We start from the raw sequence: 51,947 nt of genomic DNA on the forward strand, positions 1-51,947 counted from the left end.
CTCCTTATTTTTTTACCTTACCATTCTCTCAAACCTTTGTCCTGTTTAGACTAGAGGTGCCTTGTCACCCGCTAAGGCGTGAACTAGAATTAGCTGAGGGACACAAACATTAGGAACTGAATTTGCAGGAATTGCACCACCACCACCATCTGGTTTGCCTTCAGTGCCACAAAACCTTTGAATTTAGCGATGAATCGATTTTAAAACTTGGCAAAAAGCAAGTTGAAAAAGCTGGTGTAGAGCTGCTTGACTGTCAGTTAACTGTGCGTGCTGTTTGTTTGGAAGCGTTGCGGGAGGGATGGCCTTCTTTGCTGCCGAGCAATTGGTCGTGTCCGAGATCTCATTCGGAAATTGAGGAGGAAATTAGTTGAGTTGGATGAAACTCATATCTTCCACCATTCTTGCTTAAAAAGCCCGACGACCTGTTGCACAAAGAGTGATTTTTATGGTGGGCTGTGGCTCTTCTAGCGCGCCCTAAAAAATATATTGAAAATGATTCAATATCTCAGATAAAATACACTTCCGTAAGGGGGAATTGGTAACTCTTTAACTCAGGTACGACAATAGCGTTGCTAGGAATGTTAGGGAAGTGATTCTTAAGAAAGCAATCTCACGCCTTCAAAACTTGCCGTCTTTCCCTGCCGCTTAATAGCGTAGCAAGCAAGGTTAGCGTAGCAATTCTTAGGAAAGCAATCTCACGCCTTCAAAACTTGTCGCCTTCCCCTTCTATTCCCCTTCCGTCAAGCAACCTCAGAATCGCAACGTTGGTGTTCCATCCGAAATATGTTAGCGTACAAACTAGCAACAATCTGTTTGCCTTCCTGCGTTAACTGCAAGTAACCGAGAGATTCACTGATGTGCGGATAAATGCCCCTCCAGTAAAACTTAGAGTAGCTTTGCAGCAAGTCGCCCGGATGTCGGTATCCCAAAAGTTTAGTAGCACCGCTTTCTTCCAACTCGTAAAATAGCGCGCCTATTTTCTGCAAATATTGCGGATTGCTGAGCTGACCTATCAAGTCAGCACCGCGAACTAAACTAGAGTAATTAACTGCATCCTCGTCAGTGTTGCCATCAAGCACTGAGAAACGAGTTTGTTCTATGTTTTGCTTAATGATCTCAGAATTAATTAGCTTGTGGTTGCCGAAGCGCTCGTCAATGAACAATTTAGCTCGGTCAACTCGGTAAGGAGCTAAGCTAGCGGCTGTTGCGCCGGGAGCAAGTGCAATTCTCATGCCATCTTTTCCCGTAGCATACAATCCTTCGGATTCTTTGTCTTGTCGGCAAACTCCTTTGACATATCCGATATCTTGGCATAGCAAAGAAATGATGAAATGCAGCCAATCTTCGCAGGAAACTCCCCCCTTGCGAATGTGTTTTCCCCGCAAGATTTCTTGACCAACTAAGGTAATGCAAATGGCGTGTTCTACATTGTGATAAAGAGCGTCGCTGTTGGCGATGTTTTCTAACGCCATTGCCCCCACCCAGGCAATAATATCAGCATAGTCTGATTTGTAGCCTCCGTAAGTGCGGCTGTACCCCTCCTGAAGTTGTTCGATAAAAGCCTCGATCAGCAGCTCTGTATAATTAAACATACCCTGTCCTTTTACGTTAATATTGCCTTTCAAGAGCAGTGAATCTATTTGAGAACCCTCTAGCTTTATGGATGAGATTTTAACTCACCACTCATGTATCCCGTGTGCGTTGTTAGCGGCTCGCCTGGCAATCCCAAAACTCATTGACGCCGCTACGCCCGGCGAGTCCTGAACCAATCTCGCGGCCGCATTCAAAATTCCCAAGCAAGTGAGTCCATCACTGATACGCATCCCCGCCGTAGTGCCTAGAGTAGCCTGCTGATAATTTTTCACTCCTCTGAACTTCTTAAACTGTGAGAATTAATTGCGTATTGAATTTGCTGGAACTGAGTCCGATCGATCTTACCGGATTTCCAAATGTTCAAGTAAAGTTCGGAAATTTTATATTGAGGAATATAAGCTTTGGTTCTCATCTGCTGTCAACTCAGTGTATATTTCTTATTGTCCGGCAATTTTAGATAACTTTATGTGATGTCGATCGACCCCTGACTGTGATGCTGAGACTGTGATGCGATCGCAGGCTAGAGTAGATGGGCGTTTCCGACAAAGCGTGATTCGATCAAAATAATATCGATCGTCATAAATTTTGCTGACGGCTGTAATTAGCCTGACGGTTGCGTTTAGAGCATAGTATCTCACATATTATTCCCCCGTTGAGACCGCAAGTCCAAACTGGCAGCAAGAAAAGAAGTTCAACAGCCTTGCCAAATTCCTTGCCAAAGAAAGTCGAGTCGTGTACTATATAGAGTCTGGTATCCTCACTTACCCATAATTATTTTCATTCATCCCGTCCCCCTAGAGGGGAAGGGACTTTCAGTGCGGATGCCGCTAAATCACTATACTCAGCAAAAAGCTAGAAATGCCGTAACTCATGCCCACTATTCAGCAACTCATCCGTTCAGCACGGGAACAAACGCAGAAAAAAACCAAATCGCCAGCTCTCAAGAGTTGCCCCCAGCGCCGCGGAGTTTGCACCAGAGTGTACACGACCACCCCGAAAAAACCCAACTCGGCGCTGCGGAAGGTGGCTCGGGTACGGCTGACCTCTGGTTTTGAAGTGACAGCCTACATCCCAGGGATCGGTCACAACTTGCAAGAACACTCGGTAGTAATGATCCGGGGCGGTCGGGTAAAAGATTTGCCCGGAGTTAGATACCACATCATTCGCGGTACATTAGACACCGCTGGGGTGAAAGACCGCAAGCAGGCTCGTTCCAAATACGGGGCTAAGCGTCCTAAAGAGAAAAAATAACAAGGATCTCGCCCGATCGGGGGTTGGGAAGCAACAAGAAATCCGATCGCGCCGATCAATCGCACGCTCGATCATCATAGATCGAGATATGAGTCCAAAACCCCAAACTCAATCATTCAAAATCAAAAATCCCCAATAGAACTATGTCTCGCCGCACAGTTATTCAAAAACGTCCTGTTCCGCCAGATCCAACTTACAACAGCCGGTTGGTAAGCATGATGGTGAGACGGATCATGCAGCACGGCAAAAAATCCGTTGCCTCCAGCATCGTCTACGACGCCCTCAAAACAATTCAAGAACGCACAGGGGCAGAACCGTTAGACTTGTTTGAAAAAGCAGTCAAAAACGCTACACCCCTGGTTGAAGTCAAAGCCCGCCGGGTAGGTGGCGCCACCTACCAAGTGCCGATGGAAGTGCGTTCCGATCGCGGTACCACCCTCGCCCTCCGCTGGCTGATCAGATTTGCCCGCGCCCGCACCGGCCGCTCGATGGCAGCCAAGCTAGCCAACGAACTGATGGATGCAGCTAACGAAACCGGCAGTGCTATTCGCAAGCGCGAAGAAACACACCGCATGGCAGAAGCTAACAAAGCTTTTGCTCACTACCGCTACTAACTGCAACATCGGGCATGGAGAAGAGCGCGATCGTGCGGTATAAAAGCATCGGGCGAGAAATTGAAAAGTGTAAGTTTTGAGCGTTGAGATTGCTTCTCTTGGCGCAGTTGCGATCGCGCAAGCAAACTCAAAACTCCCAAAATCAAAATTCATGCACTCTCTGAATCCTCCATGTCGCATCCTTAATATTTTTGTAAACAAATTTTGCAAAAAATATTAAAATGTAACAATAAGCTCCAGAGACTTTTGTAAGTCGCTGGGGAGTGCAAAATAGGGTTACTGTGTAGTATAATAGTATTATAACAGCAACACAAGATTAAGGAGGTAGCTGTGGCACGTACCGTCCCGCTAGAAAAAACTCGCAACATCGGCATCGCAGCCCACATCGACGCGGGCAAAACAACAACAACTGAAAGAATTCTGTTCTATTCAGGCATGGTTCACAAAATGGGTGAAGTGCACGAGGGAACAGCAATCATGGACTGGATGGAGCAAGAGCGGGAACGGGGAATCACGATTACTGCCGCTGCTATCACCACCAGTTGGAAAGATTACACAATCAACATCATCGACACTCCCGGACACGTAGACTTCACGATCGAAGTCGAACGCTCGATGCGAGTGCTCGACGGAGTGATCGCAGTGTTCTGCTCGGTAGGGGGAGTGCAGCCGCAATCCGAAACAGTTTGGCGCCAAGCCGATCGGTACCACGTACCCCGGATTGTGTTCGTCAACAAAATGGATCGGATGGGCGCAAACTTCTACAAAGTCTACGGCCAAATTCGCGATCGCATGAGAGCAAACGCCGTACCCATCCAAATCCCGATCGGCAGCGAAGAAAACTTCCGGGGAATTGTAGATTTAGTGCAAATGAAAGCCTACATCTACAACAACAACACCGGCACCGATATCGAGGAAGTAGAAATCCCCGATGAAGTAAAGGATCTAGCCGTAGAATACCGCACCAAGCTGATCGAGTCCGTAGCAGAAACCAACGACGCCCTCACCGAGAAATACCTCGAAGGCGAAGAGTTAACAGAAGCGGAAATTCGTGCAGCTTTGCGCCAAGGCGCAATCCAAGGGACGATCGTCCCCATGCTCTGCGGTTCGGCGTTCAAAAACAAAGGCGTTCAGCTTTTGTTGGATGCAGTGATCGACTACCTGCCCTCGCCCTTGGAAGTTCCCCCAATTCAAGGACTCCTGCCCAACGGCGACACAGCAGAACGATTTGCTGACGACAACGCGCCCCTGTCAGCCCTGGCATTCAAAATCATGGCTGACCCCTACGGCAGGCTGACATTTGTTCGCGTTTACTCAGGTATCCTCAAAAAAGGCACCTACGTCCTCAACTCCACCAAAGACAAAAAAGAGCGGGTTTCTCGCTTAATTGTCCTTAAAGCGGACGATCGGATAGAAGTTGAGGAACTGCGGGCCGGAGACTTGGGAGCAGCCTTGGGTTTGAAAGACACCTTCACCGGCGACACCCTCTGCGAAGAAGGAGCGCCAGTGATTCTGGAATCTCTGTTTATTCCAGAGCCAGTCATCTCGGTGGCTGTCGAACCCAAAACCAAACAAGACATGGAGAAGCTCTCCAAAGCCCTCCAGTCACTCTCGGAAGAAGACCCCACCTTCCGAGTCAACGTTGACCCAGAAACCAACCAGACAGTCATCGCCGGCATGGGCGAACTGCACCTGGAAATCCTGGTAGACAGGATGCTGCGGGAATTCAAAGTAGAAGCCAACGTGGGTCAGCCACAAGTAGCCTACCGTGAAACCATTCGCAAATCCGTCCGTGCCGAAGGTAAATTTATCCGCCAAAGTGGCGGTAAAGGTCAGTACGGTCACGTTGTGATCGAATTAGAACCCACCGAAGTCGGAACCGGCTTTGAATTTGTCTCGAAAATTGTTGGTGGCACTGTACCCAAAGAGTACATCGGCCCGGCAGAACAAGGGATGAAAGAAGCCTGCGAATCAGGTATTGTAGCAGGATATCCCGTGATTGACCTCAAAGCTACTATGGTAGACGGGTCTTTCCACGACGTAGACTCCTCAGAAATGGCATTTAAGATCGCCGGTTCAATGGCGATCAAAGAAGCCGTGATGAAGGCGTCGCCAGTGCTGCTAGAGCCTATGATGAAAGTAGAGGTTGAAGTTCCCGAAGATTACATCGGGAACGTCATCGGAGACCTCAACTCGCGTCGGGGTCAGATCGAAGGTCAAGAGACAGATCAGGGGATTGCCAAAGTTTCTGTAAAAGTTCCACTAGCAGAAATGTTTGGTTACGCCACCGACATCCGCTCGAAAACCCAAGGTCGAGGCATCTTCACAATGGAATTCAGCCATTACGAAGAAGTGCCGCGAAATGTGGCTGAAGCCATTATCGCTAAGAACAAAGGGAACTAATGATTTTGGATTTTAGATTTTGGATTTTGGATTGAATCCAAAATCTAGAATCTAAAATCTCAAGTCTAAAATCGCTAAAAAAAACAAGGAACAGATCAAGAATGGCACGCGCAAAATTTGAACGGAATAAACCCCACGTAAACATCGGTACGATCGGTCACGTTGACCACGGCAAAACAACTTTGACCGCCGCAATTACGATGACTCTCTCTGCACTAGGTCAAGCAAAGGCTAAGAACTACGCCGACATCGACGCTGCGCCAGAAGAAAAAGCACGGGGTATTACGATTAATACTGCTCACGTCGAATACGAAACCACAGGTCGGCACTATGCTCACGTAGATTGCCCCGGACACGCTGACTATGTGAAAAACATGATCACCGGTGCTGCTCAAATGGACGGCGGCATCCTAGTAGTGTCAGCGGCAGACGGCCCCATGCCTCAAACTCGCGAACACATCCTGCTAGCTAAGCAAGTTGGCGTTCCCAGCCTGGTTGTCTTCTTGAACAAAGAAGACATGGTGGATGATGCTGAACTGTTGGAATTGGTAGAACTGGAAGTTCGCGAACTTTTGAGCTCTTACGATTTTCCTGGCGATGACATCCCCATAGTCACAGGTTCGGGATTGAAAGCTCTCGAAGCGATGCTTGCTAATCCTAAAACCAAGGAGGGCGAGAATGAGTGGGTAGACAAGATTTACAAGCTGATGGAATCCGTAGATTCTTACATCCCTACTCCAGAACGCGAAATTGACAAGCCTTTCTTGATGGCAGTTGAAGACGTATTCTCGATTACGGGTCGGGGTACTGTCGCCACAGGCCGGATTGAGCGGGGCACAATCAAAGTGGGCGAAACAGTTGAAGTGGTTGGTATTAAAGACACTCGCAGCACTACCGTGACTGGTGTGGAAATGTTCACCAAGTCCTTGGATGAAGGGTTGGCCGGCGACAACGTGGGTCTACTTCTCCGGGGGATTTTAAAGGCGGATATTGAAAGAGGCATGGTAATTGCCAAGCCAAAATCTATCAGTCCTCACACTCAGTTTGAATCTGAAGTGTACATCCTGAAAAAAGAAGAAGGCGGCCGTCACACGCCCTTTTTCTCGGGCTACCGCCCTCAATTCTACGTCCGCACGACGGATGTAACTGGTACGATCAAACAGTTCACTGCTGACGACGGCACGGAAGCTGAAATGGTGATGCCCGGTGACCGCATCAAAATGACTGTTGAACTGATCCACCCGATCGCGATCGAACAAGGAATGCGCTTCGCTATCCGCGAAGGCGGCCGCACCGTCGGCGCCGGCGTTGTTTCCAAAATCCTTAAGTAGGACTCCGATCACAGCTTAAATAGCAGGAAAGCCACCAAATTTAATCAGGCTTTTCTGCTATTTAGTGAGTAGTGAGTAGTTATAGGTTAGTGGCCAGTTGTTAGTAGTTATGGGTTAAATGTTCAATAACAAATGACTGATGACTAATGACTAATGACTGATGACTAATGACTAAAAATAAACTGAACCTAGAAAATTCAAGAAACAAAAATGGCAACAATTCAACAGCAAAAAATTCGCATTCGCCTCAAAGCTTTCGATCGCCGGATTCTCGACGCATCCTGCGAAAAGATTGTAGATACAGCAAATCGGACAGCAGCCACAGCGATCGGCCCGATTCCCCTACCGACAAAACGGCGGATTTACTGCTTGCTGCGATCGCCCCACGTAGACAAAGATTCTCGCGAACACTTTGAAACCCGCACGCACCGCCGGATTATCGACATTCACCAGCCATCGGCCAAAACAATTGACGCTTTGATGAAACTGGATTTGCCAGCCGGCGTAGATATCGAAGTCAAGCTGTAGATTAACTTATCGGAAACTAGGAAAGAAGGAACAAATATTAAATAAATTGTTCCTTCTTTTTGTGGAAATTTCCCTTTTCATTAGTTATTAGGTATTAGTTATTAGTTAATAATCGGCAAGAATTTCTGCTCCGGCACGAACTTAAATAATTATTCTTGATTAAGGCGCGATCACTACAAAAACGCTCCTTTAGCAGTCGCTATCATCGCCTTCGGACTCACTTAGTTTAGCAAAAAGGTATATTTAACATTTTGACGAAATAACGCCTTTGTCAAGCTGCCAGCACCGGATATAGCTCGCCGTCGCTTCCGCTGCCACCGAAAAAGCCCGATCGCTCCTGCCCCGGAATTGCCTTTAATCAGTTAAAGTAAGAAAAATAAGCGCAAGTACCGTCACTTTTGAGCGACAATGGCATCCTCTTCCTCTGTAGCAGTTCGCGAACTCCCCTTATTTCCGTTGCCGGAAGTGGTTCTATTTCCAGGTAGGCCACTGCCGCTGCAAATCTTCGAGTTTCGCTATCGAATCATGATGAATACGATTCTGGAGGGCGATCGCCGTTTCGGTGTACTCATGTGGGACCCCAACCAAAACAAAGTCTCTGCCGTTGGCTGTTGCGCCGAAGTGATTCACTGCCAACGCCTGCCCGACGATCGCATGAAAATCATGACTCTCGGACAGCAGCGGTTCCGAGTCCTCGACGCCGTTCGGGAAAAACCGTATTTAGTCGGTCTAGTAGAATGGATGGAAGACGAACCGCCGCAACAAGACCTCAGACCTTTGGGAAAAGATGTCGAACAACTGCTGAGAGATGTAGTTCGCCTCTCCAGCAAATTGATGGATCAGCCGATCGACCTGCCGGAAGACATTCCCAGTTTGCCTACAGAATTGTCCTATTGGGTAGCCAGCTACCTTTACGGTGCAGCGACAGAACAGCAAACTCTTTTAGAATTGCAAGATACTGCTGCTAGGCTCGAACGCGAAACAGAAATTTTGACTTCTACTCGCAATCACTTGGCAGCGAGGACTGTACTTAAAGATACGCTTCAGTAGACAATGGGCGCGGGAAAAAGTACGATCGGTTTGACCTGCATAGAAGAAAGAATTATACATAAATCATACCCTTTTCGATTTTCAATTTTCGATGGGAATGACTGATGAACTAAGGATTTGGAGCTTGCCTAAAGTTCCATTATTTTTGGGAACTGGTATCTGTTTAATCCTTAATTTCAAACAGGTTCGGATAGGTTCTTTATAGCAGTAAATGCTTGTGTTTGAAAATCACGACCAACCGAAACCATACGATGCAGTTAGAGGCGGTCAACTGCCGCCTCCTGTGGGCGGTGTCGTGCTCGGTGGACTAGCAGGAGTTAAACACCGGCTGTCTAGTTCTGTCAGCGAACATCGAATCGCCGCCCTGAGAGAGACATTGAATTACGGCGATGCTGGCTTAAAAATAGTCATCAAGATTTGTCAAAGCGAAACAGGGCCAGTGCAGCGGGCAGCCTGCGATTTGCTAATACAAAAGTTAAGTGCGATCGCCCGCGAAAAATTACAAGCCTTTGTACCAGCAAGTTTAGATTCAGAAACAGGGGCAGACAGAACTCAAAAAATATTAGAGAACTCATCCGGTGCCGTCTCAGAAAAAAATTACGATCGGCAAATGTCCGAAGCACAGTTAATATTTGAGACAATTACGCAGCAAATGCAACCAAATTTGTTGCTATTAGAAGCACTGCTAGCCTCTGTAGAACGCGAAGAATTTACCAGCGAACTGATGAATCTTTGGGAACTATTAATCTTAGAAATTCAGGAACCTCTCAAAGAACTGCGTCAGGCTGTTGGCAGTGCAATTTCCGCCCAACTCCGCACTCAGTGGCAGTACAATCAAGCTGAATCTCAAGCCCATCAGTGGCAGCAGCGAGCTTTGCTACCTCTTCAGAAAGAGGATGAAAATTCAGTCCGCCTCGCCTTGGTTCGCAAGCAGATTCAATTCGATAAAGCGGCAGAACTAAAAATTGACTTAGACGACCAAACGGTGCGAGTAGAAACTCTCAACCGCAACTTGCTGGCTTTGGAAAGTAAGATTACGGAAGCTAATTCTAAGAAAGAAATCCTCAAGATGCAGGTTCATTTTGCTAAGGTACAGGAGCAAATTGATTTCACTTTCAGCCAAATCAATACTATATTTTTTAGTCCTTAGTTGTCGGATTCTCCGCCTAGCTATATTGCCTCCGATCAGACTTGTCTGAAGCAAAAATGAATCGCCCCGCTTAAAATAGCCCCCTCTTGCTTAGCTCCTTCGAGATTAGCACCGCACAAAAATGACCCGCTTAAATTAGCACCGCGCAAGTCAGCACCGCGCAAGTCAGCGTACTCAAGATTACTTTCACACAAAAATGCGCCTCTCAAGCTCGCTCCCCGCAAACTCGCCCCCCGCAGTCTAGCATTGCTTAAATTAGCTTCGTTGAGGTTTGTATTGTCCAAGCAAGCATCTATGAGGTTGGCTTCCATAAGGTTTGCCCTATACAAGTTTGCACCGCTCAAATCAACACCAATCATTTTCGTATCGCTCAAGTTGGCGTTTGCCAGGTTGGCCTCACTCATGTCAGCTCCTGTTAATCTCGCGAATCTTAGATCGGCTCTGCCACTCAAATCAATGCCCTCGAGTTTAGCCATCACTAGGCAAGCATTCTTGAGGTTGGCATCTATTAAGTTAGCCCAACTTAGGTCTGCTAAAGCTAAATTGACCTCCTTTAAATTGGCGCAGGCTAGATTAATGTGAATTAGAAAAGCTTTTGACAGGAAAGCGCCTATCAAATTGGCTTCGTGAAAATTTCTTTCTCCGGCTGCGTATCGCTTGAGAAGTTCATCAGCTTTCATCTCGCCAGCCTCCTAAAAAGTTATACTTAAAAAAATTATACTACTGACAGTACAATGTTCGCCCGATTCCTAACTTTTACTTAAAAAAAATTATAAAACTGACAGTACACTGTAGCAACCAAAGATTTTTAAAGTTTCTGTGTGATTTTTTAACTCTTCGAGTGCCGATCGCACAAATGCTTGGCAGGCGTTAGCCTCAACGTCGATAAAGAAAATATATTCTCCGAGCGATCGTTTAGTTGGTCTAGATTCAATCCGACTTAAATTAATACCGCGACTGGCAAATACTTGCAAAGGTTTTACCAGTGATCCCGGCATATTGGCAGGTACGCTAAAAGCTAGTGACGTATGGGTGCAATTAGACAGTGAAGCATCGGGGATCAACTTAGCAGATTTTGTAATGGATTTAATGGATGTGCGATCCGCTGCTTCTAGGTTTGCGATTTCTCCAACACTCGTGCTGAGTACCCAAAATCGAGTGTAATTATCGGGATAATCATTAATGGGGTGAGCTAAAACTGGCAAATTGTAAAGTTTAGCCGCTCTTGGGGAAGAAATCGCCGCTACATTTCTATCTTCCAGATATTGCAATGCTTCCGTGGTGGAATTGGCCGGAATCAATTGAGCTGAGGGAATAAACTTCCCCAACCATAACTGACACTGAGCTAGCGCTTGCGGATGAGAGTAAACTTTTTGAATCTCGTTAATTTTTGTAGCATTAGACACCAGCGCGTGGGAAATTGGCAAAACTAAGGCGTGTTGAATGCGGAGTTGATCGAGTCGCCACAGTGTATCTAAGGTGACAGTCACGCTGCCTTCGATCGAATTTTCGACTGGCACAACTGAATAGTCAACCTGCCCTACGGCCGATGCCTCTAACGCCTGCGAAATGGTGGAATAAGGACACAGGGTGCATTCAAAGTTAGTTTCTTGGCTCAACCAATTGACATAAGCTAGAGCCGCTGTTTCTGCATTTGTACCAACAGGGCCGAGATGTGCGATCCTCTTCGAGGGCTTCGCTAACGAAATTTTCATTTAGAGGCAATTTTAGGTTACAAATGTTTGCTTTACTCTCATCAGCTAGCAAGTATGATGAAAAATTAGCGATGTCCCGACAGCTTTTATCAGTGATTTCTCGGTTGACATAGCTGGGTGCGCGACTTATGTCACCTTAAAAAAGGTGATCCTTTATTAAGATATGCTTAGGAATCCTATATTTTGATATCTTCTCATGTATATCCGCTTTAATTCTTCCCAATCCGTTGAGATCGCCGTACCAGACGAACGGGTTCCCATTCAACATTATCTGCGCCAGCCGAGGCGACTGGTGAACGCCCTCGTTGATCAAAGTCGCACAGAGCAGCTAAGCGATGACTGTTTCCGTCTGAAAATGCGGCCGTTACAATTTATGATGCTGAGCATTCAACCCACCGTAGACATGAGAGTGTGGGCTGAGTCAGACGGCACAATCAATTTGGAGTCCGTCGCCTGCGAAATTCGTGGCGTGGGTTATATAAACGATCGCTTTGCTCTCAATCTCAAAGGACAGCTTTTTGTACACCAAAGCAGCGGGGTAGCATACTTGAAGGGAAAAGCGGATTTGGAAGTGCAAGTAGAGTTACCGCCGGCGTTTTGGCTGACGCCCAAACCAATTTTAGAAGCAACGGGCAATGCTTTGCTCAAGAGTGTACTGCTGAGCGTCAAACAGCGGTTGATGTACCAGTTGCTCTTAGATTACCGCAGATGGGCAAGCAGCGAAACTGAGGTAATATCGAGCGATATCCCCCAAATCTTATCTTTAGAGGGGTGAGATCCTACTAGAGAAGCTGTTAATTAATTTATAGGCATATTTAGGCAAAAATCAGGGCAGTTGCCGCAAAATTAGTTAGATCAGAGAAGGGCGTACCTTAAGCTTTGTTTGAGTTCGCCCGCAGGGATAGATAGCTGCCTGTCAGTCAAGATCGATTTGAGTCAGCCCTCCCTGTTCATCGTCTTCGATGATTCCCACACCCCGACGCCCTGCAGTTGACTTGTCTTTTGAAACTTCGTCCTTTTGGCGGAGTTCGCGGTGCGGTGGCTTGGTTATTTTGCCCGGTAGATTCATTGCGCCCACCCGAATCCTGATTTTGGGCCCGGAATTGCCCAAGCGAATAGTCATCCCGTCCACAACTGACACCTGAGCGATCGGTCTATCATCTACATAAGTGCCGTTAGCACCAAAATTAATAATTTCCCAGCCATTGGCGTGATTCCACAGCTCTACGTGGTGGCGGGAAACTACAGCGCTGTAAATAATTACATCATTGTCGTTTGATCGACCGATCCGAACTACGGGTTCGGATTCAAAACACCAACTTTGAACCGGGACAGACTGGATAGGATGTAACAGAGTTAAGGTAATCACTGAGGTTTTGACACTCCGCCGCCAGACAGAAACGGGGATGCTTCCAGATAGATTTTTGGGGTTTTCTCGCCAAAAAATTGGATTTTTAAAGGGGTGGTGAGTGCGTCACTCTTCCTTAGTTCTGCCGTAAAAGTTGAACTTTTGGCTGCTTGAAGCATTTGGACAAACTGTTGATGGTTAGCTTTTGGCGAAGGCGCGACTTTTTTCCGCGGCTCAACCAGAGAATTCAACTCAGATAAGCGCTTGTTGCACCACTGATTCCAGTTGTCTATCGGACGACACTCAACGATCGCCGAATCGCTGTTTGTGGAGACAGAAGTTAACCTATTATTAATCGTGGGGTCTCTAGATAAAATACTTGTTGGTTGTATCTGAGATGTTGCACCATTCTGAATAAGCCTTTTATGAACAGGCAAGATGCCTGTTCCACAATAAAAATCACTCTTTGTGGAACAGGCATCTTGCCTGTTCTTGAGAATGGTGCAAGATGTGAGTTGTATCAAACAGCATAGGTCTTTTGGAGTTGCGAGCATTTTCCTTAATTGATGCGATACCTTTAAAATACAATGCTTTGAGCAGCACTGGAATTTTGAGCGACAACGCCTCAATCTCCTACCCCGAAAGTACAGATCGACCTTCCTCGCGCGCGCCACCCCCAAAAAGCTATCGGCAATCAGTCGCAGGGCGATCGGGAAGGTCAAACTTCAACTCAAATCAGACTCTGGCGGCTCCGGGTCCGGCTCTGGCGGGGCAGATTCGTGCCTTTGCCGCTTCAACTCTGCAACTTTTTCTTGAGCTACATCCCTGACTTCTAGAGCTTTATCTTGGAATTTTTCCGCCAGACTTTGAGCGCCCCGCTTCACACCTGCCACATTTTTGAGAGTTCTGTCGAAATCTTCGTGTAAAAACTCTGCTACCAGACCGACTTTTTTGTGCAGTCCCTCTGCGTACTGCACTGGCTCCGATACCGCAACTTCAGACACGATCGCCCGCTTGCTGCCGATCGTCGAAATAGCGGCCACAGGTAACAAGTAAATGTCGTCTAAAACACCGCGCCAGCCGCTCGATTTAAATAGGTAGTGGGTGACTGAACCCGTGCGGACATCAAATAGGTAGTCAACCACCGTACCTGCCTTATTCCCAGCGTCCGTGAGCACCTCAAGCCCGATCGGACACACAGCTTGTTCTGGCTGATGCAATTCCGGCAGTTCCGGGTTAATGGTGACAAAAACATTTTCCCCCACCGTATCAACTTGCGCCCAAGCAAACCAAGTTTTTTTGCTGCCCAAAAGTCCCGACTTGCAAGTAAAGCCGATCGCCCGCTGGGAGTGAGCATCGAGCCAAACCCGATCTACCCTGCCGACCTCTTCCGCCGTTCTGCGGTCGATCGTGCGGCGGCCCTGCAGTTCGCTGCGCCTAACAATCTGTGGTGATGTACTCATAAATAAACTCCTGAGTGCCGGCTTTGAAAAATGTCGATCGTCCAAAGAAGCCGATTTAATATTCTTCTTCCGAATAATGGCGATTATTATCTGCCTGGGTTAACTCCTCCTCTTCCCTGGAAGTGCCAACTTCTTTTTGGTCGGGAACAGGAATCGTGCTAATGTGCACGCCGGCCGATGGAGCGTGAATTTCCTTAGCCTCCCTTGGCTGGCCGCTAATTTGTCCTAACTGGACTGAGGACTGATTCGGGCCTACGTTAATTTGAATTTTGGGACCTGAGCGAGCCAAGTGAACGATCAGACCGTCCACAATGGGAACCTTAGCGATCGGCTTACCATCGAGATAAGTGCCGTTGGTACCTAAATTGATCAGTTCCCAAGTTATGCCGCTGCGCCGCAATTCGATGTGGCGACGAGAAACGACAGCGCTAAAAAGAACGACCTGGTTTTCGGTCGATCGTCCGATCCTGACGACCTGCTCGTCTTCAAAGATCCAACTGCGGACGGGTATAGACTGGAGTGGATGTAGCAAGGTCAGCTTAATCACATTGGCAGCATTGAGTTTTGGTAGAGCGCCTCAAGATGCGATTTTAGATTTTAGACTTTCGATCGCCCAATCCAAACTCGATCTAAGAGATCTGAAATAAAAACGTAACCAGGTCTCCTTTGCCCAGAGATATGCGGTCTCCCGGCCGCAACCGGTGTCGATTTCCCTTGGGCAGCGGATTATTGTTGACGTAAGTGCCATTGGAACTGCCTACATCTTCTAGGTAGCAAGCATCTCCCTCCACCCGGAGATTTGCGTGTACCCGAGACACTATCTCAGAATTAGCAAATCCGGAAACATCAATATCCGGGGGCACTAAGTCATTTGGCTTGCCTATGTGAACCACAGACAGACTGTGAGGCAATTCCATCGGCGTATTTGTCTGAACGTGTAGCAGGCGCGCCGACTGCTGTTGCAGTTGAGTTTTCGCTACACCTGCTGGCTGTGGACCCGGAACCGGGGGAGAGGTATTGACTGGTGTTGCCACCGATTCAGTTGTAACAGGAACCGAGGGCGAAGGCGGGGGATCTGGAATCGTAGGAATGCTGGCAGGAATTTTTTCCAAGTTGGGCCCCTTATTTAGGGTAACTAGAGGTTCCATTGCCATCACGGGTTCGGGTAACGGTAAATCCGGCGCCGGTGACGATACCACTGTGGGGGCTACAGGCGAGGGGGACGGTACTGTCCCCTCAACTTCTGGAACTATGGAACCCGGACGCAAGTTAAAGCCACACTGACCGCAAAATGCTGCATCTGTCTGAACTGCTGCACCGCAGTTCGAGCAACTTGCGGTAACAGGTAAAGGCGTGTAGCAAGCCTCACACTGGCTGGCCCCGTCGGGGTTCTGGTGATTGCAATTGGGACAGACAATCATCGATTTCTCCTTGCTATCGGCCAGATTTTCAAATCAGCCTCATAAAAATACTCGTGTATATGGTCAAATTTTAACTTTAACCGCCACAATTCTTATATTGCTTTGCTAATACTAGCAACTGAGCTGACGCCGTGACGTTAGCTGTGATGGGCAAGATTGAGTTAGTGATAATGCTGACTGTGTTGGCACGCTTGCGGCTCTGTTGGCTATTTTACTGCTTCACCAGCCGCCGCATCGAGCAGCCACCAAAGCTCGCCTTCTGGTTGAATGAGTCTGGCTGGATAAGTCATTTCGTCGGCTGCGGGGGCAAAAATTTGAGCCAGGGCGGGTTGTTTGCTGGCTCCTGCGACAATGAAGATGACGCACCGGGCGCGGTTGATTAAGGGGACTGTAAAGGTGATGCGGGGTTGACCATCTTTGTTGCCGACCGTTACTAGGGCGTCGCGGACTTCCAAGGCTGCTGTGCCGGGAAATAGAGAGGCTGTGTGGGCGTCATCTCCTATGCCCAATAAAATGATGTCGAAGGCAGGAAACTCGCCGTCGGATACTTTGAAGAACTGCTGCAATTCGATTTGGTGCGCCGAGGCGTCGGCTGCGGGGTCGCCGGCGCCTGTGGGCATGGGGTGGATGTTGCTGGCGGGGATATTTACTCGATCGAGCCACGCGAGGCGCGCCATTTTTTGATTGCTGTCTGGGTGTTCTGCGGGAACGTAGCGTTCGTCGCCCCAGAAAACGTGAATTTTGTCCCACGGCAGGTCTTGGGCTGCCATCGCTCTGTAAAGCGGTTCCGGTGTGCTTCCGCCCGCTGCGGCTATCGTACAAAGTCCGCGTTCTGCTATGGCTTCTGAGATTTTCGACAGCACAATTTCCAGCGATCGATCTATTAGTTGTTCCCGATTTGCTAATACTTCAACTACTTTTTTCATTAATTTCCTCTCAACTTTCCTTGGGTGTTGTTCTCAGCAATTGCCAATTTTGCCTTGACATTTTGCTTTGAGGTCGATCGGCTGACAGACTCGGCAGGCACGACACCGCATACCCTAACATTTTATCATCTTATGCCCCTTGATTTAAGGAAAGCAAGACATATTTCTACAACTGCTTTATCGATTTTTACCTGTGGCATTGCTCTTTCGCAACTTTCAATCAAAAGTCCGATCGCACATTCACAGTAAAAGCAAAACAGAGATGTTCCCGATCGCACTTACCCCGGGATAGCAAAAATAATCAAGATTGATGTGGTAGACTAGGAAAAATAGTTTTAAATCCGCACGCTCGGATGGAAGCAAAACTATGTCAAGTTTTAAGCGATTTCCTACATCTGTCCGCTATCTGATAGCGCGGTTGCGGCACTGGGCGCAACCTGCGGTTTGGGCTCCGCTAGCCGTGCTGTGTGCGGGGGGGTTATTTATCTGGGAGGTTTCTGTAAATCCAGAAAGGTTGAGCATAGATGGCGAAGAAGAAGGAGCCTCAAACAATCCACCTTCGCTCTCGGGGCTGTCTGCTGAAGATACCGCCATTGCGGCTGAAATCGACAGCTCACCAGTGCTAGTCAATCAGTTCAATGGCTCTACTTCTTCTGAACTGAACTTGTTAAATTCATCAGTAGTAAAAAGCAAAGGTTTATTCGAGGAACTTCGAGCTCGGGACTTAGAAACTCCTCAGCCATCTTCTCCCGCCAAGCGGGTGGGAAGCAGCGGATTTTTGCCTGTGCCAAATTTAGCAAATCCTGCTGTCGATGATGCCGGAAACAATAACCCGCAAAATTCTAGCTTGGCAAGTTCAAACGCCACATCAGCTTTGAGTTTATCTGCCAGTGGGAGACTGATTTCCGGGATAAGAACGATCGAGCCTGAGTCTGGGGGTACAGCGACAACAACTTTATCGCAGGCGTCGAGTGATGCTAATTCAGGCAAACAAAGCCAAAATTCTCTGCCTTTGAGTCCGCTGCAAGCAGCTATGAAAAAATACGTCGTTGCTACCGCTTCGGCAACGGCGGCTGCGGCTCAGAAAACTGCAGACTCGGCTACATTGCTCGATCGACCGGCTTCCGATCCGGCTGCAGGAAATGCGAGAAATTTGCTCCCAACGACCGCTACAGCTCTAAGTGGAGCAAATCCTGTGAATGTTCCCACAGCACTTCCCCCACTTGTGGCTCCGACAAATACTGTGAGCAAGGAATCTCAAGAATTATTAAACCCGACAGCTAAAGTCGCTGAATCATTTGCTGGGTTAAATTCCAGAGTACCGAACCTCCCCGAAATTAATGCAGGGGCTGCAACGGTGGCTTTGCCGAAAAATCCCTACCAAACTAATTTATCTGGTTCCGGCTTCGCACCAGAAGTTCAACCTGCTGCACTTCCAGTCGCCACACCAACGCCCTTACCTCTACTTCCCAATGTCGGACAATCCCCTTTTCCGAGTGTGATTGGGGGAAGCAAGATAATTAGCCCTCAATTCTCTCCTAATTCAGTGAATTCTGAATTTCAACCATCTCAACCGAGTCAGCTTAACTTGCCAGACCCGCCTAACTTTGGAGTTGTTCCCCAAAACACAAATCAGGGCGGACAGCCCATTCAACCCCAACCTTTTGCTACACCCCGCTCCCTGACTCCGGGACGCTACATTGGCGGCGGCGAAATCAATACTTTTGGTAATCCTTAAATGAAGGAAGTTCGGCAACGAAAACGATTAGCCTAGGCGCATCTAAATTTTACAGTCAAGTTTGAGGGAATTCTTGTGGGGTTCCCGCCCCCAAAAAATACAACGCAAGATGCCCGACAGCTTATTACCAATTCCCAATACTTAGGCTGGTTCCTGAGCGAAGTCGAAGGGCAGTACAAGTTCCCAATTACCCATTACTAATGTTATTGGTAAAACTTACCTTGAGGCGGCCCGCACCAACAACAATCCCCCAATTCCCAAGCCAAACATTATCGGCAGCCAAGCCGACAGAATCGGAGTCAAAACAGCTTTCACGCCCATAGAACTGGTGATGAAAGAAAATACGTAGTAAGTAAAAATCACAACTACGCTAATACCAAAACTCGTTCCTCGACCGGAGCGACGCGGTTGAGTTCCCAAAGCGGCTCCCACTAAACCAAATACCATGCACACAAAAGGAAAAGCATATTTTTCTTGAATCCGCACCTTTAATTTGCGAATTTGCGGTTCGTCGCCGCTGTTTTTAAGGATATCCAAACGCTCTAAAGCTTGGGCAATGTTCATTTCCTTGAAATCCCGCGCTCTAGCCGCTAAATCTAAGGGCGTGCGGGGGAGTTGCAATTGCTGGTGTTGAAACCTAACTATATTGCGGTAAGAGCCATCAGGAGCTACTATATAAGCGGTTCCGTTGAAAAAATCCCAGGTATTTTCTGAGGGATTCCAAGTAGCTGATTCTGAAGAAACGATTTGATTGAGGCCTGGGGTGGAGCGATCGATAATTGTTAAACCTTTCATTTGCTTGCCGTCAAACTGTTCTGCATAAAAAAAGCGGGACAGGGTTTCTTCACCGCCTTTTTCTGGTTTGCGAAATTCTGTGTAGATAATATTTCGATCTTGAAATGTTGGTTTTTCTCGCTTCAAGGCTCTGTCTAAAGTTAAAGTAGCTCTGTAGCTGGCGGCTGGTACGACTAATTCTTGCAAAGCAAAGGTGAAGCCGGCAACAATTAAACTCATAATGACTGCGGGCATTACCAGTCGGTAAACGCTAACTCCGCAACTGCGGAGGGCGATGAGTTCGCTGTCGCTGGAGAGTCGGCTGTAGGCCATTAAGGTTGCTAGCAGCATTGACATTGGGAAAGCTAATACTACGAAGTAGGGAATTTGCAACAGAAAAATTTCTAGAGCGGCGCTGTAGGGGAGGCCGGATTCTGTTACTCTGCGGACTAATTCAAATAAAGCTCCAACTGTGACGGCGACGGATGTAAAGAGTCCGACTCCAAATAGAAACGGGCCAATTAATTCTTTGGTAATGTACCAGTCCATTACTGAGATTCTCGGCAGCCAGTTGAGGGGATTGAAAGATTTGGATATTGCTATTTTCATAGTTTGGGCTTTTTGCAGTTTGCTCCTCAATCTAACATCTCAAATCTAAAATTATGGCCAGGGGGAATGCCTTCAAAAGACTATCGTACGAAGTTGTCACCTAAGTAATACTGTCGCACTAAAGGGTTGCTGTAGAGTTCTTCTTCAGCCCCGGAGGCTAAAATTTGGCCGTCTCGCATGATGTAGGCTCGATCGGTAATTTCGAGGGTTTCTCGGACATTGTGATCGGTGATGAGGATGCCGATTTTGCGATCGCGCAGTTTAGCAATAATGGTTTGAATTTCGTCTACGGCGATCGGATCGACGCCTGCAAACGGTTCGTCTAAAAATAGGAACATCGGCCCGTCTCGCCCTGCAGCTAAGGCTCTGGCCAGTTCAGTCCGCCGCCTTTCTCCCCCTGAGATTTGAATTCCCAAACTCGATGCTATTTTTTCTAAGCGAAATTCTTGCAACAGGAAATCGACTCGATCGCGCCATTCCCAGCGCGGCACTTGAGTTTGTTCTAGGACTAACAAAATGTTGTCACGCACGCTCATGTTCCGGAAAATGCTTGCTTCTTGAGCCAGATAGCCAATTCCCAAATGTGCTCGCTGGTGCATCGCCAATTTCGTGATGTCTAAATCGTTGAGCCAAACGGTGCCTTGATTTGGTTTTTCTAATCCGGTTGCTATGTAAAATGTTGTGGTTTTGCCGGCACCGTTGGGGCCGAGCAGTCCTACGATTTCTCCTTGGGCTACCGAAAGGTTGACGCGACTGACTACATTGCGTTTTCCGTAGGATTTGTGAATATTTTCGAGTACAATTTTCATTTTCGCTGAGGCAACCTCTACAAGCTAAATTTCAGACTGCGGGTTTGTGCGATCGAGTCTCAAGTTGATATTTTACAATCTCCAGTTTTTTAATTTATAAAATAGGAAATTTCGCATCTATCCCAAGTAGTATGTTTTTACCGATGCGAAATTTCGCTGCCACCAGCTATTTTTACCTGGGAGCTGTTCGGGGGCTTGCGGGCGGTTTAACAGCGGGCTGAGGATTTACTGGGGGACGTTCGGAGCCAACTGCATTTTGGGCTGCTGCATCTTGCTCTGGGGCAACGAGATAGACCGATTCTACCTGTCCTGGGTTGTCCGGCAGGGCAATAAACCGCCCTTCGTCAATGAGATATGTTATGGTTTCGCCGCGCAGGCTGTTGCCCTGCTGCAAGACGTAAACATCTCCGCTGAGAATGATCCGGCGCTCGCGGCTGAAGTATTGAGCCTGAGCGGCGGTTGCTTGTATTTGGCGGGCTGGATAGTTGATTTGGACGTTGCCGCGGGCTGTCACGATGCCGGTTTTGGAGTCGGCTTCTTGAATGTCCGATCGCACACTGAGAGTGCGGGGCGGCCCGGCTTGCGGGTAGGTGGGAGAGGCGATCGCGCCTGCCAGAGTGAGGGGCAACAGCAGCGATAATCCTTTAAATATGCGGGAATTGAGTAGTTTAGCGGAGGGCATCATAAGCTTGGAGCCTCAATATTTGTGAAATTACTGAAGGGCATTATCTCCAGTTAGGTATTTTATCTTAACGGCCAGAAAGATTCCCGTGAGGTCGATCGATTGACCCGAGAGTCTCAACCAATTATCCTAGCAAGACAACAGCGAATTTTATTGGCTGTTTTGCTCAGTGGCTGGAACTGTCTTCACCGGGAACGGGCAAGATGCTCGTTCTACAGCAAACCAATCTGCTTGTGCAGCGGGCAAGAAAGCCAGCCATCCTCTGTGTAGAGGCAAATTAGATGCACACCCTACCTAAGCTGCTGTGCATCTAATTTGACAGTCAATTTTTGTACAATTCTTGTGGAACGGGCAGGATGCCCGTCTCTTTATTCAATTTAGATGCGTAGCAGCTTAATACAAACATTTATTTAACCTTTATTTAACTCTTTGGTACTTTGATAATTCGCGGCAATTGCAAGCCTGCAACTTCTGTACCTGCGAGCAACGGCACAAATTCTGCTACTTCTTCCGGGCCCGCTTGTTGCAAAGCGATCAAAAGTTTAGCACTTTGTCCGAGCAAGTCTTCAACGGCAATTCCGGCATAACTCGGCTGATAATAACTGAGCCGATTTATTCCTTCTCCCAGCAAGATTACTGCACCGCGCCAGTTTTGATTTCCTAAGTGATAAAGCGCGACCGCAATTTGCAATATTCCCTGATAAAACCTTTTTTCCGGCTCGCCGGCTTCCATCCACAAAGCCTCTAAAGTATCGTGACAAGCGTAAAATTCTTGGCTGTTAAACTGTTCGATACCTTGCCAAAAGTCGAGCGGAATTTCCTCTGTCATTTGATTGGAGATTGGGGATTTTCGATGGCGGATGTGTGTTTGAGTAGGCGGCGATCGATTTTTGGTAAATAGCTAAGTCTTAAAAATAGGAAAAATAACGACCTGTTTTAAAAACTACTGCCATTTCACGACCGCCTACTTAACCAATTACATAGTGTCTCTGACAGCTTGAATCTGATCCATTCCTATTTCCTGATTAGTTCCAGCGAAATCGTTATCTGGGGTCAGAAATAACATACAGTGGCACTCTTTTCGCTCGCGCATGGGAATGCAGGGACAGTTCCAGTAGGCGGCTTTTACTTCGGCTTCTTTATCTTCGTAATGGCGACAAGGGCATAAGGGAGCACCTAGTTCATCCTTGTGTTTTGCTAGTCCTTCTATCACGACAGCAGTGACGGAAGGCTCGGAACAAAAGTATGTTCCCGTTCGCTTGGCATAGGTTTCGGAGAAATTCTTCATCGCCTCCAAAGTTTTTTCGTTGGAAAGTTTAGATTTTTCTGTTGTGTTCATAGTTTAGGATCGGAGTTGAGGATGCTACGAGCTTTTAACAATTGTAGCGCAGAATGTGATTTTAAACACTTGTATATTTCTGTTTACTTACAAGGAGGAAAACCTTGACAAAGATTGAGTTTTAGGTTGTTGGTTTTTTACTGGTTTTTGTTTATCCCCGAGGGCGCGGGAAACTGGTGGCAGACCCGGTTTTTGAAGCAGCCAAAAGATTTGGGCGATTGAGGGACCTAAACAATCATCCCCCAAAGGGGATAAAAATCGGATAAGATAGCACGGCGCTCTTTCTGTGACGGCTATAGGCACGGCATCTGATGGCAACTTCCCCGAACCGCACCCACAGCAAAAAATCTCCTCCTTCTGGGCTGATTGGGCCGGCTGACACCGAGTTAGTCGGATTAGTGTTTGAATTGACTCCCCGCTCTGCTAGCTATCTGTACGCGCAGTATGCTATAGGTTTGCACGCTTGGTTTTTAGGTCAAGTACAGCAAACTGACCCGGATTTATCGCAACTTTTGCACGATGAACAGTCAGAAAAAGCCTTTACTATTTCGGGATTGGAAGGTGATTTGCTCCCCGGCGGCAAAGAATTTCAGCTTTTGGGCGATCGAATTTATCGCTGGTACGTAACAGGACTTTCAAAGCCAGTAGTGCAGTGGCTGAGTCAGTGGCTGCAAAATTTGCCCGAAGAGATAGATTTGCGAAATGCTCCGCTGCTAATTCGCTCTTGGGATATTGCTTTTGCTCCCACAACTTACCAGCAATTATTAACAGCAGAACCCCCATTTTCGCCCACCATCAAACTTAGTTTTGTGACTCCTACAAGCTTTCGTAGCAAAGGTCATCACTTCCCTTTGCCAGTTCCCGAAAATGTTTTTCACAGCTATTTGCGCCGCTGGAATAACTTTTCTGGGGTAAATTTTGACCAAGCAGAATTTTTGAATTGGAGTGAGGAAAATGTAATTATTAGCCGCCATAAATTGGAGTCGCAAAAGGTGGCGGCGGGCAAAAAAGGCATGGTAACGGGATTCACTGGGGCTGTGGAATTTGGGCTAGGGCGATCGGCTCACAATCGTCCTGATTTTGTACAATTATTTTATGCTTTAGGGCGGTTAGCACCTTACTGCGGCACTGGGCACAAAACAACTTTTGGATTGGGACAAACGCGAGCACAATGGTTGACAGAAGCGCTACCTGAAGTGTCGAGACAAAGCGTATTGGCGGCGCGAATAGATGAATTGACACAGAAGTTTATGGCGCACAGAAAGCGTACAGGCGGAAGTCGCGCTGCTGAGATTGCTGAAACTTGGGCGACGATTTTGGCGCGCCGGGAATTGGGGGAATCTTTGTTTGATATTTCTGGTGATTTGGAAATGCCTTATGAAACTGTGAAAACTTACGTGAAGTTGGCAAGAAGGGCTTTGAAAGTGGAGGATTAGCGCGAATTTGTTGACTGTTGACTGTTGACTGTTGACTGTTGACTGTTGAATGATGAGTGATGACTGTTGACTGTTGAATGATGAGTGATGACTGTTGACTGTTGAATGATGAGTGATGACTACTGACTCATGACTGCTGACTAATGATTTTTAGTGAATAGATATATGTCGTCTCGCTGATATTTGAGTTGAAATTGAGGGGTGTTTTTTAGTTGAGTAACTAAGTTATTAACAAATTCTCGATCGCTCATCCAGCCAGGATATCTGAGGTTCAACAATACATAATCAAATTCTGCGAGATTTGCAGGCGGCGTGTTAGCCTGAGTTAATTTTACTACAGGGCGGTGCGCTAAGTGCGGAGCAATCTGAGCAGTTGTTAAAACACTGCCTTTGGTTTCAACAAGAGAGATTGCTTCTCTGGTAGCGGGCAAAGTGTCGCTCCCATTTAAATAAATAGTCCAAAAATAGCCGTATTTCGCTAAAGCTAAGAAAGCAATCAACGACCAAATTACAATGACTCTAGGCAATGGATAATTAGGAATTGGCAATCTCTCAAATATTATCTTTCCCTTTTTCTGATTGCTAGCTGCTAAACTGGAAATTACCGCCACCAATAAAAATGGCAATATCGGCACAGAATATTGATGAATTAAATCCCGCTGAGCGGGGATATCCGAAAGAATATTCATCGCCAACATCGGTACAGCACTAATTAAAGATGACAGATGACGCGGGGACAGCCACCAAATTACAGGTAATAGCAATAACCCTAAATATTCAAAAGTATCTAAAGAAAACAAACGCCCTAAAACTAAATTGGGTTTCACTATTAAATTAATAGCAATTTCAAAAACTGAGTGGCCCAAATATTGATATCGCCCGATTCCCGCGTGTTCTCTTCCCTGATTAAAATACGGTATAACTGCCTGAGTAGCTACCAGGAACCAACCTGCGCCTAGAAATAGAGCTATGAGCCCACAATTGCGTTTTTTGTCAAAACACAACAGCCACAAACCCATCGCAGGCACAGTTAAAGATAGCACGGCTTTGCAGCTCAAAACTAATACAATAGCAGCACAAAACCACAAGGCTTTATTCAGCCTAGCGGCTAAGATTGCTGCTAGCAGTGCTGGTAAAGCAATGACTTCTGGATGGAAGTCGAAGAGATTGACATTAAATACTGCGGGATAAAGCAGATATACGGCTGAAATTGCAGTTGCTTTTCGTTCGTTTAATCCCGCTTGACGTGCCAAACTCCAACTCGGCCAAGCGCCTAAAGCTAGGGAAACAGCTTGCACTAATAAAAGCCAGTGAACATCTGGATATATTTTGTAAAGTAAAGCTAGTGGATAGAAAATAAAAGCTGCGTGATCCCCCCAAATATTTATTGCCATTAATGAGGAAAATGGCGTTTGATTTTGGGAGATTAAATAAATTGCTTGGTCAAAAATTGCTAAGTCGAATGCAGTTGACTGAAACAAAGCGTGCCGCGCGCTGCTGGCGGCAAATAAGACTATCGCTGTCACGACAATCATTAAAAATACTGGATGAGATTTTAGGGATTTTAAAGTTAGCATTTTATTGGTTTAATCAGCCCTTCGTTTAAATAGCAGGACTTCGTTTTTTTGATAAGTTAATTGAAAATCGGAAGAAGTTTTAAGTTTATTTGCTAAAGTAGCACCAAGTTTTTCAGTATCAGGCCAGGGATGGCGCAGGTTTAATAATATGTATTGAAATTCTGCTAAATTTGTTTGGGGCGAAATTTGTGACAGCAATTTTACTATTGGGCGGTGGGCAAAGTGAGGGGCCAGTCTATTATCTGTTAAAATACTGCTTTGCGGTTGAACTTGTGCGACTGCTTCGCGTGTAGCTTGCCAGGTATCTAGTCTATTTAGGTACAGATAAAAATCTTTATATTCGCCAACACAGAGGAAAATTAGTAATGACCAAATTATCATGATTCTCGGCAATTGAATTCCCTGCCAAAGTTGAGAAATTTGGAAGTTTTTAAATTGTGGAAGATTGCTCCATGTTAAAAAATGTTGCTTATTTACTTTATCCTCTTCCTTGTTGCCTTTTATTTCTTCCCTGTTCCTTGTTTCTTCTTTCGCGATAACTGCTAAAAATAAGAATGGAATTACAGGTACTGAATACTGATAGGCTAAGCTGCGTTGAAAGGACAAGTCAGAGAGGATATTGATCAGCAGGGTAGGGAGGGCTGGAATTAGCGCTGTTAAATATTTGAGGCGTAGTTTTCCCGAGAATGGCAATAGCAGCCAAATTACAGGTAAGGTGAGGAGAAATAAATATTTGAATGTATCGAAGGAAAGGATTTTTCCTAATACTAACTGTGGTTTTAATATGAGATTGATGATGATTTCTAGTACGGATTTGCCTAAATAGCTGTAGCGCCCGACTCCAGCGACTTCGCTGCCGCTAAAGAAGGGGATTATTTTCTGGGAAGCAATCAAAAACCAAGCTGCACCTAGCAAAAGTGCGATCGCCCCGTACCGTTGCTTTTTTTCGCAAAAAAACAGCCAGAAACCCATAGCAACAACGGTTAGGGACAAAACCGCCTTACAACTCAAAATTAACAGAATAGCGGTACAAAACCACACAATTTTATTTAAACGCGCCGCCAAAATTGCGGCTAAAAGTGCGGGTAAAGCGATTACTTCCGGGTGAAAATCAAATAAATTGATGTTAAATACCACCGGATAGAGCAAATAAATCAATGCGATCGCACGGGATTGTTCTTGATTCAGACCTGCCAAACGCGCTAAACTCCAGGTAGGCCAAGCCCCCAGGGATAAAGCAACTGCTTGTACCAACAGCAGCCAATGCACATCCGGGTAAATTTTGTACAGCCAAGCTAGCGGATAATAAATTACCGCTGCGTGATCGCCCAAAATATGAATCCCCATTAAAGAAGAAAAAGGCCTTTGGTTTTGGCTGATTAAGTAAATTGCTTGGTCAAAAATTCCCAAATCGAAAGCAGTTGATTGGAATAAAGCGTGCCGTAAACTGCTACACAAAAAGAAAATTGCCGCAGCAGTAGCGATCGCCCAAACCAAACTCGACGTTAGCTGTGATCGACCTTCCTCTATATTTTCCGAGTTCGAGACACCGATGTCCTCACGGTCATCAGCAAAATTTTCCCTATTCTGCATGAAATCTGGCACTAGGTGGTCACTCAAAATATGATTCCATCGAATGTGCTTTCCACGCAATAGTTAAGCACTAATTTTTATCCCCGCAATCGTAATATTAGAATAATCCATAAAACATTAAAAAATTGTGAAAGCAATAACTCTTCTCGGTTCCACAGGCTCCATCGGCACTCAAACTCTGGATATTGTAGCTCAATACCCCGATCAATTTCGGATTGTCGGGTTAACTGCCGGACGAAATGTAACGTTGCTGGCCCAGCAAATTCGCCAGTTTCGACCGGAAATTGTCGCAATTTGCGACGAAGATCAATTACAGGAATTGAAGGAGGCGATCGCAGATATCGACCCTCAACCTATTTTACTTGCTGGCGAGTCAGGCGTTGTCGAAGTTGCCCAATACGGCGACTCTCAAGCCGTCGTCACCGGCATAGTTGGCTGTGCCGGTTTGCTGCCAACAATTGCGGCTATCAAAGCAGGCAAAGATATCGCCTTAGCCAATAAAGAAACATTAATCGCAGGGGGCCCCGTTGTCAACCCCTTAATCGAAAAATACGGCGTTAAAATATTGCCTGCTGACTCAGAACATTCAGCAATTTTTCAGTGCCTCCAAGGTGTTATGGTTGGCGGGTTGCGGCGAATTATTCTCACGGCTTCGGGGGGTTCTTTTCGAGATTTGCCGATCGACAAATTAGCAGGAGTAACAGTAGCCGATGCTTTGAAACATCCGAATTGGTCGATGGGGCAGAAAATCACGATCGATTCTGCTACTTTGATGAATAAAGGATTAGAAGTAATCGAGGCCCATTACCTGTTCGGGATGGATTATGACGACATTGATATTGTCATCCATCCCCAGAGCATAATTCACTCGTTAATTGAGCTGCAAGATACGTCTGTTTTGGCGCAATTGGGATGGCCGGATATGCGCTTGCCGCTGCTTTATGCTTTGTCTTGGCCCGAGCGAATTCATACAGATTGGGAACGGCTGGATTTGGTAAAAGCTGGGGATTTAACTTTCCGAGAACCCGACCACGAAAAGTATCCTTGTATGCAGTTGGCTTATGCGGCTGGACGTGCGGGCGGTTCGATGCCGGCGGTGCTGAATGCGGCAAACGAACAGGCAGTAGCGCTATTTTTGCAGGAGAAGATTCAGTTTTTGGATATTCCAAAGTTGATTGAGAAGGCGTGCGACAAACATCAAACCGATAACTGTGAAAGTCCTGGTTTAGATGATATTTTAGCCGCGGATAGGTGGGCGCGGCAGGAAGTTTTGGCAGATAGTATGGAATTGGGCGATCGTATTCTTTCGGTTCGCTAATTGTATCAGCAGACTTGCACTTACTCACAATTCCGGCGGGGAATTAATTCCCCGTCTCATAGCTAAAGTCGGTTGAAACTGAGATAGTGCAACATTCTCAATAAGCTTTTTATGAACAGGCAAGATGCCTGTTCCACAAGAAAATTCACTCTTTGTGGAACAGGTATCTTGCCTGTTGCTGAAAATGGTGCAAGATCAGAGTTGAAACCGACTGCCGAACCTTGATAAATATCCAGTCCTCTTTCAGAGGACTTTAGCTATGAGACAGGGGTTTCAACCCCTGGCGGACTATGCCAAAAAGTGCAAAATATCGGCAAAACCCTATAAAAAATTGACCTGATTTTAGTCTTTTATTGACTAACTCCCAACTTTCGCTGCCAAATCAGCCGCACTCATCTTTTCGTACATTTCAAAAGGTTGGTGAATCCAAGGATTGTCAGCCAAATAATCTACATAATAATCCGGCTTCGCAACAGAACAAGCCTTGTACCAGAGTACAGCAGTCCGAATTTCCTGAATATCCTCGCCGTAGCGACTCTTCAGCCAAGCGATACTTTGATCTAAACTAATTCCCGAATCCACCAAATCGTCAATCAGGAGAATGTGGCTGCCCAAATTATCGCCCACCATTGTCAAATCGCGGGCAAACTCGATCGCACCCCGAACTTTTCCCTCGGCCCCACTGTATGACGAGGCAGCTAAAATCGCCAGAGGTTTGTCGAAAATCCGCGACAGAGTATCTCCAACCCGCAGCCCTCCCCTCGCCAGACAGACAATTCGATCGAATTTCCACTGAGATTCCTCAATTTTTACAGCCAAATCCTCAATTTTCCCATGGTATTCAGACCAAGAAACGTAAAGGTCGCTCATGCCTAATATTATTGAAATATCAAAGGTATTATTAAATATTTTGGGAGAAATGACATGGATGCAGATGAACTTCTCAGACGGTATGCAGCCGGAGAACGGGTTTTTCACAAAGTAGACCTGGCCGGGGTCAATATGTCAAGGACCAACTTGCGCGATATTGACCTGAGTCACGCTAATTTAAAAGGTGCTAATTCGATCGGTCTCACCCTCTACAGAGCCAATCTGTATCAAGCAGATATCAGCCAAGCCAACCTCTCCCAAGCCAACCTCATGTCCGCTAATTTTGGCGAATGCGAGGCCGTGGGAGCGAACTTGAGCGGAGCCATCTTGCGGAGTGTCGTCTTCAGCGGGGCCGATTTAACGGGGGCGAGTCTCAGGGGTGCAGACATGAGAGATGCAAACCTTCAGGGGGCAATTTTGATTCAAGTTTATGCAGTTAACGCTAACTTGCAAGGTGCAAACTTGACAGAAGTAAAGCTTTGCGAAATCAACCTCAGTAAAGCAAATTTAACCGATGCAAACTTAACACAAGCTGACCTCAGCCGTGCTAACCTAACTCAAGCAAATCTGAGTTGGGCAAATTTAACGGAAGCAAATCTGGAAAAAGCTGATTTGAAGGGAGCCGATTTGAGCGGAGCTAACTTGAGCTGTGCAAATCTCCATCAAGCAGATTTGAGTGGAGTTTCCCTTAAGGGAGCAAATCTCCGGGGAGCAAACTTACATCAAGCTTGTTTGCGCGGGACAAATTTGGATGAAGCGAATCTGAGAGAGGCCATGATGCCTGACGGCACAATCTCTGACTAAATAAGCTGAGAAAATAGAAGTTAAAACCGCAGGGTGCTTGTGGCGCACCCTACATTTAGGCTAATGCCTGATTTTTTTAAGGGGATTTAATTCTGGGTTAATCTGATGCGCCCAAAAATCGAGAGAAGCCCCGGACTCCTGTTGTGGAGAGGCAAAAATTTTAGAGTCTTGTTCAAGCTCCCAGATTCATCTGTGGAGTAAATCTAAAATCTCAAATTGTTAGAGTGAGGGGGACTCCACGGTTCGACTGAGCGCTTGCGGAAGTCTAAAATCCAAAATAGACTGACAGTTCATTTAAATAGGGTCGCAAAAAAAATTGGCGAGAATTTAATCTACAACCTTCAGCCAGCCCCGGCGAACGGCGTGGAGCAAGCGGTTGATGGCTGTTTGATCTTCTTCGGTAAGAGTGTCATTTAACAGCGCTGTCTTGAGCTGTTGTCGGTGAGTGGGAGTCAGCAGACCGGAGTGATATACCTGAAAGACTAGCTCTGCAATAGTAAATTGAGGTAAAAGCGTTTGGGTTGTCATCATGTGTTTTGTTTTTGAACTCACTTTTGACAGTATTGACTGATTTTTCCAAAATTTATGTGATTCAACTACGGGAGTAAATGTGATCGATTGGCTCTTGATGAGTGATTTGTGTCAGCCGAACTAGGGGATCGGATATTTCCTCGGTAGCCCTGCTACTTGAAACACAAACCCCGTCCCGATTCCTCGCTTCTGGCAACCCCGAAATCTCTACTTTTTGTCAAGAGACTGTGACAAATCTTTTAATATTTATCTATTAATATATTACTAATGACTGCTAGCTAAATCGCTTAGCTTAATTCAACGTAAAACTTTTATAGTATTTATAAACCCACTTTTACCTACATTTACCTAGTTTCTTGGTGGGGTCTGTGTTCCGTGGATATACTTAATGATCGCCCAAAGACAGATACAAGTTTTCGATAGGAGTCCCCAGCCGCCCAAAATTTTAAGCTCTAGTTCAAGCTCCCAGATTCATCTGTGAAGTCAATCTAAAATCTAAAATCTAAAATCTAAAATCTAAAATCGACTGACTGCTTAAAATCTAAAATCCCGGCTTCTTCAAGAAACCGGGTCGAGTTTTTCGATCGCAGTACAATTTTTTTTGGAGAGGGTTAATGGAGGGACACACTCAGGGAAATCTTATGGTTGGCAAAGCTTGACAGGAGAGAAAGTATAAATACTCATCTCAACTTCTTGTGTGGAGGGACTAATCAGAAATCCTGACCCATCCGCGGCGGATGGCGTGCAGAAGGCGGTTGACTGCATCTCTGGCGTCTTCGCTGAGAGGGCTTTGGCAGAGTTCGCGCAGTCCGTGGCTTTCAGTGCGAGTCAGATTGCCTGAATGAGTGACTTGATAGAACAGTTCAGCGATCGCGCGATCAGATTTTAAAGTCAGAGCTTGCATGAAATCTCGTTGAACTCGACTATTATAATATCGAACATTTGAGAAAAGAGTAGGGTGATTGCAGTCGGGTAAGCTGTGTGATCGTTCTTAGCTCGATTTGTGACCGAAGTCTGCGACTATACGTGATTTAAATCACACAAAACCAAAGACCTCGATCGCATAAGCTATGATTGGGGTGGTAGCCTCAAGGTTTGACAAAACCTCGAAAAGTCCTGAGCGCAAGACTTTTAGCCCCCAGCGCCGCTGCACAGCGGGAGTGCGTTCCCTATACATCCCAGGCTCAGGACTCCGAGAACTGTGAAACTTTGGGTTTTAGACACTTGCAGCTTGCAGCTCAGGGCATAAAGTTGCGATCGGCGAGCCACACCCTGAGATACAATATTTATAAATACTTCTATCCCATCTATAGGCAGGCAGGTAAAAAAATGATAATGATTAGCTACTTTTCGATTGCCTTAATCGTTTTTATTTTTTGGTTCAAAAGTTTTTTGAATGACACAGCGACATCTAAAAAAGACGTGATATCTTGGATAGCCTTAATAATCGGGCCTCTGTTTTGGCCTGTTGTTCTGCCCCTATCCCTTTTGCAAATTACCAGCCAAAAGTCGGTTGTACAAACAGCTCAATCGGAGCAAAAATGATAATAAATTGTGGCAGTAACTGGCTTAAACCCAGTCGATGATCTCGTCCTAAATAATTCGGCGTGCATCGCTCCTGGCAGCGAGTAAATCATCTTGTTTTATGGTAAAAATGCAGCAATAAGGTAGAATTAAATAAAAGTTCTGAATCCTAAAACAGTATTTTTTTACCGCTATCAAATTCTGCCTTCTGCTTTTTGACCCCGCCCAAAAACGGGTACAAGTTTCCGAAAAGAGTCACCAGCCGACCAAAATTTTAGACTCTTGTTCAAGCTCCCAGATTCATCTGTGGAGTAAATCTCAAATCTCAAATCGTTCGACTGAGCGCAACTCCACTGAACTCTCGCCTAACGTCTCACACCAAACTCTAAAATCGACCGACGCCTACTTTTATTCTGTAACATCGCGATTTAAGGGTGCCGCTGAGTCAAAATTCTCAGACCAAAATAGTCGGACAGCGACAGCAAGATTTTTTTACTCAAAAATTATTGACAACCTCAACCAAGCTCAAAATTAATATGTAATGTAACATGGCCTGTTGCTTGCAAAAATATAACTTAAGACATATTTTCGCCTGCCGCTGACCAACTTAAGAATTTTTATACTTCCGGCTGCTACGTACCATTAATCGAAGGTGGGAAAATCCTGGCTAGGCGTTGAAAAACAGCTAGGCTCTTTGCCCTTTAACCTTTTCCAGCTCCCTTTCTTCAAATCCTAGCAGCTCTAGACAGGAAAATGTAGAGTTCGTTTGTCGCCAAATTGTCTAACTCTTACCGCAGTTAGATAGACAATTCAAGGCAGAGACTGCAATATGAAATAGGCAACAAAAACTGTTTCAAATCTCAAGTACGACTTATTTTAGGCGATCGGGCATCAGGAGTGTATAACGGGAGCCAGCGAAATTTTTAGAGGTGCGAGATGTTGGGGAACTTCTAAAAAAAAACTGCCGTCACTGTATCCAAATTCGCTATTTGCATAAAAAGTAGGAGTCAAAATGAACGAAGTATCTGAGAAACCAATTTATAGAGTTCTTAATCTATTGTCGCTGCTAGCGCTGACCTACTATGCAGCTACTTCCATCAATTATATTTTCGAGAGTGACGCTCAAATCTACAGGTACGACAGCCAGAGTAATTCCAACGCGTCACCAGCGCAACTAGAAGCACACCGCTAGGAATAAATTGTAGAGATTTTCTCTGAATGAATGCGGAACCAAATTTCCGGGAAATTGCTAATCGTTAATGATCAGCTCGAAGTTAACAACAATTAGTAAACAACTATGGGCTAAAAACTTAATATTTTAACTCACAGGTATTAGCCATAGAATGTACCACACAAATTAACTATTTAATTTGTTCTCAAAAGAGACCAGAGTGATGAAAGCTGGGCCAAGCATTTTCATCATTAAAAGCATTAATAGCTGTAGTAATCGCTTCATCAAGAACATTTGAAGGTGGATATCCCTGAAAACGAAAAATTGCTTGGATTTTGGCCCAATACAACTCGCTCGGAGATAAATCCGGCGAGTGTCGAGGTAAGAATTTTACATGGGCTTCAATAGATGCCCTCAAAAAATTGACGGCTTCAGCATTATCAACAGGTAAATTATTTATAACTAAAATTGCGCCAACCCATAACAGGGGCAGGATTCGCCAGCAGCCCAAAATTTTATATCCTAGTTCCAGTTCCCAGATTCATCTCTGGAATAAATCTAAAATCTAAAATCTAAAATCTAAAATCTAAAATCTAGTGACATTACTGTCACAACTCTATCGGCCCAGAGTTCATCCCAACTGCACAACACAAGCGCTGCATTGTCTGATTGTCCGGATGGATGTGGCTCATGGTTGAAATGACGGATTGTGGTTGAAAAACTGGGTTGTTTAGCCAAACTCCTGCGTTGAGGGTGAGAGATTTGGCTGGAAACATCAAGGTGATGAGGCTCAAGAGTCCGTCGGGGAGTGTGTTGGGATGCACTTTTGATTGAATGCGGCCTCCAGCGTGCGCGGGCTTGCTTTGAAAGCTAGCTAAAAAATTTTGATTTCTGGGGAACTCTTGGCGAAAATCAAAAGTCTGGTTAACTACAGTGTACTTAAAAGTCGCAACTCAGTTCCAGCCCCATTGCGGGCGATCGAACTTCCCGGCGACAGTGCCAAGAAGCACCCGGTGCGATTTCTCAATATAGAGAGCATACTCCCATTAATAATGGTTTATGTGTATTTCCCGGCTATTGTTTTAAAAATGACTAGCCGCATCGAAGGTCGGTATGGTACACTCACAAACGTTTAGCTGAAATATTTTGGTCTTAGAGGAGGGAGGGAGTAGTGGAGTCGAGAGTCCAAAGCAGGAAACAACCGATATTTGCTGCTCAAGGAATACAGGATTCAACTGGCGATCCCTACCTCCTTACGGACAATTTAAATTACATGACAACTTATGGCAGCCGGGTCAATTAGGGTCTCAACCAATGTCCGGTTTCAGTGGCGAAAAGCTTCAAATAAAATAGTTGTACTCATTTGAAAAATAGGGTGCTGCTCCACCCGAATTTACGCCTGTGGACAAGTAGGAGCCGACTCCCTTGGTAGAAGCAGGAAGCAGACCATCTAGAAACTACTTCTAGTTGAATGGTGGAGCTTAAATAAGCTTAGCCAGGTTTTGTATAGCAGAGATAAAGTGTATTGTAGAAAAATGATTCATCCTTTAGGAGGAGTGTAAATGACACAGGTAACTAATCCAACAACACCAGCAAGTTCACTAGCTGGAGGTGTCGGTGGCGGTGGCTTTACCGTTATCGGCACCCAAGGCGACAACAGGTTGAACGGCGGCCCCGGCAGCGATATCATCCTGACTTTTGGGGCCAACGATGTGGTCGCTGGTGGCAGTGGCAACGAGCTGATTATTACCGGCGGGGGCAATGACAGTGTTGGCGGCGGCGACGGCAACGATACCATCATTTCAGGCAGCGGCAACGATGTGGTCGCTGGTGGCACCGGCGATGACTTCATCTTTGCTGGTAAAGGTGATGACCTCGTAGACGGCGGCGATGGCAATGACTTAATTTCTGGCGACAGAGGCAACGACACCGTACTCGGCGGATCTGGGAGCGATACAGTCTTTGGTGGCCAAGGCAACGATGTTGTCGGCGGCGGCGACGGCAACGACAGCCTGTTCGGCGGTAAAGACAACGATACTGTCAATGGCGGTGCTGGCAATGACTTTATCTCTGGCGACAGAGGCAGCGATGTCCTGACCGGCGGTGCTGGCAGCGATACGTTCTACTTCTTCTCCAGCGGTGGCGATTATGGCGTAGATACGATCACTGACTTTACCCCTGGCGAAGATAAGATCCGCTTGAAGCAGGGCGGTGTGTTCTCTGGTTTGGGCAGTAGCTTCGATGCCAGCGAGTTTGTCGTCGTTTCTGGTTTCAACACAGCCAGCCCAGGAGCCACAACCAACAAGTTGATCTACGACCCCACAAGCGGTGCGCTGTTCTTCAACGGCAACAACGGAGTGCTACAGATTGCTCAGTTGCAGACTGGCCTGACGATTACCTCGAACAACTTCGAGCTGTTCTAAAACAACTGGCAGTTGTGGGGCGGCACTGGATAACATCTGGGGCTGTTCTCACACTGAAAGTTTTGGAAGCTTTCAACTTCATTCTGCCTGCGGCGGAGCGAAGTTGAAAGCTTTAATGTAGAGACAGAACTTATGCACGCGGAGTCAGCAACCCGGTTTCTTGGTAAATACTTCGCTAGGAAACCTAAGATACGGCAGATTCGAGGTTAATTAAGGAATGAGAATTAAATAACCTGCAATGCGTGATTTTCTTGTGGGATGGGCCAGAAAGCTCGTCCCTTATAGACGGGCTTTCTGGCCCATCCCACAGGCTTATGCAAATTATTTAATTCACGAGCCTAAGTACACCTCAGAAACCAGGAGGGTCGGCAGTCTTGGCACCGCCCTGAAGCGAAACCTGTTTTTTGTACTTCATTTGACAGTTGACAGTTGACCGTTGACCGTTGACAGCTTGCCCTGAGCGGCTTGTGCTGAGCGTAGCCGAAGTAAGTGGAAGGGTTGACAGTTGACCGCACGGGTAGCGACCTCTACCTGGAAGGAAGAGGATTGGAGTAATGAATAGTCTTCTGTTAATTTCTCCCGATCAGGCTTGGGGCTTTAAACGAATTCTTTCTGGTAAAAATTTTAACGATTTATTAGTGAAATTAATCGATCGCCCGATCGCATAAAATATAAATAGTCTGAAAATATCAAACTTTTAAATCATCATTTCTAAGGTTTACTGAAGCGGTATAGTAACCGCAACTGCTGGCGATCAATGAACACTCAAGAATATATCCGGCAAGCCCAAGTTTATTTCAACAAGGGGAAGTTAACTGAGGCGATCGATTTTTGTAAAATGGCGATCGAACTTCAACCATTTTCGCCCTCGGCTTACACGACTTTAGGCGAAATTTTGGAAGCGAGCGGCGATCCGACGGCGGCAAGAGACGCTTTTGTGCAAGCTTTGGAGATTTCGCCGCAGTTTTTTCTGGCTCATGCTTATTTGGGTCAACTTTATAGCGAGTATTGCTGGCTGGATGAGGCGGTTTTTCACTACGGGCAAGCTCTGGATTTGAAACCAGACTGGCCGGAGTTACATTATAACTTGGGAAATGTTTTTCACAACCAGGGTAATTTGTTGGGGGCGATCGACTGTTACCGAAAGGCGATCGCTCTTAACCCCAATTATCTACTTGCTTTCTACAATCTGGCTGTGGTTTTAGATGAAAATAATCAGATCGAAGCGGCAATTGATACCTACCGACAGGTGATTGCTCTGAAGCCGGATTACGTGGAAGCTTACAGCAATCTGGGTGTGATTTTGCTCAAGGACGATCGCGCTGCTGAGGCGATCGAGCTTTACCAGCGGGCGATCGAGATTAAGCCAGATTGGGCGACGCTGCACAATAATTTGGGTCAAGCGTTGCTCAACAAAAATCCCGATCGGGCGATCGCATCTTACCTCACAGCTATTGAGTTGAAGCCGGACATGGTTTTGGCTCACTACAATCTGGGGAAAGCGTGGCAAATACAGGGAGAACATTCGGCGGCGGTTGCTTGTTTCGATCGCGTGATCGAACTCGATCCCGAACATATTTCGGGCTATACAGACGCCGGGTTTTCTTTGATGGTTTTGGGCAAAATTGCTGACGCCATGCCTTATTTTAAGCGGGCGATAGCTCTGAAGCCCGATTTTGTTGAGGCTTACTGCCGTTTGGGAGACAGGCGCAGAGTTGCTGCTGTAGAAGATGATGAATTGTCAAGGGCGATCGCTGCGTGCGAGCGATTTCTCACAGCATTGATGGGAAGTTCGGCAACGGATTGTATAACGGATGTTACGGATGTCACTGATGTCACGGAGGTCACTGATTTAAGGGATTTAAAAGTCAAGAAAAAAGATAGTGTGGCTAGATATTTGTCAAGTGCAGAGCGCGAATTGCCTGTTGCTGTAATCTGCGATAATTTAGCCCAAATTTACTTGCATTTGGGAAATGCTTTAACAGAGTACGGCGGACACGAATCAGCCGTCGCTTATTATCAAAAAGCTTTGCAAATTCAGCCGAAAAATGCAGAGCTTTACTGGCGGCTGGGAAATTGCTTAGCGCAGCAGCAGCGCTTGGGCGCAGCAGTTGCAGTTTACCGCCTGGCTTTGACGATTCAACCTGCTTTACCGCAGGTTTATTTTGAGTTGGCAAAACTGCTGGAAAAACAGGGCAGTTGGGAACGGTCGATAGATTATTATCAAAAGGTTTTAGAGTTGCAATTGCACGGGTATGGGGAACCCAAAAACTGGAAAAAAGAGAGTTTTATCTCGCCCGATCGCAATTCTCTAGAACGTCCTCACGCTATTTATTTATCGAGTTGGGATTGGCTGGTTAATGCTAAGTTGGATGCGGGCAATTATGTGGAAATAGTTTGGAAATCTGCACCAGAAGCCTGTGCCGAAAATATTCCGACTTCCCAATTTTCGCTAAGAAATTCGCAATCGGGAAATACCGATTGTACAGGTTTAACTTGCGGGCTGTGTTTGCAGAGGATTTCTAAGTGGTTCGATCCGGTGCATTTGGGTTGGGGAGTTTGCCGTTTGTCCAACTTGCAACCGCTACCTGTGGAGTCGCCCAAGACTTTTGTGGCACAGATTCCCAACGGGCGAGTTTGGATTGTGCCGCAGGAAAATTATTGGATGATTTGCAAGGCGATCACTGTAATTACTCCGGACAATTATTTGTTGGCTGATGTGTCGAGAGATTATCCGGGGTTTTTGCCTGGATGCGAAAAGCATGATGTTAGGAAACACAGCGTTTTTAACTTAGAATCGTTTCCACCTTTAAAGCAGATTGACGGTACCGTGGCGGTGCTTTCGGGTTTGTCGGGAAATGTCTATTTTCACTGGATGGTTGATGTTTTGCCAAGGATAGAATTGCTGCGGCGCAGCGGTAGGGATTTTGCGGAGATAGATTGGTTTTTGGTTAACAGTTGTCAGCACCAATTTCAGCGGGAAAGTCTAAGAATTATGGGCATTCCCGAAGAGAAAGTCTTGGAGAGCGATCGCATTCCTCACCTTCAAGCAACAGAGTTAATTGTCCCGTCTTTTGCCGGATATTTGGGGTGGCCTTCGGGGTGGGCTATGGATTTTTTGAGGCGCGAGTTTCTCCAGGGAATTCTACCTAGTTCCAGCTATCCAAAACGCATTTATATCAGCCGCAGCAAAGCGAGATACCGCCGAGTTTTGAACGAGGAAGATGTGGTTGAGGTTTTGGAACAATCGGGGTTTGTTTCTCTTTTACCAGAGTCGATGTCTTTGGCTGAACAAATTGCTCATTTTTACCACGCTGAGGTGATAGTTGCTGCCCACGGCAGCGGCTTGACAAATACAATTTTTTGTCGCAAAGGAACTAAAGTAATTGAGTTGGTGTCACCACACTATATTAGCCATTATTACTGGGGAAGCAGTCAATATTTGCAGTTGGAACATTACTTTTTAGCGGGGGAGGCTTTTGAATGCTATCCTATTAGACAGTTGATGTATCAGAATTCGCTGACTGAAGATATTTTAGTGAACTTGAGTTCGCTGAAAAGGATGGTTGAAGTGGTGGGTTTGAGTTAGTTGGTGTCTGGAGCAAGTTTAATTATGCCCTCGATTGAGAAGATGGAAAAGGCAGCAGTTGATTTGAGTCGGCAAGCAGAACTTTATTTAGCCGAAGGAAAGTTGAATGAGGCAGTTGCTGCTTGCGAGTCAGCGTTGAAAATTGAACCGAATTTGGTGGCAGCTTGCCAGACGCTGGGAAAGGTGATGCAGGTTCGAGGTGAAATCGAGCAAGCTAAGCAGTGGTATGAAAGGGCGATCGAGCATAATCCAAATTTGCCGGAAGTTTACGCTAATCTCGGCAGTTTGTATTCTCAAGGAAAACAGTGGGAAAAGGCGATCGCCAATTGTGAAAAAGCGATTTCGCTAGCGCCGAATTTTGCTGCTGTTTACCGACAGTTGGCGAGAATTTGGACGCAGTTAGAGAAGCCAGAAGAGGCGGCAGACTGTTGGTATCAAGCTTTTAATATCGAGCCGAATTGGGCAACTGCTGACGAGCACGTCACTCTGGGAAATAGTTTTGTTGAATTGGGAAAGGTCGATCACGCTATTGAATGTTATTCGCGGGCAATTGGGTTAAACCCCAAGCTGGCAACAGCTTATCACAATTTGGGAGAAATGCTGGTTGGTCAGAAGCGGTGGGATGAGGCGATCGCCAATTACCGACAAGCCATTGCCATCAATGCTAATTCGTTTGAATCTTACCACAGTTTGGGTAAAACTTGGGCGGAGCGAGGAGAATTAGATCGGGCGATCGCCTGTTACCACAAAAGCCTCGAACTCAATCCCAAATACGCTCGTGCTTACGTGGGTTTAGGTAATGTTTTCGCGCAAAAACGCGACTTTGATGCAGCCATTAAATGTTACCGTCAGACTCTGGAAATTAATGATAATTCCTACTGGGCATACAATTGCTTAGGGGACGCTTTGGCTCAAAAAAAACTGTGGCAGGAAGCTATTAGTTGCTACCGCAAAGCTATTGAAATAAATCCAAATATTCCTTGGTTTTATGTCAATTTGGGAATTGCCTTCACCTGCGAACAATCCTGGGATGAGGCTGTTAGCGCTTACCTGCACGCGGTTCAGATTGAGCCGAATTTGACGGGAATTAATCAGCGGTTGGGATATGTTTTGCGGAAGCGAAGCGAATCTGGTTTAGACAGCACAATCGAAACTTATTGTCAAGCTATTGAGGTACTTGCAAGCGGGAAAAATTACCACAACTTGCTGGGAATTGAGTTAGATGGAGCGGAGTTTTATATAAATTTAGGCAATAGTTTAGCAAAACAGAAGCAGTTGGAAGGTGCGATCGTATTTTATAGTATGGCACTGCAAATTAAACCCAATGCTGCCGAAGTTTTCGCCAAACTGGATGAGGTTCGGGCAAAACAACAGGAGTTATACGCACAAATTGCCACTTACCGCCACCAAATAGAAATCGAGCCGAGCAATTCTAAGCCTTACAACGATTTAGGAAATATTTTACCGCAATTAGGGGAATTAGAAGAAGCAATTATTTGCCACCAAAAAGCGAGCGAATTGAGGGGTTGGCCTGAGTGTGCGGCGAAAGATTATCAATTTACCCAAGATTGGTTTACCCACAATATTCCTATTTGGAAACGGCATTTGCAGGAATTTACCGGAATTGCGGATTTTCAAGTGGTGGAAATCGGCAGTTTTCAGGGAATGTCGGCTTGCTGGCTGCTGGATAATATTTTAACTCACCCGACGGCAAAGATTACTTGTATTGATTTGTATTTTCAACAACATTTTAAGGGCAATATTGTTAAAACTGGAGCAGCAGATCGGGTAATTGAATTAGAAGGTTACTCTCAAGAGTTGTTAATTAATTTGGCTTCGGAATATTACGATGTTGCTTACATTGACGGCTGTCACAAACCCACCAGTGCTCTGCAAGATGCGATTTTATCTTGGAGGTTGGTGAAAGTTGGGGGATTGATGATTTTTGACGATTACGAGTTTACGTTTCCCGACAGCCCGGAGCAAGATACTAAAATTGGGATAGATGTTTTTTTGGAGATGTTTGGAAGTCAGTTAGAAGTTGTACATAAAGGCTATCAACTCATTGTCAAAAAAATTGGCAATCAAAGTTTGGGCGAAGAGCAAACTCTGTTGTCTCTGGGTTGGGAAAAGTTGGGGGATATTGCGGCAAATTCCGGTTATTTGGATGAGGGGAGTGCCCGCTATCAAACAGCTATTAAAATTAAGTCGGGCAACTACTTAACTTACCACAAGTTAGGTAAAACTCTGCAAAAGAAAGAACTATTTGACGAGGCTAGGGCAGCTTACCAACAGGCGATCGCACTAAACCCTAATTTGAGTTGGTCTTACCACTTTTTGGGGGAAACTTTGCAGGCGATGGAGGAATACGACGCAGCCGCTGCTGCTTACCGCAAAGCTATTGAGTTAAATTCCGATTTTTGTTGGACTTACAACTATTTAGGCGATGTACTGATGGATCTTTCTGAGTGGGAGGAAGCTGCTGTTGCGTACCGCAAGTTAGTTGAACTAAATCCCTATTTTTGTTGGTCTTACGAGAGATTAGGTAAGGCTTTGGTTGCACTAGAAAATTGGGAAAAAGCGACGGCTGCTTACGGCAAAGCTATTGAATTAAACCCCAATGATTGTTGGCTGTACAATAGTTTGGGGGAAGTTCTGGAAGCACAAGAAAATTGGCCCGAAGCAGCAGTGGCTTTTGGTCGTGCTATTGAGCTAGAATCTGACCATAGTTGGCTGTACAAAAAGTTGGGTGATGCACTGCGGAGTCAAGGGGAATTGGGAAAGGCGATCGCCATTTATGAAAAAGGCATCAATCTCGATCCAAAATCCTGCTGGTGTTACGAAGGATTGGGTTTGACTTTAATTGCAAAACAGCAGTGGGAACCTGCAATCACTAATTTAATTCAAGCCCTGCAAATTAAACCGGATTTGTTTGAAGCTTACGATAATATAGGTTATGCTCTGGAACAACAAGGAGAAGCCGATGAGAGCGATCACGCAAAATGCAGTAATCAAAATTTACCCTTAAGTGTTCTCAAAAAATACTGTGGGTTGACAGAAGATTTGACTGTTGCTGCAGAATCCAATCCTAACATCACCTGTATTGACATCCATCCGGCGAGTCAAATCAATTTATCTGATTCCAAAACAATCGATAGCAACCGCAGATTCTGGGAACATCAAAGTCATTCAAGAAAAGCTTTTGTTGCCGTATTGCCAAACGGACGAGCTTGGGCAGATGTTGTGACTAGCGCCGTGATTACTTCAGACAATAAACTTGTTCCTGATATTTCAATGGGTTGTCCGGAATTGGTAATTACTTCCGACAAATTGCCTCCCGCTGAACACGTCGATGGAAATGTAGCTTTTTTATCTGCTCGTTGGGGTGGAGCTGCTTATTTTCATTGGATGTTTGATGTGATTACGCGATTTGACCTTTTGCAGCGGAGCGGATTGATAGAAATTATAGATAAGTTTGTCGTCAATGCCTCGGATTCTTCCTATCAAGCAGAAACTTTAAAGAGTTTAGGAATTTCTCAAGATAAACTTTTAGAAAGTCGCTGCAATTTACACATTACAGCCGATAAATTAATAGTTCCGTCAATATCTTATGACGGAGCTGGTGCCGTTTCTAAATGGAAGTGTGAATATCTAAAACAGACATTTTTAAATGAACAACCGCCCATAAATACAGAGTATTCAGAGCGCATTTATATCAGCAGGCAACAAGCATCATATCGGCGAATCGTCAATGATGAAGAGGTAATTAAATACTTAGAGAAATTAGGGTTTCGCAGTGTCAAGTTGGAAACGATGTCGGTAGCGGAACAAGCATCGTGTTTGGCTGCTGCTAAAGTAGTTGTCGCGCCTCACGGAGGGGGGTTGACTAATCTAGTTTTTTGCAGTCCGGGAACTAAGGTAATTGAGATTTTTTCTCCCCTTTACGTTCCGCATTGTTATTGGATGATTAGCAATTTGTGCGGTTTGGAACATTACTATTTAATTGGCGATTTGGTTGATGATGGAACTCAGACCAAACCTTTACATAAAGATATGCAGTTGGATTTGAACTCGCTGGAAAAATTACTAGCTATGGCAGGAGTTTTGCATGGATAATGACTACCAGAATTTGGGGAATTCCCTGCAAGAAAGCGCTCGGTTTGATGAGGCGGTTGCTGCTTACAAAAAAGCTCTTGAATTAAATCCTAATTTTTCTTGGTCTTATCACAGTTTGGGCGATGTTTTGCTGAAACTTGAAAAATGGGAGGAAGCTGTCGCTGCTTACAAGAAAGCTGTTGAGTTAAATCCAGATTTTTCCTGGTCTTATCACAATTTGGGCGATGCTTTGCTGAAACTTCGGCGATGGGAAGAAGCTGCTGCTGCTTACCGCTGCGAGATTGCACTCAACTCGGATTTTGCTTGGTCTTTTTGTAATTTAGGCGACGCTTTAACTAAAGTAAAACAGTGGGATGAAGCTATCGCTACGTATTTAAAAGCTATTGAAATTGACGGAGATTTGCTGCCGGGAATTTACGAGAAGTTGGGATATGCTCTGGGACAAACAGAGTCTGATTTAAAGTTGGTGTTAGAACAATCTCAATTGCAAATTACACCGGAAAATTGGGATTTTTATTTGCAGTTAGGAAAGAATTTAGCCAAGTACGATCGCCCAAAAAGCGCAATTATTTTTTACAATTTGCTATTGACAAATATGCCGGATTGTCCGGAAGTGTCAGGAAAATTAGAGGAGTTGTTGCAGCAGCAAGAAAAGTGCGTTAGCGAAGCCCTCGAAGAGGATCGCGCATTAGCCTCATCTCGCGCAACTGTCGCCCAAAAACCCGATGATTGCTGGTCTTATTACAATTTAGGTGCTGTTCTGAGCCACCAAAAATACTGGGAGGAAGCGGCGGCGGCATTTTTCCAAGCAATACAAATAAATCCCGATATTCCTTGGTGGTTTTATTACAATTTGTGGGAAGTTTTGGTTAAGGAAAACAAGCTGGATGAAGTTGAAAACTTGTACCGCGCAGTTGTTGATGCTAAACCGGAGGCTTTTTGGCCTTATCTGAATTTGGGGGAAGCTTTGACGAGGCAAGGTAAAATTGCGGAGGCGATTGATTTTTATCGAACTGTCAGTTTTAAACAAAGTTTTGCATCTATTATAAGTAATAGAACAGGCAAGATGCCTGTTCTACAAGCAGATACAGGCAAGATGCCTATTCTACCAAATTGGAACTTAAAACCAGTACAATTTCCTAACTTTATAATTATTGGTTCTCAGCGGTGTGGCACAACTTCTCTTTATACTTATTTAGCCCAACACCCGCAAATTTTGACTCCGATTAAAAAGGAGATGGATTTTTTCTCGTGGCACTTTGACAGAGGGATTGATTGGTATTTGGCTCATTTTCCGCCAATGCCTCCGGGAGAGCAATTTTTGACAGGCGAAGCAAGTCCGAGCTATTTTGACTATCGGGAAGCACCGGAACGGCTCTACAGGCTGTTTCCAGAGGCTAAACTGATTGTACTTTTGCGAAATCCGGTCGATCGGGCGATTTCTCAATTTTACCGCTTGACTGGCTTAAATTGGGAAGCGCGATCGCTCGATCGAGTAATTAGCGATGAAATTGAACGGTTGAGTCAAAATCCAGAATACATCATCGGCGAGGAACCGGGTACTTATTTAGCTCGCGGTAGGTACATAGAATTTATAAAAAACTGGCGGACTTTCTTTCCCCAAGAACAGTTGTTAATTTTGAAAAGCGAAGATTTTTATGCAGGTGCAGCGACAACACTCAAGCAAGTTTTAGAATTCTTAGATTTGCCGGAATATCAATTGTCTGAATACCCAAATGCTAATCCTGGTTCTTATCAGCGGGTAAATGAGTCAGTTCACGACAGGTTGAGCGATTATTTCCGACCTTACAATCAGGAATTAGAGGAATATTTGGGGCGGAGATTTGATTGGAAATAAGATAAAACTTACCGTTAAAACCGCGCCTATACAAACTTGCACCTGCCTCCGCAGGTTGAATAAAAGGCGATTAAACTTGGGTTGTTCTCTTCAGTCTGCGGAGGCAGACATCGTTTGTGTAGAAGCGGTTTCAACCGCCGTCTGCTACTGCTACAATTAGAACAACTTGTAAGGAGGTAATACTAATGCTGACGTTCGAGCTAGATACATTACTTAAGAAACAAGCACTCCAACGCCAAGATCCTGAAGAACGCTACATCACGGATAGGGTGAACTGGGAACAATACGAGACAGTGCTGAATCGGATTGGAGATACAGCAGGATATCGAGTTACTTATTTAGATGGAGTTTTGGAAATTATGTCGCCTTCTCGCCGCCATGAAAGTAGAAAAACTCGCATTGGAGATCTGCTGCTTATTTATTTTGTAGAAGCTGACATCGAATATTTTCCTTTTGGGTCTACAACTCTGCGACAAGAGGAAAAAAGTGGCGGTACGGAGCCGGATGAAGCTTACTGTATTGGCACAGATAAAGAATTTCCCGATTTGGTAATTGAAGTGATTGTTACCAGTGGTAGCATCAATAAATTAGAACTGTATAGAAGGTTGAATGTGCGAGAGGTTTGGTTCTGGCGAAATGACCGATTTTATATCTACTGTTTGCGAGAAGAAATTCCGGTTGAATTCGTGTCAAACTGCGGTTATGAACTCATTACAAAAAGCGAATTGCTACCGGGAATTGATATCGATATGTTGACAGAATGTGTAAAAAATCCTCACCCGTTAGCAGCAGCAAAGGAATGGAGACAGAATTGCCGACCAACTTAAACAGCAAGTTTTAAATCTGCTAGCTGTCGCAAAGACAATGAACTGATCTCCCGCGCGCGCCGCGAGATTGATTCGGACTATGATTCAAACCATCGTCGCAAAGACAATGAACTGAACTCGCGCGCGCGCCCAAGTCCGAGAAAAAAACCCACCTACCCTTGACAAGTCATACTCGTTATGAGTACGCTATAATAAGCAAAGGAATTGAACCCAAGTACCCAAAAATTTAAAATCATGCTGACGAACCAAGAAGGTCAAAGAGTACCCAAAGTCACCTTTCGCACTCGCAAAGACAACGAGTGGGTGGATGTCACCACGGATGATATATTTGCAGGTAAAACCGTAGTAGTCTTCTCGCTGCCGGGAGCTTTTACTCCCACTTGTTCGTCAACGCACCTCCCCGGTTACAACGAATTGGCCAAAGTTTTCAAAGAAAACGGCGTAGATGAAATCGTTTGTATTTCCGTCAACGACACCTTTGTGATGAACGAGTGGGCAAAAGACCAAGAAGCAGACAATGTGACGTTAATTCCCGACGGTAACGGCGAATTTACTCAAGGCATGGGAATGCTGGTAGACAAAACAGATTTAGGGTTTGGCAAGCGGTCTTGGCGTTATTCGATGCTGGTAAAAGATGGCTTGGTTGACAAAATGTTTATTGAGCCTGATGAACCGGGCGACCCTTTCAAAGTGTCCGATGCCGAGACGATGCTCAACTACATCAACTCCGCAGCAACCAAGCCGAAGCTAGTTTCGCTGTTTACAAAAATGGGCTGTCCCTTCTGTGCCAAGGCTAAGGGAATGCTGAGTCAAAAGGGCTTGGATTATGAAGAAATCGTCTTGGGCCGGGATATCACAACCCGATCGCTCCGGGCTATGACTGGGGCTACAACTGTGCCGCAAGTATTTATCGACGGCAAGTTGATCGGTGGTTCCGAAGCCCTAGAGTCTTATTTGGCAGTTGCTTAGTTAAACAACAATAACTTAGCTTGCGGGTGCCCGCGTGCACACCTTACAACGAGTAAGGTGTGCACTGTGCGCCTTTGCCGTATTTGGCGGTATTTAGCCCGATCGAGCTTTCGGGTCATTAGTTCGATCGGTCTATTGATCCATTCTCGTGCCACAATTACTGGGGAAGTAATATTAAAAACGCAAGAAATGGGAGTTACCGATCGTGGATTTGAGTTTAGTAGCGTCAAATATCTTAAATCCCCCAATATTAGCTTTTTTCATGGGAATGCTGGCAATTTTTCTCAAATCTGATTTAGAAATCCCAGCGCCCATCCCCAAACTGTTTTCGCTGTACCTGCTGTTTGCGATCGGATTTAAAGGTGGCGTTGAACTGTCCAGAAGCGGAATTGACCAGCAAGTCGCCCTGACAATTTTGGCAGCGATGCTGATGTCAATGCTAGTACCAATTTATACTTTTTTCATACTGAGGATCAAACTCGACTCCTACAATGCTGCGGCGATCGCAGCCACCTACGGTTCCATCAGCGCGGTCACATTTATCACCGCAACATCCTTCCTTACAGCACAGGGGATCGACTTTGACGGTTACATGGTAGCCGCGCTAGCATTAATGGAATCCCCAGCAATTATAGTTGGTCTGATTCTAGTCAGTGTATTTGGCGGGGAAGAAGGAAAACGCGAAATAGTTTGGCCAGAAGTGTTGCAAGAAGCATTCCTAAACAGTTCAGTTTTTCTGCTGATTGGCAGCCTAGTTATGGGCGTACTGACAGGAGAACATGGTTGGGAAGTTATGAGTCCGTTTACTCAAGACTTGTTTTACGGAGTTTTGACTTTTTTCTTGCTAGACATGGGGCTGGTTGCTGCTAGCAGAATTAAAGATTTGCAAGAAGCAGGAATTTTTCTGATCGGCTTTGCAATCCTAATTCCCATAGTCAACGCAGTAATTGCTTTGCTAATAGCGAAATTAATCGGAATGCCAGAGGGAGACACTTTGCTGTTTGCCGTATTGTGCGCGAGTGCTTCTTATATAGCAGTACCAGCAGCCATGCGCCTAACTGTTCCCGAAGCAAATCCAAGTCTTTACATTTCAACTGCCTTAGCAGTGACATTTCCATTTAATATCATTGTAGGCATTCCCCTGTATCTATACGGAATCAATATGTTTTGGAGGTGAGATGATGGAGTCAGTCAAAAGAGTAGAAATCATAGCCCACTCAGTAGAACTCGGCAAGATTTTAGACGGTTTAGACAAAGCTGGCGTACCGGGTTATTCGGTGATTCGTGATGTCGCTGGAAAAAGCACTAGGGATCACGTTTCTCGTGGTTCATCAATGACGGCACTGGATAACATTTATGTGCTTGCTTTTTGTTCACCAGCTCAAGTTTCAGCAGTTGCAGAAAACATTAGACCCATTCTCAATAAATTTGGTGGGTCGTGTTTTATTTCAGATGCGGTGGAATTGCTAATTACTAGGTGCGTCGGGTAGTCATTAGTTATTGGTGATTATACCAATTCGGAAAAGTAGAGCTACATATAGATTATACGCCATTAGGGACACGGCAATGCCGTGTTCTTGCGCGTATCTGTGACTTTAATCCTAGGCTTCGGGTTCCGACAGCCACCACGGGTGAGAATGCCCATCCGTTTTAGCTTTTCCATAAGTTTTTTCTTATTACTTTAGCCTGATTTAAAAAAGGCGATTTTGAAAATATTTTCTGTCGATTATAGCACTTTTACAAGTTTATACTCATCAGACATTAGCCATTAGTCAGCAGTCTTTTCAGGATTAATTGCCCTTCCCAGCCGGGGCACTATTCAGAATTCTTAAGATATAGAAAAGAATCAGTTGCCAAAATCCGTTAGCGTGGTAAATTCTAAGCCACAACAGGCGATCACCCGATCGACTAACGATATTTTCAATAGGAGTTTAAACATGGCTGCATTAAAAGTTGGCATCAACGGATTTGGTCGCATCGGACGGCTAGTCATGCGTGCCGGCATCAAAAACCCCAACATCGAATTTGTCGGCATTAACGACTTAGTTTCGCCAGACAACCTGGCTTATCTTTTCAAATACGACTCTACCCACGGCATTTACGACGGCGAAGTTGAAAGCAAACCAGACGGGATTGTCGTTGACGGAAAATTTATCCCCTGCACAGCGATTAGAAATCCGGCAGAATTGCCCTGGGGTAAATCCGGGGCAGATTATGTTGTAGAATCTACCGGATTGTTTACAGATTTTGAAGGCGCATCAAAACACTTGACTGCCGGAGCAAAACGAGTAATACTTTCAGCACCGACTAAAGACCCGGAAAAAGTACCAACATATCTAGTAGGCGTCAACCACCACAAATTTGACCCGGCAAAAGATACTGTTGTTTCTAATGCTAGCTGTACGACGAATTGTTTAGCACCAATTGCCAAAGTTATCAACGATAACTTCGGTTTGGAAGAAGGTTTAATGACTACAGTTCACGCCATGACCTCTACTCAACCAACGGTAGACGGGCCCAGCCAAAAAGATTGGCGGGGAGGACGCGGTGCGGCTCAAAATATTATTCCCTCTTCGACTGGTGCAGCAAAAGCTGTTACTTTGGTGTTGCCAGAATTGAAAGGAAAATTGACTGGAATGGCTTTGCGCGTGCCAACTCCTGACGTGTCTGTAGTTGACCTTACTTTCAAAACGGCGAAGGAAACTAGCTATAAAGAAATTTGCGAGGCAATGAAAAAAGCTTCCGAGGGCGAACTCAAAGGCCTTCTTGGATATACTGAGGATGCGGTAGTTTCGACAGATTTTCAAGGCGACGCGCGATCGAGCATTTTCGATGCAGGTGCGGGAATTGAACTGAATTCTAAGTTTTTCAAAGTCGTTTCCTGGTACGACAACGAGTGGGGTTATTCTTGCCGCGTGATAGACTTAATGGTGTCTATGGCCGAGAAAGACGGGATTTTGAATAATTGATTTTTTGTGAGGTGGCATTTTGGGCGGGCTCGCGTGTCCACCCCACACACAAATTCCTATGATTTTTTGTGGAACGGGCATCTTGCCCGTTCCTGATAATGTTATCTAATGTGAGTTAAACTTTTTTTATTTCCGATACGATCGCGCTCATGTCTGAATTACCACCGCTGAATAACGAAACTATTTGGGCTATTCTCAACGAAGAAATCGACGATGCTGCCGTCAACCGATTAGTTTGGCTGTATCTGGGCTACCGCTGGGATGCCGAGACTGACAAGTGGAACAGTGCAGATGTTGCAGCCGAGTGGCGGCAAGAGTACCCGGAACCGCCGGATTTTATCGATTCTAGGCCGGCGACGGTGAAATTGACTCGATCGACTCCTCCAGAAAACAAGCAGTTGCTGAAGGAAAAATTGGGCTTTAAAGGCTACAAAATTGGGGAATTCGGGCCGAGACAGACTCGCAGGGCGACGATGGCTAATTGGTTGATGGGTTTTATCGAATCTGGGGCGTAAGAGGAATTTTCGATGGCTGTGCGATTCTTGCCCACGTTATAGTACAGAGATATTAGATTTTTTGGCAGGAAAACCCCTAAATCCCTATAAAGGATTGAAAGCTTGATTAAACTCTTCCTCTGTTTCTCTGAGTTCTCTGAGTTCTCTGCTTCCTCTGCGGTTAATTAAAAAAAATTAAGCCGATTGAAAGTCAAAAAACACTAAAACCCGCCAATTCCAACATCCTCACCCCCAAACCTGACATCGGGCTGTTCCGTAAAGTATTCTAGAGTCGGCACAACACAACTGTGAGGAAAGCTTTATGAAAACAACCACCATATCTCGCTTAACCAGCATTTCCCTCGCTACCCTAATGCTAGCGGGCGTTTCAGTAAGTGCGATCGCCACCCCAGCCACCACCCAACCCGCAACCCAACTCGCCCAAGCTACCGCCAAAAAGCGCCTCGTCGTCATGGATTTCGACTACGGCACCACCAACAGCTATTACACTTCCTACAGAGGAGTCGGCGCCGCCAAAGGCATCAGCGAACTGCTAATCAACGAACTCGTCAACAATGGCACTTATACAGTAGTCGATCGTAGCAAACTCGAACAAGCGCTCAAACAGCAAAATCGCAGCGGTGCGATGGATGCCGGCACAGCAGCCGAAATAGGCAAACAATTAGGAGTTGACGCCGTTCTCATCGGCACCATTACCAAGTTTAATATTGACAAACAATCAGGCGGCGGAAGTTTCATGGGCATCGGCGCCGGTTCGCAAAAAACCAAAGCTACCGTTCAAATAGACGTGCGGTTAATCGGTACAGCTTCAGGAGATATTCTTGCCACCGCCAAAGCAGTAGGAGAAGCCGATCAAAGCGATTCTAATATTTCAGTCAGGGGAATCAGTAGCAATTCTGGCAGCAGTAATGAGGATACACTTTTGAGCGCTGCAGTTGACAAAGCCGTATCACAAATGGTTACTAAACTTGCAGAGATATCTAAGAAATTAGGTTAGCAATCAGGCATCATATCAATGCTGATACCAAATCCGGCTTATAGTCATTTCAAATAAATGTGAGACAGAGGCAAGATCATGATAAAATCGATAAAAATAGTTAATTAGAAAAAAAT

General features: G+C 45.6%; 46 protein-coding genes and 1 pseudogene. 25 read left to right on the forward strand and 22 right to left on the reverse strand.

Annotation, left to right across the window (positions count from 1 at the left end):
* Positions 1-77: 77 nt before the first annotated feature.
* Positions 78-371: pseudogene (locus QUA40_RS09945) on the forward strand (transcriptional repressor); the annotation flags it as partial.
* Positions 372-740: 369 nt separating this feature from the next.
* On the opposite strand, the gene QUA40_RS09950 reads toward QUA40_RS09945, so the two are convergent.
* Both QUA40_RS09950 and QUA40_RS09955 read right to left on the reverse strand, forming a co-directional pair.
* Positions 741-1,592: an Npun_R2479 family HD domain-containing metalloprotein gene (locus tag QUA40_RS09950; RefSeq protein ID WP_333124687.1), complete on the reverse strand. Its 852-nt coding sequence runs from the start codon at positions 1,590-1,592 to the stop codon at positions 741-743.
* A 438-nt stretch (positions 1,593-2,030) separates the two neighbouring features.
* On the reverse strand, positions 2,031-2,231 hold the full coding sequence (locus QUA40_RS09955; RefSeq protein WP_333124690.1) for a hypothetical protein: 201 nt from the start codon (positions 2,229-2,231) through the stop codon (positions 2,031-2,033).
* 232 nt (positions 2,232-2,463) lie between these two features.
* Between QUA40_RS09955 and rpsL the strand changes: the two genes are divergently transcribed.
* From rpsL to QUA40_RS09990, 7 genes are all read left to right on the forward strand, one after another.
* Positions 2,464-2,844: a 30S ribosomal protein S12 gene (gene rpsL / locus QUA40_RS09960; RefSeq protein WP_172186436.1), complete on the forward strand. Its 381-nt coding sequence runs from the start codon at positions 2,464-2,466 to the stop codon at positions 2,842-2,844.
* 143 nt (positions 2,845-2,987) lie between these two features.
* Positions 2,988-3,458 carry a 30S ribosomal protein S7 gene (rpsG, locus tag QUA40_RS09965; protein WP_006632196.1) on the forward strand — a complete coding sequence of 157 codons (471 nt, stop codon included), beginning with the start codon at positions 2,988-2,990 and terminating at the stop codon, positions 3,456-3,458.
* A gap of 330 nt (positions 3,459-3,788) precedes the next feature.
* Positions 3,789-5,861 carry an elongation factor G gene (gene fusA / locus QUA40_RS09970; protein ID WP_333124693.1) on the forward strand — a complete coding sequence of 691 codons (2,073 nt, stop codon included), beginning with the start codon at positions 3,789-3,791 and terminating at the stop codon, positions 5,859-5,861.
* Between the two features lie 101 nt (positions 5,862-5,962).
* A complete protein-coding gene (tuf, locus tag QUA40_RS09975) occupies positions 5,963-7,192 on the forward strand; it encodes an elongation factor Tu (RefSeq protein ID WP_333124696.1) in 1,230 nt (409 codons plus the stop codon).
* Positions 7,193-7,402: 210 nt separating this feature from the next.
* A complete protein-coding gene (gene rpsJ / locus QUA40_RS09980) occupies positions 7,403-7,720 on the forward strand; it encodes a 30S ribosomal protein S10 (RefSeq protein ID WP_006632193.1) in 318 nt (105 codons plus the stop codon).
* Between the two features lie 408 nt (positions 7,721-8,128).
* Complete coding sequence (locus QUA40_RS09985; RefSeq protein ID WP_333124699.1) at positions 8,129-8,770, forward strand: LON peptidase substrate-binding domain-containing protein; 642 nt, start codon at positions 8,129-8,131, stop codon at positions 8,768-8,770.
* 211 nt (positions 8,771-8,981) lie between these two features.
* Positions 8,982-9,920 (forward strand): PspA/IM30 family protein, encoded by a 939-nt coding sequence (locus QUA40_RS09990; RefSeq protein WP_333124701.1) that lies wholly within the window; start codon positions 8,982-8,984, stop codon positions 9,918-9,920.
* 35 nt (positions 9,921-9,955) lie between these two features.
* Here the strand turns inward: QUA40_RS09990 and QUA40_RS09995 are convergent, their stop codons facing one another.
* Complete coding sequence (locus QUA40_RS09995; protein WP_333124703.1) at positions 9,956-10,600, reverse strand: pentapeptide repeat-containing protein; 645 nt, start codon at positions 10,598-10,600, stop codon at positions 9,956-9,958.
* Between the two features lie 90 nt (positions 10,601-10,690).
* Positions 10,691-11,635 (reverse strand): prephenate dehydratase, encoded by a 945-nt coding sequence (gene pheA, locus QUA40_RS10000; RefSeq protein WP_333124706.1) that lies wholly within the window; start codon positions 11,633-11,635, stop codon positions 10,691-10,693.
* Positions 11,636-11,831: 196 nt separating this feature from the next.
* On the opposite strand from pheA, the gene QUA40_RS10005 reads away from it, so the two are divergent.
* Complete coding sequence (locus tag QUA40_RS10005) at positions 11,832-12,410, forward strand: DUF1997 domain-containing protein (protein WP_333124709.1); 579 nt, start codon at positions 11,832-11,834, stop codon at positions 12,408-12,410.
* Positions 12,411-12,551: 141 nt separating this feature from the next.
* Here QUA40_RS10005 and QUA40_RS10010 read toward each other — a convergent pair whose 3' ends face one another.
* The 6 genes from QUA40_RS10010 to pgl form a co-directional block, all read right to left on the reverse strand.
* Positions 12,552-13,004: an FHA domain-containing protein gene (locus tag QUA40_RS10010; RefSeq protein WP_333124712.1), complete on the reverse strand. Its 453-nt coding sequence runs from the start codon at positions 13,002-13,004 to the stop codon at positions 12,552-12,554.
* Complete coding sequence (locus tag QUA40_RS10015; RefSeq protein WP_333124715.1) at positions 13,001-13,420, reverse strand: hypothetical protein; 420 nt, start codon at positions 13,418-13,420, stop codon at positions 13,001-13,003. Before QUA40_RS10015 ends, QUA40_RS10010 begins: the two co-directional genes overlap by 4 nt.
* A gap of 288 nt (positions 13,421-13,708) precedes the next feature.
* The gene (locus QUA40_RS10020) at positions 13,709-14,446 is read right to left on the reverse strand and encodes a PRC-barrel domain-containing protein (protein WP_333124718.1); all 738 of its coding nucleotides are present in this window, start codon (positions 14,444-14,446) and stop codon (positions 13,709-13,711) included.
* Positions 14,447-14,501: 55 nt separating this feature from the next.
* The gene (locus QUA40_RS10025) at positions 14,502-14,993 is read right to left on the reverse strand and encodes an FHA domain-containing protein (protein WP_333124720.1); all 492 of its coding nucleotides are present in this window, start codon (positions 14,991-14,993) and stop codon (positions 14,502-14,504) included.
* Positions 14,994-15,075: 82 nt separating this feature from the next.
* On the reverse strand, positions 15,076-15,867 hold the full coding sequence (locus tag QUA40_RS10030) for an FHA domain-containing protein (protein ID WP_333124723.1): 792 nt from the start codon (positions 15,865-15,867) through the stop codon (positions 15,076-15,078).
* Positions 15,868-16,073: 206 nt separating this feature from the next.
* The gene (gene pgl / locus QUA40_RS10035; protein ID WP_333124726.1) at positions 16,074-16,793 is read right to left on the reverse strand and encodes a 6-phosphogluconolactonase; all 720 of its coding nucleotides are present in this window, start codon (positions 16,791-16,793) and stop codon (positions 16,074-16,076) included.
* Between the two features lie 367 nt (positions 16,794-17,160).
* Between pgl and QUA40_RS10040 the strand changes: the two genes are divergently transcribed.
* Positions 17,161-18,531 (forward strand): hypothetical protein, encoded by a 1,371-nt coding sequence (locus tag QUA40_RS10040; RefSeq protein ID WP_333124729.1) that lies wholly within the window; start codon positions 17,161-17,163, stop codon positions 18,529-18,531.
* A 216-nt stretch (positions 18,532-18,747) separates the two neighbouring features.
* Here QUA40_RS10040 and QUA40_RS10045 read toward each other — a convergent pair whose 3' ends face one another.
* The 5 genes from QUA40_RS10045 to QUA40_RS10065 form a co-directional block, all read right to left on the reverse strand.
* Positions 18,748-19,914, reverse strand: coding sequence for an LptF/LptG family permease (locus QUA40_RS10045; RefSeq protein ID WP_333124733.1), 1,167 nt, complete (start codon positions 19,912-19,914; stop codon positions 18,748-18,750).
* A gap of 80 nt (positions 19,915-19,994) precedes the next feature.
* Positions 19,995-20,723, reverse strand: a complete 729-nt coding sequence (gene lptB / locus QUA40_RS10050; RefSeq protein WP_333124735.1) for an LPS export ABC transporter ATP-binding protein — start codon at positions 20,721-20,723, stop codon at positions 19,995-19,997.
* A gap of 172 nt (positions 20,724-20,895) precedes the next feature.
* A complete protein-coding gene (locus QUA40_RS10055; protein ID WP_333124737.1) occupies positions 20,896-21,408 on the reverse strand; it encodes an LptA/OstA family protein in 513 nt (170 codons plus the stop codon).
* Between the two features lie 418 nt (positions 21,409-21,826).
* On the reverse strand, positions 21,827-22,234 hold the full coding sequence (locus tag QUA40_RS10060; protein ID WP_333124740.1) for a DUF309 domain-containing protein: 408 nt from the start codon (positions 22,232-22,234) through the stop codon (positions 21,827-21,829).
* Positions 22,235-22,381: 147 nt separating this feature from the next.
* Positions 22,382-22,744 (reverse strand): ferredoxin-thioredoxin reductase catalytic domain-containing protein, encoded by a 363-nt coding sequence (locus tag QUA40_RS10065; protein ID WP_172186333.1) that lies wholly within the window; start codon positions 22,742-22,744, stop codon positions 22,382-22,384.
* 311 nt (positions 22,745-23,055) lie between these two features.
* Between QUA40_RS10065 and cas6 the strand changes: the two genes are divergently transcribed.
* The gene (gene cas6 / locus QUA40_RS10070) at positions 23,056-24,180 is read left to right on the forward strand and encodes a CRISPR-associated endoribonuclease Cas6 (RefSeq protein WP_333124743.1); all 1,125 of its coding nucleotides are present in this window, start codon (positions 23,056-23,058) and stop codon (positions 24,178-24,180) included.
* 140 nt (positions 24,181-24,320) lie between these two features.
* Here the strand turns inward: cas6 and QUA40_RS10075 are convergent, their stop codons facing one another.
* Together QUA40_RS10075 and QUA40_RS10080 are read right to left on the reverse strand one after the other, a co-directional pair.
* Positions 24,321-25,757: a DUF2079 domain-containing protein gene (locus QUA40_RS10075; protein WP_333124746.1), complete on the reverse strand. Its 1,437-nt coding sequence runs from the start codon at positions 25,755-25,757 to the stop codon at positions 24,321-24,323.
* A gap of 9 nt (positions 25,758-25,766) precedes the next feature.
* Positions 25,767-27,350, reverse strand: a complete 1,584-nt coding sequence (locus QUA40_RS10080; RefSeq protein WP_333124800.1) for a DUF2079 domain-containing protein — start codon at positions 27,348-27,350, stop codon at positions 25,767-25,769.
* A gap of 127 nt (positions 27,351-27,477) precedes the next feature.
* On the opposite strand from QUA40_RS10080, the gene dxr reads away from it, so the two are divergent.
* Entirely contained in the window at positions 27,478-28,668 is a 1,191-nt protein-coding gene (dxr, locus tag QUA40_RS10085; protein ID WP_333124749.1) for a 1-deoxy-D-xylulose-5-phosphate reductoisomerase, read from the forward strand.
* 357 nt (positions 28,669-29,025) lie between these two features.
* Here the strand turns inward: dxr and QUA40_RS10090 are convergent, their stop codons facing one another.
* A complete protein-coding gene (locus QUA40_RS10090; protein ID WP_333124751.1) occupies positions 29,026-29,538 on the reverse strand; it encodes a phosphoribosyltransferase family protein in 513 nt (170 codons plus the stop codon).
* Positions 29,539-29,592: 54 nt separating this feature from the next.
* On the opposite strand from QUA40_RS10090, the gene QUA40_RS10095 reads away from it, so the two are divergent.
* Positions 29,593-30,342: a pentapeptide repeat-containing protein gene (locus tag QUA40_RS10095; RefSeq protein WP_333124754.1), complete on the forward strand. Its 750-nt coding sequence runs from the start codon at positions 29,593-29,595 to the stop codon at positions 30,340-30,342.
* 327 nt (positions 30,343-30,669) lie between these two features.
* On the opposite strand, the gene QUA40_RS10100 is transcribed toward QUA40_RS10095, so the two are convergent.
* A complete protein-coding gene (locus tag QUA40_RS10100) occupies positions 30,670-30,870 on the reverse strand; it encodes a hypothetical protein (protein WP_333124803.1) in 201 nt (66 codons plus the stop codon).
* Positions 30,871-31,579: 709 nt separating this feature from the next.
* A complete protein-coding gene (locus QUA40_RS10105) occupies positions 31,580-31,777 on the reverse strand; it encodes a hypothetical protein (protein ID WP_333124757.1) in 198 nt (65 codons plus the stop codon).
* 1,632 nt (positions 31,778-33,409) lie between these two features.
* Between QUA40_RS10105 and QUA40_RS10110 the strand changes: the two genes are divergently transcribed.
* Complete coding sequence (locus tag QUA40_RS10110) at positions 33,410-33,589, forward strand: hypothetical protein (RefSeq protein ID WP_333124760.1); 180 nt, start codon at positions 33,410-33,412, stop codon at positions 33,587-33,589.
* 184 nt (positions 33,590-33,773) lie between these two features.
* Here QUA40_RS10110 and QUA40_RS10115 read toward each other — a convergent pair whose 3' ends face one another.
* Both QUA40_RS10115 and QUA40_RS10120 read right to left on the reverse strand, forming a co-directional pair.
* Complete coding sequence (locus QUA40_RS10115; protein WP_333124763.1) at positions 33,774-34,079, reverse strand: transposase; 306 nt, start codon at positions 34,077-34,079, stop codon at positions 33,774-33,776.
* Positions 34,080-34,176: 97 nt separating this feature from the next.
* Positions 34,177-34,392 (reverse strand): hypothetical protein, encoded by a 216-nt coding sequence (locus tag QUA40_RS10120; protein ID WP_333124766.1) that lies wholly within the window; start codon positions 34,390-34,392, stop codon positions 34,177-34,179.
* Between the two features lie 738 nt (positions 34,393-35,130).
* Here QUA40_RS10120 and QUA40_RS10125 point away from each other — a divergent pair.
* The 11 genes from QUA40_RS10125 (at position 35,131) to QUA40_RS10175 (ending at position 51,831) form a co-directional block, all read left to right on the forward strand.
* Complete coding sequence (locus tag QUA40_RS10125) at positions 35,131-35,991, forward strand: calcium-binding protein (RefSeq protein WP_333124769.1); 861 nt, start codon at positions 35,131-35,133, stop codon at positions 35,989-35,991.
* Positions 35,992-36,748: 757 nt separating this feature from the next.
* Positions 36,749-39,580 carry a tetratricopeptide repeat protein gene (locus QUA40_RS10130; RefSeq protein ID WP_333124771.1) on the forward strand — a complete coding sequence of 944 codons (2,832 nt, stop codon included), beginning with the start codon at positions 36,749-36,751 and terminating at the stop codon, positions 39,578-39,580.
* 24 nt (positions 39,581-39,604) lie between these two features.
* Positions 39,605-43,696 (forward strand): tetratricopeptide repeat protein, encoded by a 4,092-nt coding sequence (locus QUA40_RS10135; protein ID WP_333124774.1) that lies wholly within the window; start codon positions 39,605-39,607, stop codon positions 43,694-43,696.
* Positions 43,689-45,554 carry a tetratricopeptide repeat protein gene (locus QUA40_RS10140; protein ID WP_333124776.1) on the forward strand — a complete coding sequence of 622 codons (1,866 nt, stop codon included), beginning with the start codon at positions 43,689-43,691 and terminating at the stop codon, positions 45,552-45,554. Before QUA40_RS10135 ends, QUA40_RS10140 begins: the two co-directional genes overlap by 8 nt.
* A 185-nt stretch (positions 45,555-45,739) precedes the next feature.
* On the forward strand, positions 45,740-46,381 hold the full coding sequence (locus QUA40_RS10145) for a Uma2 family endonuclease (RefSeq protein WP_333124779.1): 642 nt from the start codon (positions 45,740-45,742) through the stop codon (positions 46,379-46,381).
* A 234-nt stretch (positions 46,382-46,615) separates the two neighbouring features.
* Positions 46,616-47,350 (forward strand): glutathione peroxidase, encoded by a 735-nt coding sequence (locus QUA40_RS10150; protein ID WP_333124782.1) that lies wholly within the window; start codon positions 46,616-46,618, stop codon positions 47,348-47,350.
* A 205-nt stretch (positions 47,351-47,555) separates the two neighbouring features.
* Positions 47,556-48,527: a sodium-dependent bicarbonate transport family permease gene (locus QUA40_RS10155; RefSeq protein WP_333124784.1), complete on the forward strand. Its 972-nt coding sequence runs from the start codon at positions 47,556-47,558 to the stop codon at positions 48,525-48,527.
* A 1-nt stretch (position 48,528) separates the two neighbouring features.
* Positions 48,529-48,840: a P-II family nitrogen regulator gene (locus QUA40_RS10160; RefSeq protein WP_333124788.1), complete on the forward strand. Its 312-nt coding sequence runs from the start codon at positions 48,529-48,531 to the stop codon at positions 48,838-48,840.
* A gap of 447 nt (positions 48,841-49,287) precedes the next feature.
* A complete protein-coding gene (gene gap, locus QUA40_RS10165) occupies positions 49,288-50,319 on the forward strand; it encodes a type I glyceraldehyde-3-phosphate dehydrogenase (RefSeq protein ID WP_333124791.1) in 1,032 nt (343 codons plus the stop codon).
* Positions 50,320-50,468: 149 nt separating this feature from the next.
* Complete coding sequence (locus tag QUA40_RS10170) at positions 50,469-50,834, forward strand: DUF1823 family protein (RefSeq protein ID WP_333124794.1); 366 nt, start codon at positions 50,469-50,471, stop codon at positions 50,832-50,834.
* Positions 50,835-51,135: 301 nt separating this feature from the next.
* A complete protein-coding gene (locus QUA40_RS10175; RefSeq protein WP_333124797.1) occupies positions 51,136-51,831 on the forward strand; it encodes an LPS assembly lipoprotein LptE in 696 nt (231 codons plus the stop codon).
* Positions 51,832-51,947 lie beyond the last annotated feature (116 nt).

Source organism: Microcoleus sp. Pol11C3 (assembly GCF_036701485.1).
Taxonomy (GTDB): domain Bacteria; phylum Cyanobacteriota; class Cyanobacteriia; order Cyanobacteriales; family Microcoleaceae; genus Microcoleus.

Coding starts and splice junctions, on each gene's coding strand:
- QUA40_RS10100 (WP_333124803.1), bottom strand. CDS start 30,870: ATGACAACCCAAACGCTTTTACCTCAATTTACTATTGCAGAGCTAGTC.
- lptB (WP_333124735.1), bottom strand. CDS start 20,723: ATGAAAATTGTACTCGAAAATATTCACAAATCCTACGGAAAACGCAAT.
- QUA40_RS10055 (WP_333124737.1), bottom strand. CDS start 21,408: ATGATGCCCTCCGCTAAACTACTCAATTCCCGCATATTTAAAGGATTA.
- QUA40_RS10065 (WP_172186333.1), bottom strand. CDS start 22,744: ATGAACACAACAGAAAAATCTAAACTTTCCAACGAAAAAACTTTGGAG.
- QUA40_RS09985 (WP_333124699.1), top strand. CDS start 8,129: ATGGCATCCTCTTCCTCTGTAGCAGTTCGCGAACTCCCCTTATTTCCG.
- QUA40_RS10080 (WP_333124800.1), bottom strand. CDS start 27,350: ATGCAGAATAGGGAAAATTTTGCTGATGACCGTGAGGACATCGGTGTC.
- rpsG (WP_006632196.1), top strand. CDS start 2,988: ATGTCTCGCCGCACAGTTATTCAAAAACGTCCTGTTCCGCCAGATCCA.
- QUA40_RS09950 (WP_333124687.1), bottom strand. CDS start 1,592: ATGTTTAATTATACAGAGCTGCTGATCGAGGCTTTTATCGAACAACTT.
- QUA40_RS10075 (WP_333124746.1), bottom strand. CDS start 25,757: ATGCTAACTTTAAAATCCCTAAAATCTCATCCAGTATTTTTAATGATT.
- QUA40_RS10145 (WP_333124779.1), top strand. CDS start 45,740: ATGCTGACGTTCGAGCTAGATACATTACTTAAGAAACAAGCACTCCAA.
- rpsL (WP_172186436.1), top strand. CDS start 2,464: ATGCCCACTATTCAGCAACTCATCCGTTCAGCACGGGAACAAACGCAG.
- QUA40_RS09995 (WP_333124703.1), bottom strand. CDS start 10,600: ATGAAAGCTGATGAACTTCTCAAGCGATACGCAGCCGGAGAAAGAAAT.
- QUA40_RS10095 (WP_333124754.1), top strand. CDS start 29,593: ATGGATGCAGATGAACTTCTCAGACGGTATGCAGCCGGAGAACGGGTT.
- QUA40_RS10030 (WP_333124723.1), bottom strand. CDS start 15,867: ATGATTGTCTGTCCCAATTGCAATCACCAGAACCCCGACGGGGCCAGC.
- QUA40_RS10125 (WP_333124769.1), top strand. CDS start 35,131: ATGACACAGGTAACTAATCCAACAACACCAGCAAGTTCACTAGCTGGA.
- QUA40_RS10150 (WP_333124782.1), top strand. CDS start 46,616: ATGCTGACGAACCAAGAAGGTCAAAGAGTACCCAAAGTCACCTTTCGC.
- QUA40_RS10170 (WP_333124794.1), top strand. CDS start 50,469: ATGTCTGAATTACCACCGCTGAATAACGAAACTATTTGGGCTATTCTC.
- QUA40_RS10060 (WP_333124740.1), bottom strand. CDS start 22,234: ATGACAGAGGAAATTCCGCTCGACTTTTGGCAAGGTATCGAACAGTTT.
- QUA40_RS10020 (WP_333124718.1), bottom strand. CDS start 14,446: ATGAGTACATCACCACAGATTGTTAGGCGCAGCGAACTGCAGGGCCGC.
- QUA40_RS10160 (WP_333124788.1), top strand. CDS start 48,529: ATGATGGAGTCAGTCAAAAGAGTAGAAATCATAGCCCACTCAGTAGAA.
- QUA40_RS10045 (WP_333124733.1), bottom strand. CDS start 19,914: ATGAAAATAGCAATATCCAAATCTTTCAATCCCCTCAACTGGCTGCCG.
- QUA40_RS10005 (WP_333124709.1), top strand. CDS start 11,832: ATGTATATCCGCTTTAATTCTTCCCAATCCGTTGAGATCGCCGTACCA.
- pgl (WP_333124726.1), bottom strand. CDS start 16,793: ATGAAAAAAGTAGTTGAAGTATTAGCAAATCGGGAACAACTAATAGAT.
- rpsJ (WP_006632193.1), top strand. CDS start 7,403: ATGGCAACAATTCAACAGCAAAAAATTCGCATTCGCCTCAAAGCTTTC.
- QUA40_RS10130 (WP_333124771.1), top strand. CDS start 36,749: ATGAACACTCAAGAATATATCCGGCAAGCCCAAGTTTATTTCAACAAG.
- gap (WP_333124791.1), top strand. CDS start 49,288: ATGGCTGCATTAAAAGTTGGCATCAACGGATTTGGTCGCATCGGACGG.
- QUA40_RS10175 (WP_333124797.1), top strand. CDS start 51,136: ATGAAAACAACCACCATATCTCGCTTAACCAGCATTTCCCTCGCTACC.
- QUA40_RS10090 (WP_333124751.1), bottom strand. CDS start 29,538: ATGAGCGACCTTTACGTTTCTTGGTCTGAATACCATGGGAAAATTGAG.
- QUA40_RS10140 (WP_333124776.1), top strand. CDS start 43,689: ATGGATAATGACTACCAGAATTTGGGGAATTCCCTGCAAGAAAGCGCT.
- cas6 (WP_333124743.1), top strand. CDS start 23,056: ATGGCAACTTCCCCGAACCGCACCCACAGCAAAAAATCTCCTCCTTCT.
- tuf (WP_333124696.1), top strand. CDS start 5,963: ATGGCACGCGCAAAATTTGAACGGAATAAACCCCACGTAAACATCGGT.
- QUA40_RS10135 (WP_333124774.1), top strand. CDS start 39,605: ATGCCCTCGATTGAGAAGATGGAAAAGGCAGCAGTTGATTTGAGTCGG.
- pheA (WP_333124706.1), bottom strand. CDS start 11,635: ATGAAAATTTCGTTAGCGAAGCCCTCGAAGAGGATCGCACATCTCGGC.
- QUA40_RS09990 (WP_333124701.1), top strand. CDS start 8,982: ATGCTTGTGTTTGAAAATCACGACCAACCGAAACCATACGATGCAGTT.
- QUA40_RS10040 (WP_333124729.1), top strand. CDS start 17,161: ATGTCAAGTTTTAAGCGATTTCCTACATCTGTCCGCTATCTGATAGCG.
- QUA40_RS10105 (WP_333124757.1), bottom strand. CDS start 31,777: ATGCAAGCTCTGACTTTAAAATCTGATCGCGCGATCGCTGAACTGTTC.
- QUA40_RS10110 (WP_333124760.1), top strand. CDS start 33,410: ATGAACGAAGTATCTGAGAAACCAATTTATAGAGTTCTTAATCTATTG.